58 protein-coding genes (1 of these 58 cut by a window edge) are annotated in these 55,696 nt (G+C 63.1%); 34 read left to right on the top strand and 24 right to left on the bottom strand.

Annotation, left to right across the window (positions count from 1 at the left end; translation table 11 throughout):
- A protein-coding gene (locus X730_RS153410) for a VOC family protein (protein WP_023694133.1) crosses the window boundary here: on the top strand, nt 1–129 show its final stretch. 687 nt of this gene lie to the left of the window's left edge; only the last 129 of its 816 coding nucleotides appear in the window; its start codon lies off the left edge, out of view; its stop codon occupies nt 127–129.
- 15 nt (nt 130–144) lie between these two features.
- Here the strand turns inward: X730_RS153410 and X730_RS153415 are convergent, their stop codons facing one another.
- From X730_RS153415 to X730_RS153425, 4 genes are all read right to left on the bottom strand, one after another.
- Nucleotides 145–873 (bottom strand): metallophosphoesterase family protein, encoded by a 729-nt coding sequence (locus tag X730_RS153415; RefSeq protein WP_023694134.1) that lies wholly within the window; start codon nt 871–873, stop codon nt 145–147.
- Between the two features lie 8 nt (nt 874–881).
- A complete protein-coding gene (gene purB / locus X730_RS153420) occupies nt 882–2,183 on the bottom strand; it encodes an adenylosuccinate lyase (protein WP_023694135.1) in 1,302 nt (433 codons plus the stop codon).
- Nucleotides 2,184–2,242: 59 nt separating this feature from the next.
- Complete coding sequence (locus X730_RS01000000164375) at nt 2,243–2,662, bottom strand: hypothetical protein (RefSeq protein WP_245261354.1); 420 nt, start codon at nt 2,660–2,662, stop codon at nt 2,243–2,245.
- 101 nt (nt 2,663–2,763) lie between these two features.
- A complete protein-coding gene (locus X730_RS153425) occupies nt 2,764–3,489 on the bottom strand; it encodes a DUF2259 domain-containing protein (RefSeq protein WP_023694137.1) in 726 nt (241 codons plus the stop codon).
- Nucleotides 3,490–3,626: 137 nt separating this feature from the next.
- Here X730_RS153425 and X730_RS153430 point away from each other — a divergent pair, with 137 nt between their 5' ends.
- The gene (locus X730_RS153430) at nt 3,627–3,881 is read left to right on the top strand and encodes a DUF2171 domain-containing protein (RefSeq protein WP_023669083.1); all 255 of its coding nucleotides are present in this window, start codon (nt 3,627–3,629) and stop codon (nt 3,879–3,881) included.
- 7 nt (nt 3,882–3,888) lie between these two features.
- Here X730_RS153430 and X730_RS153435 read toward each other — a convergent pair whose 3' ends face one another.
- Both X730_RS153435 and X730_RS153440 read right to left on the bottom strand, forming a co-directional pair.
- Entirely contained in the window at nt 3,889–4,908 is a 1,020-nt protein-coding gene (locus X730_RS153435; RefSeq protein WP_023739382.1) for a P1 family peptidase, read from the bottom strand.
- Nucleotides 4,908–5,978 (bottom strand): branched-chain amino acid ABC transporter substrate-binding protein, encoded by a 1,071-nt coding sequence (locus X730_RS153440; RefSeq protein WP_023743126.1) that lies wholly within the window; start codon nt 5,976–5,978, stop codon nt 4,908–4,910. The genes X730_RS153435 and X730_RS153440 overlap by 1 nt, the downstream gene beginning before the upstream one ends.
- Nucleotides 5,979–6,158: 180 nt before the next feature.
- Between X730_RS153440 and X730_RS153445 the strand changes: the two genes are divergently transcribed.
- The 8 genes from X730_RS153445 (at nt 6,159) to X730_RS153480 (ending at nt 13,971) form a co-directional block, all read left to right on the top strand.
- Nucleotides 6,159–6,686 carry a flavin reductase gene (locus X730_RS153445; RefSeq protein ID WP_023711481.1) on the top strand — a complete coding sequence of 176 codons (528 nt, stop codon included), beginning with the start codon at nt 6,159–6,161 and terminating at the stop codon, nt 6,684–6,686.
- Nucleotides 6,683–7,612, top strand: a complete 930-nt coding sequence (locus X730_RS153450) for a MoxR family ATPase (protein ID WP_023700847.1) — start codon at nt 6,683–6,685, stop codon at nt 7,610–7,612. Before X730_RS153445 ends, X730_RS153450 begins: the two co-directional genes overlap by 4 nt.
- Nucleotides 7,613–7,616: 4 nt before the next feature.
- Nucleotides 7,617–8,882, top strand: a complete 1,266-nt coding sequence (locus tag X730_RS153455) for a VWA domain-containing protein (RefSeq protein WP_023826160.1) — start codon at nt 7,617–7,619, stop codon at nt 8,880–8,882.
- 59 nt (nt 8,883–8,941) lie between these two features.
- Nucleotides 8,942–9,280 carry an XdhC family protein gene (locus X730_RS153460; protein WP_023736527.1) on the top strand — a complete coding sequence of 113 codons (339 nt, stop codon included), beginning with the start codon at nt 8,942–8,944 and terminating at the stop codon, nt 9,278–9,280.
- 2 nt (nt 9,281–9,282) lie between these two features.
- On the top strand, nt 9,283–9,987 hold the full coding sequence (locus X730_RS153465) for an XdhC family protein (protein WP_023826159.1): 705 nt from the start codon (nt 9,283–9,285) through the stop codon (nt 9,985–9,987).
- A complete protein-coding gene (locus X730_RS153470) occupies nt 9,984–11,594 on the top strand; it encodes a molybdopterin-binding/glycosyltransferase family 2 protein (protein WP_023826158.1) in 1,611 nt (536 codons plus the stop codon). Before X730_RS153465 ends, X730_RS153470 begins: the two co-directional genes overlap by 4 nt.
- Nucleotides 11,595–11,779: 185 nt before the next feature.
- Nucleotides 11,780–12,691, top strand: coding sequence for an alpha/beta hydrolase (locus tag X730_RS153475; RefSeq protein WP_245260151.1), 912 nt, complete (start codon nt 11,780–11,782; stop codon nt 12,689–12,691).
- 74 nt (nt 12,692–12,765) lie between these two features.
- The gene (locus tag X730_RS153480; RefSeq protein WP_245261342.1) at nt 12,766–13,971 is read left to right on the top strand and encodes an epoxide hydrolase family protein; all 1,206 of its coding nucleotides are present in this window, start codon (nt 12,766–12,768) and stop codon (nt 13,969–13,971) included.
- Nucleotides 13,972–14,007: 36 nt separating this feature from the next.
- Here X730_RS153480 and X730_RS153485 read toward each other — a convergent pair whose 3' ends face one another.
- A complete protein-coding gene (locus X730_RS153485; RefSeq protein WP_023826157.1) occupies nt 14,008–15,066 on the bottom strand; it encodes a DUF1176 domain-containing protein in 1,059 nt (352 codons plus the stop codon).
- 125 nt (nt 15,067–15,191) lie between these two features.
- On the opposite strand from X730_RS153485, the gene X730_RS153490 reads away from it, so the two are divergent.
- A complete protein-coding gene (locus X730_RS153490) occupies nt 15,192–15,698 on the top strand; it encodes a DUF1993 family protein (protein ID WP_023669071.1) in 507 nt (168 codons plus the stop codon).
- Between the two features lie 75 nt (nt 15,699–15,773).
- On the opposite strand, the gene X730_RS1000000166120 is transcribed toward X730_RS153490, so the two are convergent.
- Nucleotides 15,774–15,938, bottom strand: coding sequence for a hypothetical protein (locus X730_RS1000000166120; RefSeq protein ID WP_023690170.1), 165 nt, complete (start codon nt 15,936–15,938; stop codon nt 15,774–15,776).
- Between the two features lie 329 nt (nt 15,939–16,267).
- Between X730_RS1000000166120 and X730_RS153495 the strand changes: the two genes are divergently transcribed.
- The 3 genes from X730_RS153495 (at nt 16,268) to X730_RS153505 (ending at nt 19,311) form a co-directional block, all read left to right on the top strand.
- Entirely contained in the window at nt 16,268–16,810 is a 543-nt protein-coding gene (locus X730_RS153495) for a hypothetical protein (RefSeq protein WP_023731182.1), read from the top strand.
- Between the two features lie 118 nt (nt 16,811–16,928).
- A complete protein-coding gene (locus X730_RS153500) occupies nt 16,929–17,996 on the top strand; it encodes an aldo/keto reductase (protein WP_023826156.1) in 1,068 nt (355 codons plus the stop codon).
- A 52-nt stretch (nt 17,997–18,048) separates the two neighbouring features.
- Entirely contained in the window at nt 18,049–19,311 is a 1,263-nt protein-coding gene (locus tag X730_RS153505) for a cysteine desulfurase-like protein (protein WP_023816555.1), read from the top strand.
- Here the strand turns inward: X730_RS153505 and X730_RS153510 are convergent, their stop codons facing one another.
- The 5 genes from X730_RS153510 to X730_RS153530 form a co-directional block, all read right to left on the bottom strand.
- Nucleotides 19,312–20,343 carry a histone deacetylase family protein gene (locus tag X730_RS153510; protein ID WP_023826155.1) on the bottom strand — a complete coding sequence of 344 codons (1,032 nt, stop codon included), beginning with the start codon at nt 20,341–20,343 and terminating at the stop codon, nt 19,312–19,314.
- On the bottom strand, nt 20,340–20,843 hold the full coding sequence (locus X730_RS153515) for a GNAT family N-acetyltransferase (protein WP_031196820.1): 504 nt from the start codon (nt 20,841–20,843) through the stop codon (nt 20,340–20,342). Before X730_RS153515 ends, X730_RS153510 begins: the two co-directional genes overlap by 4 nt.
- A gap of 209 nt (nt 20,844–21,052) precedes the next feature.
- Nucleotides 21,053–21,982, bottom strand: coding sequence for a 3-keto-5-aminohexanoate cleavage protein (locus X730_RS153520; RefSeq protein WP_023748580.1), 930 nt, complete (start codon nt 21,980–21,982; stop codon nt 21,053–21,055).
- Nucleotides 21,983–21,992: 10 nt separating this feature from the next.
- Nucleotides 21,993–23,366 carry an aspartate aminotransferase family protein gene (locus X730_RS153525; RefSeq protein ID WP_023825097.1) on the bottom strand — a complete coding sequence of 458 codons (1,374 nt, stop codon included), beginning with the start codon at nt 23,364–23,366 and terminating at the stop codon, nt 21,993–21,995.
- 1 nt (nt 23,367) lies between these two features.
- Complete coding sequence (locus X730_RS153530) at nt 23,368–25,005, bottom strand: N,N-dimethylformamidase beta subunit family domain-containing protein (protein WP_023825096.1); 1,638 nt, start codon at nt 25,003–25,005, stop codon at nt 23,368–23,370.
- Nucleotides 25,006–25,174: 169 nt separating this feature from the next.
- On the opposite strand from X730_RS153530, the gene X730_RS153535 reads away from it, so the two are divergent.
- The 6 genes from X730_RS153535 to X730_RS153560 all read left to right on the top strand — a co-directional run bounded on the left by X730_RS153535 (nt 25,175) and on the right by X730_RS153560 (nt 29,487).
- Nucleotides 25,175–25,423, top strand: coding sequence for a ParB N-terminal domain-containing protein (locus X730_RS153535; protein WP_023694150.1), 249 nt, complete (start codon nt 25,175–25,177; stop codon nt 25,421–25,423).
- 118 nt (nt 25,424–25,541) lie between these two features.
- A complete protein-coding gene (locus X730_RS153540; protein ID WP_023826154.1) occupies nt 25,542–26,498 on the top strand; it encodes an alpha/beta hydrolase in 957 nt (318 codons plus the stop codon).
- 186 nt (nt 26,499–26,684) lie between these two features.
- On the top strand, nt 26,685–27,083 hold the full coding sequence (locus X730_RS153545; protein WP_023684918.1) for a GFA family protein: 399 nt from the start codon (nt 26,685–26,687) through the stop codon (nt 27,081–27,083).
- A gap of 116 nt (nt 27,084–27,199) precedes the next feature.
- The gene (locus tag X730_RS153550; protein WP_023711466.1) at nt 27,200–27,397 is read left to right on the top strand and encodes a hypothetical protein; all 198 of its coding nucleotides are present in this window, start codon (nt 27,200–27,202) and stop codon (nt 27,395–27,397) included.
- Nucleotides 27,398–27,763: 366 nt separating this feature from the next.
- The gene (locus X730_RS153555) at nt 27,764–28,828 is read left to right on the top strand and encodes a GH25 family lysozyme (RefSeq protein ID WP_023711465.1); all 1,065 of its coding nucleotides are present in this window, start codon (nt 27,764–27,766) and stop codon (nt 28,826–28,828) included.
- 152 nt (nt 28,829–28,980) lie between these two features.
- Entirely contained in the window at nt 28,981–29,487 is a 507-nt protein-coding gene (locus X730_RS153560; protein WP_023697597.1) for a DUF2314 domain-containing protein, read from the top strand.
- Here the strand turns inward: X730_RS153560 and X730_RS153565 are convergent.
- Entirely contained in the window at nt 29,484–30,428 is a 945-nt protein-coding gene (locus tag X730_RS153565; RefSeq protein ID WP_023697598.1) for a LysR substrate-binding domain-containing protein, read from the bottom strand. The two genes, X730_RS153560 and X730_RS153565, sit on opposite strands and share 4 nt — an antisense overlap.
- A gap of 65 nt (nt 30,429–30,493) precedes the next feature.
- Here X730_RS153565 and X730_RS18410 point away from each other — a divergent pair, with 65 nt between their 5' ends.
- Genes X730_RS18410 through X730_RS153575 form a run of 3 tightly spaced genes read left to right on the top strand, consistent with a single transcriptional unit; the run spans nt 30,494 to nt 32,223 of the window.
- Nucleotides 30,494–30,706, top strand: coding sequence for a hypothetical protein (locus tag X730_RS18410; RefSeq protein WP_023697599.1), 213 nt, complete (start codon nt 30,494–30,496; stop codon nt 30,704–30,706).
- Between the two features lie 27 nt (nt 30,707–30,733).
- The gene (locus X730_RS153570) at nt 30,734–31,342 is read left to right on the top strand and encodes a class I SAM-dependent methyltransferase (RefSeq protein WP_023826153.1); all 609 of its coding nucleotides are present in this window, start codon (nt 30,734–30,736) and stop codon (nt 31,340–31,342) included.
- On the top strand, nt 31,339–32,223 hold the full coding sequence (locus X730_RS153575) for a DMT family transporter (protein ID WP_023697600.1): 885 nt from the start codon (nt 31,339–31,341) through the stop codon (nt 32,221–32,223). Before X730_RS153570 ends, X730_RS153575 begins: the two co-directional genes overlap by 4 nt.
- A gap of 20 nt (nt 32,224–32,243) precedes the next feature.
- On the opposite strand, the gene X730_RS153580 is transcribed toward X730_RS153575, so the two are convergent.
- Nucleotides 32,244–33,185 (bottom strand): phosphoribosylaminoimidazolesuccinocarboxamide synthase, encoded by a 942-nt coding sequence (locus X730_RS153580; RefSeq protein WP_023826152.1) that lies wholly within the window; start codon nt 33,183–33,185, stop codon nt 32,244–32,246.
- A 163-nt stretch (nt 33,186–33,348) separates the two neighbouring features.
- On the opposite strand from X730_RS153580, the gene X730_RS153585 reads away from it, so the two are divergent.
- The 3 genes from X730_RS153585 to X730_RS153595 are packed head-to-tail and all read left to right on the top strand — an operon-like array spanning nt 33,349 to nt 35,480.
- On the top strand, nt 33,349–34,320 hold the full coding sequence (locus X730_RS153585) for a DUF3592 domain-containing protein (RefSeq protein ID WP_023826151.1): 972 nt from the start codon (nt 33,349–33,351) through the stop codon (nt 34,318–34,320).
- A 13-nt stretch (nt 34,321–34,333) separates the two neighbouring features.
- Nucleotides 34,334–34,870, top strand: coding sequence for a hypothetical protein (locus tag X730_RS153590; RefSeq protein ID WP_245261341.1), 537 nt, complete (start codon nt 34,334–34,336; stop codon nt 34,868–34,870).
- Between the two features lie 4 nt (nt 34,871–34,874).
- Nucleotides 34,875–35,480, top strand: coding sequence for a hypothetical protein (locus tag X730_RS153595; RefSeq protein ID WP_245261340.1), 606 nt, complete (start codon nt 34,875–34,877; stop codon nt 35,478–35,480).
- A gap of 24 nt (nt 35,481–35,504) precedes the next feature.
- Here the strand turns inward: X730_RS153595 and X730_RS153600 are convergent, their stop codons facing one another.
- Genes X730_RS153600 through X730_RS153610 form a run of 3 tightly spaced genes read right to left on the bottom strand, consistent with a single transcriptional unit; the run spans nt 35,505 to nt 39,687 of the window.
- Nucleotides 35,505–35,711 carry a type II toxin-antitoxin system HicB family antitoxin gene (locus tag X730_RS153600; protein ID WP_023669048.1) on the bottom strand — a complete coding sequence of 69 codons (207 nt, stop codon included), beginning with the start codon at nt 35,709–35,711 and terminating at the stop codon, nt 35,505–35,507.
- A gap of 4 nt (nt 35,712–35,715) precedes the next feature.
- Nucleotides 35,716–35,916: a type II toxin-antitoxin system HicA family toxin gene (locus tag X730_RS153605; protein WP_023669047.1), complete on the bottom strand. Its 201-nt coding sequence runs from the start codon at nt 35,914–35,916 to the stop codon at nt 35,716–35,718.
- 6 nt (nt 35,917–35,922) lie between these two features.
- Nucleotides 35,923–39,687, bottom strand: a complete 3,765-nt coding sequence (locus tag X730_RS153610; RefSeq protein ID WP_023711452.1) for a vitamin B12-dependent ribonucleotide reductase — start codon at nt 39,685–39,687, stop codon at nt 35,923–35,925.
- 731 nt (nt 39,688–40,418) lie between these two features.
- Here X730_RS153610 and gltX point away from each other — a divergent pair.
- On the top strand, nt 40,419–41,792 hold the full coding sequence (gene gltX, locus X730_RS153620; RefSeq protein ID WP_023684934.1) for a glutamate--tRNA ligase: 1,374 nt from the start codon (nt 40,419–40,421) through the stop codon (nt 41,790–41,792).
- Here the strand turns inward: gltX and X730_RS153625 are convergent.
- On the bottom strand, nt 41,710–42,906 hold the full coding sequence (locus tag X730_RS153625) for a DUF2865 domain-containing protein (protein WP_023711450.1): 1,197 nt from the start codon (nt 42,904–42,906) through the stop codon (nt 41,710–41,712). The two genes, gltX and X730_RS153625, sit on opposite strands and share 83 nt — an antisense overlap.
- 203 nt (nt 42,907–43,109) lie before the next feature.
- Here X730_RS153625 and X730_RS153630 point away from each other — a divergent pair, with 203 nt between their 5' ends.
- Nucleotides 43,110–43,730, top strand: coding sequence for a DUF1287 domain-containing protein (locus X730_RS153630; protein ID WP_050588101.1), 621 nt, complete (start codon nt 43,110–43,112; stop codon nt 43,728–43,730).
- Nucleotides 43,731–43,735: 5 nt separating this feature from the next.
- Here the strand turns inward: X730_RS153630 and X730_RS153635 are convergent, their stop codons facing one another.
- Both X730_RS153635 and X730_RS153640 read right to left on the bottom strand, forming a co-directional pair.
- Complete coding sequence (locus X730_RS153635; RefSeq protein WP_023826147.1) at nt 43,736–46,060, bottom strand: NADP-dependent malic enzyme; 2,325 nt, start codon at nt 46,058–46,060, stop codon at nt 43,736–43,738.
- A 159-nt stretch (nt 46,061–46,219) separates the two neighbouring features.
- The gene (locus X730_RS153640; RefSeq protein ID WP_023826146.1) at nt 46,220–46,999 is read right to left on the bottom strand and encodes an SDR family oxidoreductase; all 780 of its coding nucleotides are present in this window, start codon (nt 46,997–46,999) and stop codon (nt 46,220–46,222) included.
- A gap of 120 nt (nt 47,000–47,119) precedes the next feature.
- Between X730_RS153640 and X730_RS153645 the strand changes: the two genes are divergently transcribed.
- Entirely contained in the window at nt 47,120–47,935 is an 816-nt protein-coding gene (locus tag X730_RS153645) for a UDP-2,3-diacylglucosamine diphosphatase (protein ID WP_023715971.1), read from the top strand.
- A 104-nt stretch (nt 47,936–48,039) separates the two neighbouring features.
- Nucleotides 48,040–49,254, top strand: coding sequence for an MFS transporter (locus tag X730_RS153650; RefSeq protein WP_023826145.1), 1,215 nt, complete (start codon nt 48,040–48,042; stop codon nt 49,252–49,254).
- Here the strand turns inward: X730_RS153650 and dgcA are convergent.
- Nucleotides 49,225–50,208, bottom strand: coding sequence for an N-acetyl-D-Glu racemase DgcA (gene dgcA, locus X730_RS153655; RefSeq protein WP_023826144.1), 984 nt, complete (start codon nt 50,206–50,208; stop codon nt 49,225–49,227). The genes X730_RS153650 and dgcA overlap by 30 nt on opposite strands.
- A 77-nt stretch (nt 50,209–50,285) precedes the next feature.
- Between dgcA and X730_RS153660 the strand changes: the two genes are divergently transcribed.
- From X730_RS153660 to X730_RS153675, 4 genes are read left to right on the top strand one after another with little or no spacing between them, the layout of a single operon-like run.
- Nucleotides 50,286–51,473 carry an ABC transporter permease gene (locus X730_RS153660; RefSeq protein ID WP_023826143.1) on the top strand — a complete coding sequence of 396 codons (1,188 nt, stop codon included), beginning with the start codon at nt 50,286–50,288 and terminating at the stop codon, nt 51,471–51,473.
- A 4-nt stretch (nt 51,474–51,477) separates the two neighbouring features.
- Complete coding sequence (locus tag X730_RS153665) at nt 51,478–52,293, top strand: ABC transporter ATP-binding protein (protein ID WP_196814821.1); 816 nt, start codon at nt 51,478–51,480, stop codon at nt 52,291–52,293.
- A gap of 14 nt (nt 52,294–52,307) precedes the next feature.
- Nucleotides 52,308–53,681: an MlaD family protein gene (locus X730_RS153670; RefSeq protein WP_023715969.1), complete on the top strand. Its 1,374-nt coding sequence runs from the start codon at nt 52,308–52,310 to the stop codon at nt 53,679–53,681.
- Nucleotides 53,662–54,360: an ABC-type transport auxiliary lipoprotein family protein gene (locus X730_RS153675; protein WP_023819462.1), complete on the top strand. Its 699-nt coding sequence runs from the start codon at nt 53,662–53,664 to the stop codon at nt 54,358–54,360. Before X730_RS153670 ends, X730_RS153675 begins: the two co-directional genes overlap by 20 nt.
- A gap of 34 nt (nt 54,361–54,394) precedes the next feature.
- Here X730_RS153675 and X730_RS153680 read toward each other — a convergent pair whose 3' ends face one another.
- Both X730_RS153680 and X730_RS01000000164370 read right to left on the bottom strand, forming a co-directional pair.
- Complete coding sequence (locus tag X730_RS153680) at nt 54,395–55,147, bottom strand: RNA ligase family protein (RefSeq protein WP_245261339.1); 753 nt, start codon at nt 55,145–55,147, stop codon at nt 54,395–54,397.
- A 6-nt stretch (nt 55,148–55,153) separates the two neighbouring features.
- On the bottom strand, nt 55,154–55,696 hold a 543-nt coding region (locus tag X730_RS01000000164370), incomplete at its 5' end, for a hypothetical protein (protein WP_032909945.1).

Raw genomic sequence — 55,696 nt, 5'->3', positions numbered from 1 at the left:
GGCCGCCGCGATCCGTCCCGCTCGGGTCTGGCCTGGGTCGAGATGCGGTCGGACAAGACAACCGCTGAAACCACGCGGGAAGATCCGTGGGGCACGGTTATCCGCACCGTGCCGGGCGCCGCCGGCTGAGCGCCCGCTCGGTTCTTACAAGGAAGTGGCGGCGTAGCCCGTCAGCAGCCCATGCGCCCAGCTGTCGAAGCCGGTGGCTGTCGCGCGGGTGGACGCCTCGGTCCAGTCATAGCTGACCGTATGATGGCTGAACGACCATTGTCTGTCCTTGCGCGTGGCAAGGGCATAGCGGGCATCCGGACTGCCGGTCACAGTCAAACCTGGGAATGCCTGGACGCCGACACTGCCGGGATTGAGGATTGTCCGGTTGTCCGACAAGCGCACAACGCGCGGCGTATGTGTATGGCCGCACAAGGTCAGCCCGGCGCCGGCGCTGCCCAGCTTGTGCCTGATCTGCTTTTCATTGGACGGGTGGAAGTGGCTGCCTCCGTCTTCCTCGAGCAGGAACACGTCGTCGTCACTGGGGCTGCCATGGCAAAGCAGGATGTCCTGGGCAGGCGACAGGGTGACCGGCAATGCGGAGAGCCAGGTCAATGACGCCTGGGACAGGCATTGGTGGGTGAAAGCATCGACGTCTTCCAACCCGGAAGCAGGCGGCTCGACCAGCACACGGTCGTGATTGCCGCGCACGGTCGGCCAATTCTGTGCCATCAGATATTGCGCGGTTTCTTCAGGCCATAGCGGCCCGGAGAGACAATCGCCCAGATTGACGATGATGTCGGGAGAAGCGTCTTTGATCTGCGCATGAACCGCCTCAAGCGCGCGCAGATTCCCATGGATGTCGGAAAGGACAGCCAGCCGCATGGAAGATCCTATCCGAAAACCCGCTTGAAGATCGTGTCGACATGCTTGGTGTGATAGCCCAGGTCGAATTTCTCGCGGATCTCGGCTTCGGGCAGCGCTGCGGTGACTTCCTTGTCGGCCAACAATTCCTCAAGGAAATCAGCGCCATGTTCCCATACCTTCATGGCGTTGCGCTGCACCAGGCGGTAGGCATCCTCGCGGCTGACGCCGGCTTGCGTCAGCGCCAAAAGCACGCGCTGCGAATGCACAAGGCCACGGAACTTGTTCATGTTCTTCAGCATGTTGTCGGGATAGACCAGCAATTTGTCGACGACGCCGGTGAGCCGCGACAGCGCGAAATCCAGCGTTACCGTGGCGTCCGGCCCTATCATGCGCTCGACCGAGGAATGCGAGATGTCGCGCTCGTGCCAGAGCGCCACATTCTCCATCGCCGGCAGCGCCATGGAGCGCACCATGCGGGCAAGGCCGGTGAGGTTTTCGGTCAGCACCGGGTTGCGCTTGTGCGGCATTGCCGACGAGCCCTTCTGGCCCGGCGAAAAATACTCTTCCGCTTCCAGCACCTCGGTGCGCTGCAGATGGCGGATCTCGGTCGCCAGCCGCTCGACCGACGAGGCGATGACGCCGAGCGTGGCAAAGAACATGGCATGGCGGTCGCGAGGGATGACCTGCGTCGACACCGGCTCCGGCTTCAGCCCAAGCTTTTTCGCCACATGTTCTTCGACATAGGGATCGATGTTGGCGAAGGTGCCGATCGCGCCCGATATGGCGCAGGTGGCAATATCCTCTCGCGCGTGCACCAGCCGCTCGCGGCAGCGTGAGAACTCGGCATAGGCCTGCGCCAGCTTGACGCCGAACGTGGTCGGCTCGGCATGAATGCCGTGGCTGCGGCCGATGGTGACGGTGTCCTTGTGCTCGAAGGCCCGGCGCTTCAGCGCGGCGAGCAGGCCGTCGAGGTCGGCCAGCAGGATATCGCTGGCGCGGCCGAGCTGCACCGCAAGGCAGGTGTCGAGAACATCCGATGAGGTCATGCCCTGGTGGATGAAACGCGCATCCGGCCCGACGAATTCGGCGAGATGGGTGAGGAAGGCGATGACGTCGTGCTTGGTGACGGCCTCGATCTCGTCGATCTTGCCGACGTCGAATTGGGCGGCGCCGCCTTTTTCCCAGATGGTTTTGGCGGCTTCCCTGGGAATGACGCCGAGCTCGGCCAGCGCATCGCAGGCATGGGCCTCGATCTCGAACCAGATGCGGAAGCGGGTTTCCGGCGACCAGATGGCGACCATTTCCGGCCGGGAATAGCGAGGGATCATCCGTCAGTCCTGATATGTCGGTGGTTAAGTGCGCCTCCTATCAGAGGCGGACCGAATGCTCAACGCTGCTGGCGTGCAAACCAAACGCTGGCGGCGGCAAGCGCGATGAATCCGAGCGGAAAATAGAGCCTGATACCCAGCACCACGAACTGGTAGAGCGCCGTCAGCGAGGTGAAGACCAGTTCGAACGCCCACCGGGCGGTGAAGGCCTCCGCGTGCCATTCGGCATAATAGGAGCGGTATTGCAGCGCAAACAACCCGCCGGTGAAGGCGAGCGTCGTGGCAAGCAGGCAGACGAAGGCGGCGGCGAACGCCACCTCCCAATGCCGGTCGAGCGAGACCAGCCGCGCCGCGAACAACCCGACGGGAAAGGCCAATGCCGCGCCGGTCGCAAACAGCAGGGCGACGAAGCGGATCTTTTCCGGGGTCTCCCAATTGTCGAGCCAAAGACCGGTCAGCGCGCTGGCGCCCATGGCCATCGCCCACAGCAAGGCGCCGAGAAGCGCGGTGCCCGTCGATGGTACGGCGCGGCTGACGCGATTTCCGGCGCGCTTGCGCCAACTGGATTGATCGAGCGATGTCACAGGCGTCCGGTCACGGCGATCCAGCGAAAATCCGGCCCTTCGAAGCCGTATTGGCGCACCGCGATCAGCACCGCATAGGCGCTGATGCCGTCCATCGAAAATGTCTGCACCGCGCCGATCCTGTAGCCGTTCGGGCAGCCACGGCTTTTCGGGATCGATTTATCCTCATGCAGCAGATGGGTCTGGCCGCCATCCCTGGCCTCGATCCGCAGCAAGCGAAAACCGTTGATCTCGCCTTGGCTCTGGCAGCTTTCGGTGTCGTTCATGCCGATCTCGTCCAGCCGGAATTCCAGCGGCGGGTCGACCGGCGAAAAGATCGGCCGTGGGTTGACCACCATGCGGAACGGGTCGGCCGACAATTCGGTCACCGGGTTGAAGCCGGCGGTGATGCCGCGGTTGGCGGTAAGCTCGGCCTGGGCAATGATTGCTTCGCCTTTTTGCCTGGCTTGCTGACGGGCCGTCTCGAGCGAGGCGGTCTCATCCTCCAGCCGGACCCGGATTGGCGTGCCCTTCAGGAACGTGTCGTCGGCGGTGTTGATGTAGTGGCGATTGGCATAGGGAAAGCCCGAACCGTCTGCCACACCATATTCCTCGAAGGCGAAGACGCTGCCATCCTTGCTGAAGCCGAGGATTTCAAGCTCGGCGACATCGCCCGCTTGGGCGGCCATGGCGGATGCCAGATGGACCAGCAGGCAAACGCCAATCAGGACGAGATTTCGCATCGGGGTTCCGCTCCGCCTGCCGTGGTTCGATCGTTCCCTATCACGAGACAGTCAAAACATCGTGCTATTCGAAAGGCGATGCATCCAATTTCGCCTCTGTTTGTTATCGTCGATCGTTTTCAAAAGGAGAACACCCCATGACTGAGGCCAGCAAGATTCGCGAGCATATGGAAGTGGTCGGCGCCGACGGCGTTCACATCGGCACCGTCGACAGGGTCGATGGCGAGCGGATCAAGTTGACCAAGGCCGACAGCGGCGAGGGCGCCCATCAGGGGCATCACCACTACATTCCCTTGAGCCTGCTTGCCGAGGTCGAGGGCCAGAAAGTCTGGCTGTCGGCAAATTCGGATGTCGCGGTCAGCTTCGAGGAAGAAGAGTCCGACCCGACCTGACTGAAAATCAGCGCGACGACCACACCGCAAACAGGTCGCCTTCGGCCGGCGTCGCGGCATGGATGCCGCGGCTGATTGCGCGCGCCATGGTGGCGCCGGCAGTGGCAAAGAAATCGACGGCATCGTCGGCGCTGAGTTCTATGCCGCTCTTCCCCGTCGCCAGCGCGAACACCAGATCGCCGTCGGCCGGCGTGTGCACCGGCCAGATGGCGCGCACGAAGCCGTCATGCGCTGAAATGGCCAGCCGCTTGGCTGCCGCCTTGGTCAGCACGGCATCGGTGGCGATGACGGCGATGGTGGTGTTACCACCGGCCTCGACTTGTCCACCGACACGCTTGTCGCGGTATTTCAACAGGATCCGCCTGGCGTCGTCCGGCATCGGCGAGGGATAGCCGAGGCCTCCGAACTCATCGCCGATCTCGAAGGGTGCCGCCCAGAAATAGCGTGTACGCGCAATCGTCACCGAGCCGGTCGGGTTGGCGGCGGCGAGCGCGCCGATGGTGATGCCGCTGTCGAGCGCGGTCGAGGCCGAGCCGAGGCCGCCCTTCAGCCCGGAGCTTAGCGCGCCGGTGCCGGCGCCGATTGTGCCGAGCGGAAAGTCGACTGTTGCCGCCTGGGCGGCTTCGTAGCCGAGGTCGCGGTAGGGAGGATAACGGCCCCAATCCTTGTCGCCGCCATTGCGCAGGTCAAACAGGATCGCCGCCGGCACGATCGGCACCCGAAAGCCGCCGACATCGACGCCAATGCCTTTTTCACGCAACGCCGCCTGCACGCCCGACGCGGCGTCGAGGCCGAAGGCCGAACCGCCCGAAAGCACGACGGCATGAACCGCCTCGATGGAATTGTGCGGTTCGAGCAAATCGGTCTCGCGCGTGCCCGGCGCGCCGCCGAGGATCTGCACGCCACCGACCGCCGGTTCGTCGCACAATACGGTGGTGACGCCCGATTTCAGCGTGGCATCCGACGCGTTGCCGACGCGCAAGCCGGCGACATCGGTGATCAGATTGCGCGGCCCGGTGCGAAACATCAATTCGTCTCCGCCGGCACGAAACGCGTCCCGTCGAAGCGGAAGGCGCGATAGAGGTTTTGGCTCAGATCGCCTTTGTCGTCGAACCGCAGCGGCCCGATCGCGGTGGTGAAATCATGCCCGGTTAGCGCGTCGGCCAGCCCCTTGCCCGAGGTCTGGGGCGCGGCCGAGGCCGCCTTGGCAATCTCCACCGCCGCGTAGGCCGGCAAGGCATAGCCATCCGGCGCGATGTTCTTGGCCGTAAACGCCGCCAGCACCTTGGGATCGGCGACATCGGCCCATTCCGGCGGCGCGATCATCAGCGTGCCGGCGGCGTAAGGCTCATCGCCGGGTGGCGTGCGCAAATTCTCGCCGCCGGCAAAGACAATGCCGGCCTCGAGCTGGCCGGCGTCGCGGCCCATAATGGCGATGTCGTCGCCGTCGCCACCGGCAAAGACATGCGTCGCGCCCGCCTTCTTCAGCCGGCCGATCAGCCCGATCTGGTTGTCGAGCTGCGGCCGGAACGTGTCTGTGAAGACCGGCTTCAGCGCCGCCTGTTCGGCCGCTGCGCGCAGCGTCTCGGCGATTTCGCGGCCATAGATGGTCCCGTCATCGACGATGGCGAACAATTCGCTCTGCCACAGCCGGGTCAGGATGCCGGCCACCGCATTGCGCTCGTCGTCGCCGCGTGGCCCCAGCCGGTAGACCGGCCAGCCGGTTTTGGCGCGGCGATCGGTCAGGCTTTCGGTGCGCACGCCAACGGTGATGACCGGTATGTCAGCGTCCTTGAGGATCGGCAGCGCCGCCTGGATCGCCTCGGTGCAGAGGAAGCCGACGACGATATCGACCTTCGCAGCGGCGAATTCCCTGGCGGCGGCAGCCCCGCCATCGGCGGTGCAGGCATCGTCGACCGTCTTGATCTCGGCGCCGTTGGCTTCTGCTGCCAGGGCAGCACCCGCCTCGATCTGCTTGCCCAGGATCGCCGACGGACCGGACAGGGGTGCGGCGACGCCGACAAGCAGCGTCTGCGCGCCGGCGCTTGCCGGCAGCAGCCAGAGCAGTGCCGCTATTACAGCTGTTGGGGGTCGCATTCTGACGACGAATTCCTCCGTGCCGGTCGCATGCTTCCAGCGTCTCTTCCGCCAAGACCTAAAGGCTGCCCGCCCCAGGCGCAACACGGGAATTTGCGGATTGGCGTCAACCACTTCGCTTGTGGCCTATTGTGTGCCGCCATATATAACGCTTGGATTCCCGCTTATGGAAAATCATCGGTGTTGAAGTTGAACGACATAGGGCCTCAGGCCTATCGCGACGCGATGGCGCATTTTGCCGGCCACGTCCATGTGGTGACCACCGACGGGCCCGCCGGCAAACGCGGCACGACGGTGATTGCGGCCTGTTCGGTGTCGGACACGCCGCCGACGGTTCTCGTCTGTCTCAACCGCGAGAATGCCAAGAACGAGCTCTTCGTGCAAAACCGCCGGTTTGCGCTGAACACGCTGGCTTCGCACCAGCAGCCCCTATCGGTGGCGTTTTCAGGCCTGACCGGGCTGTCTGCCGATGAGCGTTTCGCGCTTGGCGAGTGGGACGTCATATCGACCGGCGCGCCTACCCTGAAGGGCGCTCTTGCGGTTTTTGACTGCGAATTGATGGACACCAAGGATCTCGCCACCCATCGTGTGCTTTTTGGCAAGGTGACAGGCCTGCGCATGGGCGATAATTTGCGGCCGCTGATCTACCACGCCCGCGACTACCACGTGCTGCAGAGCGGAGCAGAGGCGGCAACGGAGAAAGAATGACCGAGCTGAAACCGCGCCCCGCGCCGCGGACGATCGACGAAACGCTCGATCTCCTGACCGGCGCGGACTACGTCGCGGACCGCTCGCTGGCAACGGTGCTGTTCCTGTCCCTGCGCATGCAGCGGCCGCTGTTCCTTGAAGGGGAGGCCGGCGTCGGCAAGACCGAGATCGCCAAGGTGCTGGCGCAGGCACTCGGCCGCCGGCTGATCCGCCTGCAATGCTATGAAGGGCTCGACGTCTCGTCCGCTGTCTATGAGTGGAATTACGCCGCGCAGATGATAGAGATCCGCATGGAGGAGGCGGCAGGCTCGGTCGACCGCTCCGACATGGAGCGGAATGTCTTTTCCGAAAAATACCTGATCCGCCGCCCGGTGCTCGATGCGCTGACCGGCAAGGCGGGTGCGGCCCCGGTGTTCCTGATCGATGAGCTCGACCGCACCGACGAGGCTTTCGAAGCATTCCTGCTCGAAATCCTGTCCGATTTCCAGGTGACGGTGCCCGAGCTCGGCACGATCAAGGCGGAGGAACCGCCGATCGTCATCATCACCACCAACCGCACGCGCGAAATCCACGACGCGCTGAAGCGGCGCTGCCTCTATCACTGGGTCGACTATCCCAATGCCGAGCGCGAGCTGGAGATCGTGCGCCGCAAGGTGCCGCAGGCCAACAGCCGGCTTTCCGCGGAAGTGGTGTCGTTCATCCAGAAGCTGCGCCGGGTCGAGCTGTTCAAGGCGCCGGGCGTTGCCGAGACCATCGACTGGGCCGGCGCGCTGACCGAACTCGACAAGGTGGCGCTCGATCCCGAAACCGTCTCCGACACGATCGGCGTTTTGCTGAAATACCAGGACGACATTGCCCGCATCGGCGCGGGCGAGGGCCGGCGTATCCTCGATGAGGTCAAGGCCGAACTGGCGGCGGCGGAGTAGGGCAGTGAAGGCGCCGGGTGCTTACCCCAAAGAGACCGACCCCAGAGAGGCGACGGAAGACGGGCGCATCGCCGACAACATCGTCTATTTCGCCCGCACCTTGCGCAAATCCGGCCTGCGGGTCGGGCCGGCTTCGGTCAAGGATGGGATCGAGGCGGTGCTGGCAGCCGGCATCGGTTCGCGCGACGATTTCTACTGGACGCTGCATGCCGTGCTGGTGTCGCGGCACGAGGATCACCCTGTTTTCGACGAAGCCTTCCGGCTGTTCTGGAAATCGCGCGAGCTGATCGAGAAACTTCTGGCGATGTTCTCGCCTGTGGCGCCCGACACCAGGGAGAAGCAAAAGCCGCGCGCGGCAGAAAACCGCGTCAGCCAGGCCATGTTCGAAGGCCACGAGAAGAATCGGCCGGTCAGGGAAATCCCGGAGATCGAAGTCGACGCCCGGCTAACCTTCTCCGGGAATGAAGTGCTGCGCGGCAAGGACTTTGCCCAGATGAATGCCGACGAGATGGCAGACGCCAAGAAGGCGATTGCCCGGCTGCGGCTGCCGTTCGACATGGTCCGTACCCGACGCTTCAAGGCAGACCTGCATGGCCGCCGTATCGATCCACGCGCCATGATGCGCTCGGCCGCGCGTACCGGCGGCGAACTGATCCTGCCGAATTTCCGCTCAGCCCGCGAAGTGCATCCGCCGCTGGTGGTTCTCGCCGATATCTCCGGTTCGATGAGCCAGTACACGCGCATCTTCCTGCACTTTCTGCATGCGCTGACCGAAAAACGGCGGCGCGTGCACACCTTCGTCTTCGGCACGCGACTGACCAATCTCACGCGGCAGATGCGCCATCGCGACCCCGATGCCGCCCTTGCCGACTGCTCGGCGGCGGTGAAGGACTGGTCGGGCGGCACCCGCATCGGCGATACGCTGGCGGAGTTCAACAAGCACTGGTCACGCCGCGTGCTCGGGCAGGGCGCGGTGGTGCTGCTGATCACCGACGGGCTGGAGCGCGACGATGTCGCCGGCCTGTCGGAGGAGATGGATCGCCTGCACAAATCCTGCCGGCGGCTGATCTGGCTCAACCCGCTTCTGCGCTTTGGCGGCTTCGAGGCGCGGGCCCGCGGCGTCAGAGCGATGCTGCCTCATGTCGACGAGTTCCGCTCGGTACACAATCTCGATGCGCTGGCCGACCTCTGCGCCTCGCTGCACAAGAAATCGGCCGCTTCGGTCGATCCGCGTCGCTGGCTGGACGCTGGTGTCAGGCGCGCCGCATAGCCATATTGGATTCCGAAAAACAGGCTCCCAGAGAAAAACAGACTTTGAGGCAAGCGATCATGGACAACAGCATCTATCTCGATGAGGCCCGCGACCCCTTGATCATCGCGGAAGGCTGGATGAAGGACGGCAAGGATGTCGCCGTCGCCACTGTGGTCGAGACCTGGGGTTCGGCGCCGAGGCCGGCCGGCAGTCATCTGGTCATTGACGCCGAAGGCAATTTTCACGGCTCGGTCTCGGGCGGCTGCGTCGAGGGTGCCGTGGTGAGCGAGGCGATGGACGTCATCGACTCGGGGAAAGCGAAGATGCTGGAATTCGGCGTTGCCGACGAAACCGCCTGGCAGGTTGGGCTGTCCTGCGGCGGCCGCATCAAGGTCTATGTGGAGCGGCTTGGTTAGGCATGGATCCTTACGCTCTTAAAACCCTGAATGCCGAACGTCGCGCGCGCCGCGCCGCGATCCTGGTCACCGACCTCGGCGATGGCCGCGACCGCATCGTGCGCGAAGGCGACCAGGTTGCCGGGGAACTCGGGCAAGCGATCGCCAAGGCATTTCGCACCGGCAATTCCGGCTCGGTCGAGGCTGAAGGGCGCACCTTCTTCCTCAACGCGCATTTGCCGCAGCCGCGCCTGGTGGTAGTCGGCGCCGTCCATATCAGTCAGGCGCTGGCGCCGATGGCCAGGATCGCCGGCTATCCCCTGGAGATCGTCGATCCGCGCACCGCCTTCGCCACCCCGGACCGTTTTCCCGATGTAGCCCTGCATGCCGAATGGCCGGAGGATGTGCTGAAACGCCAGCCGCTCGACAGCTATACGGCGCTCGCCGCCGTCACCCATGATCCGAAGATCGACGATTTCGCACTGAAGGCCGCGCTCGACGCCAACTGTTTCTATGTCGGCGCACTCGGCAGCCGCAAAACACACGCCAGGCGCGTCGAGCGCCTGCTGGCGCTCGGCGCCAGCGCCGACCAGATCGCCCGCATCCACGCACCGATCGGTATCGACATTGGCGCGGCGAGCCCGGCCGAGATCGCCGTCGCCATCCTGGCGCAGACGATCCACGCCTTTCGCTCGCGCGGTCTCGAAGCCAAAGGCGCGGCGGCATGAAGTTCGGGCCGATCCCGATCGATCAGGCGCAAGGCGCGGTGCTGGCGCATGCCACGACGGCGGGCGAGCGGCGTTTCCGCAAGGCGCACAGGCTGAGCACGCAGGACGTGGCGGTGCTGAAGGCGGCCGGCATTACCGAGATCGTCGTGGCGGTGCTTGCCGCCGATGACCTCAGCGAGGACGCGGCGGCCGAAAAGATTGCTGCCAGCATGGCCCACCGCAACATCGAGGCAAAACCGGCCGCGACCGGCCGCGTCAACCTCCATGCCAAGGCCGCCGGTCTCTTCACCGTCGATGCCGCCATGATCGACGCCATCAATGCGGTCGACCCGACCATCACCATCGCCACGCTGGCGCAGCACGCGCCGGTCGAGACGGGGCAAATGGTGGCGACGGTCAAGATCATCCCCTTCGCCGTAGCCTCAGCTTTGGTCGACAAGGTGGTGAAAATCTGCGCCGGTGGCGAGATCTTCGCCGTCAACGCTTATCAGCCGGTGCGCATCGGCGTCATTCAGACGATGCTGCCCGGCATCAAGGCCAGCGTGCTCGACAAGACGCTGCGCGTCACCGAGGCCCGGCTGGCACGCTCCGGCGGCCGGCTGACGACGGAGCGCCGCACGCCGCACGAGATCGCGCCTGTAGCCGAGGCAGCGGCCGCGCTGGCGCGCGACAACGACATGGTGGTGATCTTCGGCGCCTCGGCGATGAGCGATTTCAACGATGTCGTTCCGGCGGCGATCGAGGCAGCAGGTGGCACGGTGATCCGCGCGGGCATGCCCGTCGATCCCGGCAATCTGCTGGTGCTGGGCACGCTCGACGGCAAGCGCGTCATCGGCGCGCCCGGTTGCGCCCGCAGCCCCAAGGAGAACGGTTTCGATTGGGTGCTCGACAGGCTGATCGCCGGCCTCGACGTCACCGCCAAGGACATCGCCGGCATGGGCGTTGGCGGCCTCTTGATGGAAATCCCGACCCGGCCGCAGCCGCGCGAGCCGCTGCCGGCGAGAGCCGGGCTGAAGGTCGAGATCGTGCTTCTGGCCGCCGGTCGCTCCAGCCGCATGGGCGGGCCGAACAAGCTTCTGGCGCTGTTCGACGGCAAACCGCTGGTGCGCCGGACAGTCGAGCGCGCACTGGCCTCGAAGGCAACCAGCACCGTTGTCGTCACCGGCCACCAGCGTGAGCGGGTGCACCAAGCCTTGACCGGCCTCGACGTGATCTTCGCCGACAATCCGGATTTTGCCGACGGCCTGTCCTCGTCTCTAAAAGCCGGCATTGCCCGCGTTGGAGCCGAGGCGGCCGGCGCCATGATCGTCCTCGGCGACATGCCGGGTATCTCATCGGCCGATCTCGACCGGTTGATCGAGGCCTTCCGTAGGGACGGCGGCCGCTCAGTGGTGCGTGCCGCCCATGACGGCCGCCGCGGCAATCCGGTGCTGCTGCCACGCGCGCTGTTTGGAGGCATCGCTCACCTCGAGGGCGACACCGGCGCCCGCCATCTGGTCGAGGCCGAGGGACTGGATGTCATCGACGTCGAGATCGGCGACGGCGCGTCGATCGATGTCGACACCCGCGAGGCGCTGGAAGACGCCGGCGGCGTGCTGCAGGATTGACAAAGCGAAGCCGAAAAACGCATGCCTTTAGCATGGCTCTCTCTTTACTTGCCTCAGCGCTTCTACTCCTCTCTGGCCTGCCGGCCATCTCCCCCTCAAGGGGGGAGATCAGCAGCCTCGATGGCGGCGTCTATCCTGCAGCTTTGAAGATTGGCGGAAGGCGGCGTGATATCCAATCTCCCCCCTTGAGGGGGAGATGGCCGGCAGCCCAGAGGGGGGCGGCCGCGCTCCATAGCCTTCTGATTTCGCTCTTTTTCCTGTTCTCTGCCGCCCACGCCGACGCGCTCGAACTAAAACCCTACAAGGATGACCTCTTCGCCTATCCGGCGACGCTCTCGTCCACGGACAAAGGCGCCTACACCGTCATCGACTATCGCGAGATGCGCGACATCAACGACCGCGACGAAGTGCCGGAAAAGCGCGTGCATGCGCAGTATACCGACACCGGCGTGCGCAAGGTGCAGCAGGATTTGATGCTGAAAACCGATGCCGGCGATGTCAGGCATGTCGCTGTCGGCAAGACCGATGGCGCCGGCATCATCGTGCTTTACCTGCACGGGCAGGGCGGCAGCCGCAAGCAGGGTGTCGACGACTTCACCTTCGGCGGCAATTTCAACCGCATCAAGAACCTGATGGCCGGCAATGGCGGCCTTTATCTCTCACCCGATTTCACCGATTTCGGCGACAAGGGCGCGGCGCAGATCGCAGCCCTGATCGGCCACTATGCCGAGGCCTCGCCGGACGCGAAGATTTTCGTCGCCTGCGGCTCGATGGGTGGTGCGCTGTGCTGGAAACTTGCCGGCCGCGACGATACCGGACGGCGCATCAGCGGGCTGCTGCTGCTCGGCTCGCTATGGGATGACAGCTTCCTTTCGAGCCCGGCTTACAGGCGTCACGTGCCGGTGTTTTTCGGCCAGGGCAGCAAGGACCCGGTCTTTCCCGTGGAGAAACAGGAAGCCTTCTTCCGCTCCATCATTGCGAACTCGAAAGCCTATCCGACCCGGTTCGTCCGTTTTGAAACGGGCACCCACGGCACGCCGATCCGCATGGTGGACTGGCGCCAAACGTTGAACTGGATGCTGTCAAAAGCGCCCTGAGGCATATGGCCCAGAGGTGCCCGTTGGTTTTGGCGATCATGGTTCGGCCGATATCCTTACTGGGGTAGGCTGATATGATCCAACAGATCGGAAGCACAGCGATGGACGCTCACCCCTTCAAGATCCAAATTCCGAACGAACAACTTGAAGATCTCCAGCGCCGGCTTAGCGCAACACGATGGCCAATTCCGCTAAGCGAAGCGGGCTGGAGTGATGGGGCCGACCTGCCGTTCATCAAGCGCCTTGCGGATTACTGGCGAGACCGCTTCGACTGGAGAGTGCAAGAGGCGCGGCTGAACCGGCTGCCGCAATATCTGACGAGGCTGAACAACCTAGATGTCCACTTTGTCCACCAGCCAGGCAACGGACCGGCGCCGCTGCCGCTGATCATAACGCATGGCTGGCCCGGCTCGTTCATCGAAATGGAACACGTCATTCCATTGCTGGCAGACCCAGCTGCCCATGGTGGTGACCCGGCCGACGCTTTCCACGTGGTAGTTCCCTCCTTGCCCGGATACGGCTTTTCCCAGGCGCCGACGGAACCAGGCTTCCATTCCGGCCGCATCGCGGAGTTATGGGTACAGTTGATGCGGGGGCTCGGCTACGACCGCTTCGCTTCCCAAGGAGGCGACATCGGGGCGGGCGTTTCCGCCTGGATGGCACGGCTCCATTCCGAAAGCGTGCTTGGCGTCCACGTCAATTACATTCCCGGGAGCTATCGGCCACCCTTGGGTGCAGGTCTGCCACCCGTCACCGTTGAGGAGCAGGCCTTTCTGGACAACGCCGAGGCCTGGACGGCAACGGAGGGCGCCTATGCCCATCTGCAGGGCACGAAGCCTCAGACGCTTGCTTATGCTCTGACAGACTCGCCGATCGGTCTCGCAGCCTGGATGATCGAGAAGTTCCGTAGCTGGAGCGATTGCGACGGTGACGTGGAGCGCACCTTCGGCATGGACACGCTCCTTACGGATGTTTCGCTCTATTGGTTCAGCAACGCGCTCACCTCGTCCTTGCGGCTCTACAAGGAGAATCGACTGTTCCCTCTTGCGTTCGAGACGCTGGAACGCGTTTCGCCGCCATTTGGGGTAGCGCTTTTCCCTCGCGAGTTGCCGATGCCGCCTCGATCCTGGGTGGCGCGGGTCTTTGACGTTCAGCGATGGACATCGATGCCGCGAGGCGGCCATTTCGCTGCGCTGGAGGAACCGAGTCTTCTGGTCGAAGACATTCGCGCCTTCTTCCGGCCGATGCGTTCCCGGCCTGAAACGAGAAGGCGAATGTGAAGGACTGCTTGAGCGCGGCGGTTCCTGCTAAGACCCCTACGGCGCGGTGTTGTAGTCGACCACCGTCCGCGGGTTCTCCTCGCCATCGTAAGACGCGTCCACATCATATTGGACGAGGGAGAAATCGCCGTTACGGAACAGGTATATCCCCTTGTCCGAGGCGTCGCCGATGCCGCGCCATTTGTTGAACGTGGTCAGCGTCTTGGCTTCTTCGTCATATTCGGAATTGGCCGCCCAGCCGGTTGTGCGGAAGCCGATGATATCCATGCCCAGCAGTTTGCCGTCGCTGTCATTGTTCTCGTAACGGATATCCATTTCGGGCTCGGTGAACTGCAACTGCCGCACGCCCGATACTTCGTCGGTCATGTAGTAGACCGAACTTGCGTTATAGGCTGCCGCTTGGCAGTAGAACTCGAAAAGCCGCGTTTCCTTGTCGGGATCGCTGGCAGCCGCGTCCTTTGCCTTGTATTTGATCGAAAAGATGTTCGGCTCCTCGCCGAGAAATTGCTTGTCACACTGATCGCCATAATCAGCGGCGAACAGTTTCTTCACGTGCTCGAGTGCGGTGTCCTTCTTCGGCGGCGGCGGCCCGTCACCACAGCTTGGCGGCAGCGCCCCCTCGAAATCGGCCTTGGATGGCTTCAGCGCGCCCTTGTCGATAAAGATCGGTCGGAACGGCGGGGCCTGGATCTGAGCGCTGACCTGGCGCAGCGTGTAGCAGCCGGCGAAAACTGCTTCCTTGCCGTCCTTGTCGGTGGCGCGGATGGCGACCGGAACGCTGTAATAGATGCTGCCGGCCGCACCTTCATCGGAAATGGCGCCGGTTTCGACGTCGACCTTGTCGGTGCCGTCATAGCCCTTGACGAAGGTATCAAAATCCTTTGCCGGCTTGGTATCGCCGTAGTAAGCCCAGGCGCGGGCGAATTCGTGCCGGTTGATGGCGCTGTAGAGCGAGCGGATGACGGCTGCGGCGTCCGACCTGTCATCGACGTAAGGGGCTTGGTCATCGGCTGCCGGGTCATCGTCGGCGAACACAGCCTGGCCGGATGCGGCAAGGGAGCAAAAGGCGGCCGCTGCCAGAAAGACGCGTCTCATCGGAGAATCTCCACCACGAAAGGAGTCTATCATAGAGATTGCGGCGACGTGGTGACGCTTGAAAAATCCTCCGGGAAGGCGCTACGTCCCGCCGTCGGCGCTTCAGCCGCAATGGAGATTTGAACGTGACACTATCGATGTATGAAGCCTCGGTGCCGGTGTTTTCGGCCAGGCTGAAGGCGCTGTCCGGCGTGCTGTCGGCGGCCGAACAGAATGCAACCGAGCGCAAGATCGACCCGCAGGTGTTTTTGACCGCGAGGTTGGCGCCCGACATGTACGCGCTGGTCAGGCAGGTGCAGGTCGCCACCGACCACGCCAAGGGCGCGCCATCACGGCTGGCCCGTCGCGAGGTGCCGAAATACGAAGACAATGAAGCGACCTTCGCCGAGCTTCAGGCGCGCCTGACCAAGACGCTCGATCTGCTGGCGTCATTCTCGGCCGCCGAATTCGATGGTTCGGATGAAAGGGTGGTCGAACTGAAGTTTGGCCAGCGCGAAGCCTCGATGCCCGGCATGCAGTATCTGCTGCATGTCGCCATGCCCAACTTCTATTTCCACGTGACCACCGCCTACGACATCCTGCGCCACAATGGCGTGCCGCTGACCAAGGGCGCCTATCTCGGTAATCGTTGACGAATTGCGCGTTGCGAGGTTTCCCGGCCGCTGCCGGGAAACTTCGTATGACGCTGGTTCAGCGCCAAGGCTTACTCAACGCAGTGACATTTCGCGCGCGATGCGTGGGAAATCGGCCGGCTTGACGCCGATGTCGGCGCGGTCGGCATTGCTCATCGAGTGCAGCAGTGCCAGGGCGGAACGATAACGCTGATGCTCCTGCGGACGCGGACGGGCAAACATTTCAGTGAAGAACCCCATGATTCGGCCCCTTGTTGATCCTCCACGGCGCCGAATATAGGAAAATTGTGAAGATTGTGCAGTGCAGCATTTGCATGGCAGCCATGCCAAGCGAATTTTTTCGGCACAATTGCCGCGTGCGCTGAAACTTGTGGCGCATCCCCACCGTATGCATAGACGCTGGCACATGGCCGGCTTTTCCTCGCCACTCCTGGCGAATTTCCGGACTGCATGCAAATGCAGTCCGGCTTTTTGTTGGGTCTTGCACATCGCCAACCGGGCCCGCGCAAGCCTCGCAAACGCCTAAACTGGTTAAGATCAGCGGCATTCATTTTTAACGAGCCGGTTCTATGCTGCGACCGGCTCTGTTCGCACGCTTAAACGAGGGGGAGGCTGACATCGGCGCCAAGCGGGATTTCGCTTCCTTGCTCGACGATCTGTTCGTTGCCTCCGACAAGGACGAGGCGGGCGAGGAGACCGGCGCGCGGCCGTCGATCCCGTTCGACTATCTCTCCGTGGCCGACGAGCTTCATTCCGGCCGCATCAAGGTCTCGGGCGAAACATTCGCCGCCGAATACCGCGAGGCGGGAGCCGATCTGGCCGCAGAATTTGCCGCCCTTCTCGATCATGCCAAGCTGGCGCTGGCCGGCGAGGAGGCAAAGCCCGAGGAAAAGCTGCCGCCGATCGACCCTGACGCGATCGCCGTCGAGCTCGGCCTCGATCATCCAGTCAAGAACGCCGATCTCGGCCGCATGCGCCGCAGCTTCGCCTTCGCCAACCACCCCGACCGCGTCGCGCCGCATCTGCGCCAGCGCGCCATGATCCGCATGCAGGTGGCCAACATGCTGATCGACGAGGCCAAGCGGCGCGCGCTGGCCGGCGCAAGGCGCTAACTTTTCCTCCTTCACGCAAAAGTCGGTCCGCTGAGGGTTGGAGAGCGGCGCCGCTTTCCCTATAGATGCGACTTCCTTCCCGCGCTGTCGCGCCCAGCATTCCCGCCGGAGAAATTCCATGCACAAACGCCGTCTCGGTCGGACCGATCTTCTTGTTACCCAGATCTGCCTGGGGTCGATGACCTGGGGCGAGCAGAACACCGAAGCCGATGGCCACGCGCAGATGGATCTGGCTTTTGAGCGCGGCGTGAATTTCATCGACACCGCCGAGCTCTACCCGATCCCGCCCAAAGAGGAAACGCAGGGGCGGACGGAGAAGTTCATCGGCAGCTGGATGAAGGCCAAGGGCAACCGCGACAAGGTCATCCTGGCCTCGAAAGTGGTCGGCCGCACCGCCAACAGCTGGTTTCGTGGCGGCCGCCCGTCGAAGCTGGTGCGCGCCGACATCTTTGACGCCATCGACAAATCGCTGGCCAAGCTCGGCACCGACTATCTCGATCTCTATCAGATCCATTGGCCGGAGCGCGACATCCCCTGGGGCGCCAACCCGACCCGCGTGGGTGCTGTGCCGCGCCGTGCCGATGCCGTTGGCGCGCCGCCCGGCGAGACGCCGATCGCCGAGACGCTGGCTGTCTTCGATGAACTGGTGAAGGCAGGAAAGATCCGCCATCTCGGCCTGTCGAACGAAAGCTCCTGGGGCGTCATGCGCTTCATTGCCGAGGCCGACAAGGGCGTCGGCCCGCGCGTCGTTTCGCTGCAGAACGCCTACAATCTGGTCAACCGCACGTTCGAGGTGAACCTCGCCGAGGCCTGCGAACGCGAGGATGTCGGCTTTCTCGCCTATTCGCCGCTGGCGCAGGGCTATCTCACCGGCAAATACGACCATGGCGCACGGCCGCAGGGTTCGCGCTCGCAGCTCTTCAACCGCGGCCAGCGCTACGAGACGCCGAATGCCGCGGAAGCGCAGCTCGCATACAACGAACTGGCGCGCTCCTTCGGCCTTGAACCTGCGCTGTTTGCCAACGCCTATGTCGCCAGCCGGCCGTTCGTCACCTCCAGCATCATCGGCGCGACGACGATTGCCCAGCTTGAGATGGCGCTGTCCTCAGCCGACGTGACCTGGACCGAGGAGATGCAGAAGGGGGTGGATGCGATCCACCAGCGCGTCGGCAATCCGTGCCCATAAGCAGGCCGTTTGGCCGGAATTACCGAGCAAAGACAAGGGGAAGGGGACAGCAATGGATTTTCCGATCGAGACCGTCAGGGGAAAATTTCCGGCGCTGGACCTGACCGACAAAGGCCGCCGGCGCATCTATCTCGACAATCCGGCCGGCACGCAGGTGCCACAGGCGGTTGCCGATGCGGTGGCGCGCTGCCTCCTCACCACCAACGCCAATCTCGGCGGTTATTTCGAAACCACGCTTGCCGCGCAACAGGTGGTCGACGGCGCCCATGCGGCGATGGCCGATTTCCTGGGTGCAGCGAGCGCTGAGGAAATCATCATCGGCGCCAATATGACGACGCTGACCTATCACATGTCGCGCACGCTCGGCCGCGGCTTCAAGCCGGGCGACGAGATCATCGTCACCCGCATGGATCATGAGGGCAATGTCTCGCCCTGGCTGCAGCTGGCCGAGGACCTCGGCCTTGTGGTGCGCTTCCTGCCCTTCGACGAGAACAGCTGGCAGGTCGAGGAGGCGGCGCTCAGCGCTCTGCTTACCGACAGGACAAAACTCGTTGCGCTGAACTATGCGTCGAACCTCACCGGCTCGATCAACCGGGTCAAGGCGCTGACGGCCATCGCCAAACAGGCCGGCGCGCTCGTCTATGTCGATGCCGTGCAGTTCGCGCCGCACGGGCTGGTCGACGTGCAGGATCTCGGCTGCGACTTCCTGATCTGCTCGGCCTACAAATTCTTCGGCCCGCACATGGGCATATTGTGGGGACGCCGCGACATCATCGATGCGCTGCAACCCTACAAATGCCGTTGCTCTTCCAATGGCCTGCCGGAGCGCTTCGAACTCGGCACGCCGCAGATCGAACTGATGGCCGGGCTTACCGCAGCGGTCGATTACTTCGCCGAACTCGGTGCTGCGGCCGGCGAGGGCGGTTCGCGAAGGCAAAAGATCGCAAAGGCATACGAAGTGTCGATCGCCTACGAAAACCCGCTGGCGCTGAGGCTGATCGATGGGCTGTCCGCCATTGAGGGCCTGACCATCCGCGGCATCACCGATCAGAAGCGTGTCATTGAGCGCGTGCCGACCGTGTCCTTCACCGTCGACGGCATCGTGCCAGAGACGATCGTGCGGCAGATGAATGCCGAGAACATTTTTCTATGGTCGGGTCACAACTACGCCTGGGAGATCGTCCACCATCTCGGCATTCCGGCCGAGCAGGGCGTCGTGCGCATCGGTATTGCGCACTACAACACGGCGGCAGAGATCGACGAGACGTTGGAAAGCGTGCACCGGGAGATCGCCATGCTGAGGCAGCAGCGCTAGTCAGCTATCGCTGTTTGCCGCGAAACCGGTGAGGAACGCCGTGAGATTGTCGCCGAGCGCGTCGCAGAGATAGCCGCCTTCCTGGACGATAATCGTCGGCAGGCCAAGCTTGGCAATTGCCTCGCCGATCCGCGAGAAACCGGGCGTGGTCACCGAAAGCCCGCCGAACGGATCGCCCTCGAACGCATCGAGACCGAGCGCCACGACCAGCGCGTCCGGCGAAAAGGCGCGGATACGCTGGAACGCCACTTCGAGGGCCTCCAGAAACGCCGCGTCGGCTGATTTGCGCGGCAATGGCAGGTTGAAATTATAGCCGAGGCCCGGACCTTCGCCGCGCTCATCGGCATGGCCCCAGAAGAACGGATAGAAGCGCACCGGATCGGCGTGCAGCGACACCGTCAGGACGTCGGAACGCGTATAAAAGATGCCTTGCGTGCCGTTGCCGTGATGCAGGTCGACATCGAGGATCACCACCCGCGCTGCCTGCTTGCGCAACACCTGGGCCGCGACCGCTGAATTGTTGATGAAGCAGAAGCCGCCGGCGACATCGGCAAAGGCATGATGGCCGGGCGGCCGGCAGAGCGCATAAGCGGCAGGCGCGCCTGCCATGACAGCTTCCGCCGCTTCGACCGAGCTCCAAGCGCTCCACAGCGCGCTGTGCCAGGTTTCGGCCGAGATCGGGCAAGCGGTGTCGGCCATGTGGTAGCCGGCCTGGCCGACCGCCGAGGCCGGATAGGACCCTGTGCGGGCCAGTGGATGGATGTTGGGGATGACTTCCGCGGATGCGCCCTCGATGCGCTGCCAGCGCGCAAAAATGTGTTCGAGGAAGGCGAGATACTCCGGCGTATGCACGGCCGCCACCGGGCCTAGGCCATGTTCCCTGGGCCGCTCGATCATCAATCCGGCGGATTTTGCGCCGGCTAACAATCGCTCTACCCGCTCCGGCTGTTCGGGATTGGGCTGCGGCGCACCGCTGGACAGAAAGGCCTTCGGGTCGTGGCGTTTCTGCTCCTCGGCAAAGAAGGCTTTCATTCCGCGTCCCCATCCTGCGCTGCATCGGCAAAGGCGAAAAAGGCATCGCCAACAATCTTCTGCGTCTGCTCGTAGCTCGACCAGGCGATGCCCAGTCTCTCATAAAAAGCCTTGGCGCCGTCATTGTCGGTGTCGACGGACAGCCTGAGATAGGCGCCGCCATCCCGGCGGCAGTCGCGCGCGACCCGGCGCAGCAGTCTTTCGCCGATCTTGCGGCCGCGAAACCGGTCCTCGACATAGAGGTCCTGGATATAGACGCCGGGCCGCCCCATCCATGTCGAGAAGATCGGGAAATGCAGGCAGAGCCCCGCAAAATCGCCGCCGATCTCGGCGATCAGGGTGGAGAAGGCGGGTTTGTCGCCAAAGCCGTAGCGGCGGAGATCGTCGGCAGTGGACGTGATCTCCTGATGCGCGCCGATATGGGTGCCGAGCTTGAGCAGCGCGGCATGGATGGTGTCGACGTCGTCGATGGTGCCGGGGCGGAGGGTGACTGTACTCACGATAGGCAAGGCGCCCAGGCACCCCCCTCTGTCCTGCCGGACATCTCACCCTCAAGGGGGGAGATTGGCAGCTTTGGCGCTGCCATCCATTTTGCAACGATTGAGATTGGCGAAGGCCGCAGTGACATCCGATCTCCCCCCTTGGGGGTGAGATGTCCGGCAGGCCAGAGGGGGGTGTGCCAGAACGCCATCATCGCAGATCAATCATCTCAAAACGCCACCCGGTCCCCACCCTTCAGCGCCAGCATCTCCCGCGCCTCCGCCGGTGTGGCCACCTCCAACGACAGGCCATCGAGAATGCCACGTATCCTGCGCACCTGGTCGGCGTTGGATTTCGCCAGCTGGCGTCCGTCGTAGAGACTGTCCTCCAGCCCGACGCGGACATTGCCGCCCATCGCCGCTGCGATCGAGATCAGCGGCATCTGGTGGCGGCCGGCGGCGAGCACCGAGAACTGGTAGCTGTCGCCGAACAGCTTGTCGGCAATGCGCTTCATGTGGATGAGATTGTCGGGATCGGCACCGATGCCACCCAGAATGCCGAGCACGAATTGAATGAACAGCGGCCCCGACACCAGCCCGCGGTCGCGGAAATGCGCCAGCGAATAGAGATGGCCGACATCGTAGCATTCGAACTCGAAGCGCGTGCCGCAGCCCTTGCCGAGCTTTTCGAGCACGCCTTCCATATCGGCAAAGGTGTTCTTGAAGATGGTGTCGCGGGTGGCTTCGAGCAGCTTTGGTTCCCACTCGTGCTGCCATTCCCTTGGCTTGTCGAGCATCGGGAACAGCGCGAAATTCATCGAGCCCATGTTCAGCGAACACATTTCCGGCTCGGCCCGCAGTGATGCCGCCAGCCGCTGGTCGAGCGTCATCAGCGACGAACCGCCGGTGGTGATGTTGATCACCGCATCGGTCGCTTGCTTGATGCGCGGCAGGAACTGCATGAACACCTCAGGATCGGCGGTCGGCCGGCCGTCTTTGGGATCGCGGGCGTGGAGATGCAGGATTGAGGCGCCAGCCTCGGCCGCCGCGATGGCGTCGGTCGCGATCTGGTCCGGCGTCACCGGCAGATAGGGCGACATGGACGGGGTGTGCACCGAGCCAGTGACCGCGCAGGTGATGATGACTTTCCTCGGCGCCATTCTTTAGCCCTCAGCCTTCGACCGGCAGGTCGAGTTCGGCGGCCAGAACTTCCAGCGAATCGCCGATGATGGAAATGATCTCGCCGACCTCTTCAGCCGTGACGATCATCGGCGGCGCCACCATGAAATTGTCGCCGTCGACACCGCCCTTGACCCTGCGGCCGTAGATGATCAGCCCGCGCTCGTAGGCGAGGTCGAGCAGGCGCTGCGTGGCTTTCTTGCCCTGTTCGATCGGCCGTAGAGTTTCGGGATCGGCAACCATCTCGGCCCCGGTGAGCAGGCCTTTGCCTCGGACATCGGCGATGAACGGAAAACGCTTCGCCAGCGCTTTCAGCCCGTCCATCAGCACGTCGCCCATCGCGGCGGCATTGGCGATCAGGTCGAGGCGGTCCATCTCGCCGAGCACGGCGAGCCCGGCCGCGCAGGCGAGCGGATTGCCAGCATAGGTGTGGCCATGCTGGAAGCCGCCCGACGCCAGCAGCGGCTCGACCAGCCGCATCGGGGCGGCCAGCGCGCCGAGCGGCGCATAGCCGGAGCCAAGCCCCTTCGACAGCGCGACGATGTCGGGCTTGCAGTTCCAATGGTCGCCGCCAAGGAATTTTCCGGTGCGGCCGGCGCCGCTCATCACTTCATCATGGATGAGCAGGATGCCGTAGCGGTCGCAGATCTCGCGTATACGCGGATAATAGCTGTCCGGTGCGACGAGGGCCGAAGTCGCCGCACCGCCGATCGGCTCCATGATGAAGGCGAGCACGCTGTCCGGGCCCTCGGCCTGGATCTTCTCCTCCAGCATGTCGGCATAACGGACGCCGCGCTGCTCCATCGAAAGATTGTCGCGGTCGCGCCATGCCGTCGGCGCCGGCACGGTCGGCATCACCCGCATCATCGGTGTGAACGTTTCGGCCAGCGCATCGTCGCCGGTTATCGAAAGCGAACCCAGCGTGCCGCCATGATAGGAGGGAAAACGCGTGATAACCTTCCAGCGCTTCGGCTGGCCGGTCGCGACCGCCCATTGCCGCGCCAGCTTGATGCAGGATTCCGTCGCCTCCGAACCGCCGGAGACGAAGAAGATTCGGTCCATGCCCTCCGGCAGTTTGCCGGCGAGCTCCCGCGCCAGTTCTTCCGCCTGCTCGTTCTCGAAATGCAGCCGGTAGGCGAAGGTGGCGCGGTCCATCTGCCGCTTCATGGCGTCCAGCACATTGCGGTTGGAGTGACCGATATTGGCGACCATCGGCCCGCTCGATCCGTCGATGAAGCGGCGGCCGTCCTGCGTCCACATATAGATGCCTTCGGCGCGGTCGATCAGCGGCCGGCGCAGGCTGGAGAGGTAGAACAGGTGCGATGGCGCGCGCGTTTCTGAACCAGTTGATGAGGGCTTCTGCATGTCAGGTCTTTCCGAGATAGCGGTCGATTACATTCCTGGTCACGCGCTCGACCATGGGATCCTGCCTGAGCAGGCCGGCGACCCATTCGCAGCTTCCGGCGTGGAAAACCTCGCCCTTGCCGCGCGGAAAATTGACGATCATGCCGTTGCCGCGTTTGACCTTTTCCAGATTGGCGTCGGTCGCCTCGCCAAACAGCGTTTCGGCCGTAAAGCGGCCATCCTCGTCGGCGAGAAACTGGTCCTCGATCGGGATATCGGCGCTTTCCTCGACCTGGCTCGCCATGCCGACGGCCAGCACCTGCAGCCCGTCAGGCGCACCGCTGTCCGGTGTCGGATAGGGCAGGCCGCCGCGGATCTCGAAATCGAGCCCGTCGACCTCATAGCCATAGACATGACTGTCGGCGCCAAGCAGGTCGCCATAATAGATTCCGGTGCCGGCAAAGGCCCAATGCTCGGGCCGATAGACCGGAAAGCCGCGCACGCCGCGCGGCGCGCAGCCGCCCCAGCCGGCATAGACGCCGCGCGTCGCGTTAAGGCCGAAGGTCAGAGCGCCGGGACGGCCGATCTCCGGCGCTTCCCAGGAGTTGGTGGCGCGGGTGACGTCGCCGCCATAGGCCGGGTCTTCGGCCCGCGCGCGGTATTTGTAACAGACCTGCCGGCGGCCTTCGTCCTCCAGCCTTGTCTGCCACATGAAATTGCCGGCAAAGCGCGCCGCATGGCCGCCGCGCTCGACGTAGCTGTCGACGGCGTCCCGCATCTCCCAGGTCCAGTACTCGTCATGGCCGACGAAGACCACACAGTCATAACCATCGAGGATTTCGGGCGAGAAGTGCAAATCGTGCTGGCTGGCGAGATCGACGCCATAGCCGGCGCGCTCGGCAAAGCGGAAGAAGTGGCTGTCATAGCTCGCCCAGCCGGAGGAGGTGTATTTCTTCGAATGTCCCGTGGCGTACGCCCATTCCATGTGCGGATAGCGCGGCACTGTTTTCGGCGGCACGGCAACCTCCAGCGGCACGCGCGGCGCGTCCTTGGGCAACACCACGAAGCCACGGCACCAAGGCCGCTGCGTCGACACCATGCGCGCATACTGGTCGCGGCCCGGGCCGGTGATGCCCTGATAGGCGTTGGAGCCGCCCCATGTGTTGTAGGACAGCCAGGTGCCGGTCGCCGCCACCTGCAGCACGCGACCGGGTTTGCTGCCGGGCAGGAGCGCGACGATGATGAGGTGATGGCAAAGGATAGCTTTGCCGTCGCGCCCGTCTGCCGTCAGCGTCAGCCGATAGGCGCCGGATGGCCAATCCTTGCCGATGCGAAATTCGAAAGACGCCTCCCAGCCGCAGCCTTCGACCGAGCACTGGTCGGGCGTATCCTGCCAGCGCGCCGAAAGCCCCGTTTGCTCGAAGACTTTTGTCTCGCTGCCGCCGTCGCGGACAATGACAATGCTGAAGCGCGGCACTGTCGAACTGACATGCAGCGTCACGGTCTCGCCGGCGCGGTAGGAAAAGCGGTTGGAATAACACCAGATCTCGCCGCGCTCGCCGTCCATTCCCGGCCATTCATAGTAATGGCCGCGCACTGCCTCGCGGCGCTGCTCGGGCGTCAGTCCGAAATCGGGAAATTCGGTTGGCAGATGGGTCATGAACACCGGAAAAGTGACAGGCCGCCATTTCGGCCATCTGCCGGCCAAGCGTCAAATGGAAACGATCGGGCCAGCAATTGCATACGACACAATTGCTTGGCCGCTCTTGGCCGCACCCGGCAAACCGACTATCTCAGGCGAGGCGGTATGTTCCGCCTCGGGAGCCGGCATGCTGAGAGTGCAGAAGGTCAAGGTCGACGACATCTACGTGCCGACGGCGCGCAAGAAGACGCTGCATCCCGAAACGGTCCGGCACCTGGCCGAAGACATACTGGAAAACGGCATGAAGACGCCGATCCAGGTTCGCAATGACGGCAAGCGCCACATCCTGGTCGAGGGCCTGCACCGGCTGGAAGCCGCCAAATGGCTCGGCGAGACCGAGATCGACGCCTATCTGGTGCAAGCCAAGCGCCACTGAGGCGCGCGACCCGATCGACAAACAGCCAAACCGGTCATTCCTCCGCGGATTTTTTCGCAGGGCATGTCGGCACGCGGCGTGCTTGCTCGTCCTTGGGGCGGAACCCGAGGAGACCGACATGTCCAGACCAATCTATTTCGCCATTCTTGCCTCGGTCGCTGCCTTGTTCGTAGCGCCCGGCCCAGCCAATGCAGAGGAGACCAAGCCCGCCATGACCACCGAGGCAACAGCCATGCCGAAGCCGGAAAAGTCCGGCCTGCTGCCGATCGACGGCCTGAATTACTACTATGCCGTCTACGGCAAGGGCGAACCGCTGCTTCTGCTGCATGGCGGCCTTGGCACGTCGGACATGTTCGCGCCGCTGCTGCCGAAGCTGGCGGAAAACCGCACCATCATTGCCGTCGACCTGCAGGGCCATGGCCGCACCGCGCTCGGCGAGCGACCCTTCAGCCTGGAGGGGATGGGCGACGACATGGCTGGTATCGTCAAGGCGCTCGGCTATGACAAGGTCGACGTGCTTGGCTATTCGCTGGGCGGCGGCGTCGCCTTCCGTATGGCCGTTCAGCATCCCGAGACGGTGCGCCGGCTGGTCCTGGTCTCGACCGGCTTCGCCGCCAATGGCTTCTATGACGAGATGCGCGGCCAGCAGGCGCAGGTGAGCGCGGCCGCCGCCGATTTCATGAAGGACACGCCGATGTACAAATCCTACGTCGCCGTCGCCCCACGTCCCGACGATTTCCCTAAACTGCTCGATGCGCTGGGCAATTTCATGCGCAAGGATTACGACTATTCCGCCGATGTGGCGAAGCTGAAGATGCCAGTTATGCTGGCCTATGGCGACAGCGACATGTACAAGCCCGAGCACGAGATCAGGTTCTACCAGATGATCGGCGGCGGGCTGAAGGATGCCGGCTGGATGCGTGAGAACCTGTCGCAGAACCGGCTGGCCATCATTCCCAACCGCACCCACTACGACGTCTTCTTCGCACCGGAACTGACGGCCGCGGCACTGCCCTTCCTCAATTGCGAAACCAAGGTGAAGACCTGGGACGAAGTCCTCAGCGAAACGAAATAGCTTGCCTGAGATACATGCCGGCCGTCTCGAAGAGGCGGTCGGCTTTTTTGTGCCTGCGAAGCTACAGAGCCTTGGCGCAGCGATTGGTCCTATCGGCGCAATCGATGGCGCCATCACGGCTTTTCAATTGACCGAAAGGTACCTGTCGATATCTTCAAGAGACATTCAGTGCGATGGGTTCGAATGATGACGAAATACCAGGGCGGATGCCATTGCGGGGCAGTGCGCTACGGCACCGAGGCGGCGCCGCTCAACCAGCGCGTCTGCCATTGCCGGCGCTGCCAGAAGGTCATAGGCGCGGCCTTCAACGCCCGCCTTTTGTTTCGCATCGACGATGTCACCGTCGAGGGAGAGGTGGCGACGGTCAACACCTCTCCGGACCTCAAGCGCGGCTTTTGCGCCGCTTGCGGCACCACGCTGTTTTCCCGACGCGACTCCGCCGGCATCGTCGGCATCACCACCGGCTCGCTCGACGATCCCTCGCTGTTCAAGCCGGAAATGCATATGTGGACCGCCTCGAAGCAGCCTTGGCTGCAGCTCGATGACGGCCTGCCGCACCATGAAGGCGCGCCGCCTCCGAACTGACGCCGGCCTTACCGGAAATTAATCCCGAAACCACGACATAGCCGGCAAAGCGTCATTGGCGGGCCATGATTGGCTGCCTATCTGTCGTCTGCGGGCCGGTATCGAGGAGACGACCGATGAGCGACAGAATCAGCACCCTGGACGAGCTTTTGAGCGATCCGATGGTCCTCCTCGTGATGGAGCGTGACCGCGTGCGCCCCGAACAGGTTCGCCTGCTGCTCGAACGTGCCCGCCGCCCGGCCGCCGACGAACCGTCGGTGCCGCCGGCGCATGTGGTGGCCAAGACCTGTTTGCAGCAATGGCTGGGAAGGTAAGGCTATGATCCTTCGTCATCCTCGGGCTTGACCTGGCTTGACCCGAGGATCCACGCCGTGACGTCGGCCGAAGTATGTCGCGGTCGAGAATGGCTTCCTTGCTCGACCCGTTTCGCCCAAACTCAATCTTGAACCGTCTTCATGCCATGGATGTAACGGCATGGATTTCCAGGGTCTGCGCGACGTCGCTTCGCGACTGCTTCGCCCTAGAATGACGAAGGTAGGTTATGGCCGCCGAACATACCCCGGCCAATTCCTAATAACTTGATTCAAACTTTGTTGGTAATTTCTCGTTAGTAATCGAGGCCGGTTTGTCCGGCGGCGTCTGTTTGCCTTCGGTCTGTTGTGTTTTGCGTACAGGTCCAGATGCGGATTTCAGGCGTCGTCAGTTTCATGTTGGCATCGCTGTGGCTTGCCGGCTGTTCGTCCACAGCGGGCGTCGATGGCTTGCAGCCGTCGAACGAGACGACCAGTTCGGTCGTGCGTCCGAGCGCGCCGGTCACCGCGGCTCCGGCGGGGACCGCCGACCTCGCGCCGATGCGGTCCGACATGGTGGCCGACAACGCTGTGGCCGACAATGCGCCGCCCTTTTCCATGGTCGAGGAAGAAGAGGCCATCGTCGCGGGCACGCCGCAGGGGAGCACCAGACCACAGCTCGAGCCCGCCGCTCTGATGTCTGCGCCGAAGCGGTTGACGCGCGCGGCGCCGGCCATGCTGGCCTCGCCGGTCACCCGCTACGGTTTCCGCGACGCCAAGCCGATCAATTTCGGCAAGGCTTCGCCACGCTACCTTGCCGTCCACGGCGTCGACGTCTCGCGCTGGCAGGGCAATGTCAACTGGGGCAAGCTGCGTGCCCAGGGCGCCAACTTCGCCTATATCAAGGCGACCGATGGCGGCGACCATCTCGACCCGATGTTCATGAAGAACTGGCGCAATGCCGACGCCGCCGGGCTGAAGCGCGGCGCCTATCATTTCTTCTACTGGTGCCGCACTGCGGGCGAGCAGGCCGACTGGTTCATCCGCAATGTGCCGAGGGTCGAAGGCGCGCTGCCACCGGTAATCGATGTCGAGTGGAACGGCGAATCTTCCTGCAAGCGGCGGCCGTCGCGGGCCACCGTGCTGGAAAAGATGAAGGTGTTCATGGACAAGCTGGAGCGCCATTACGGCCAGCGGCCCATCATCTACACCGCGCCGGATTTCTATCGCGACAATCTCAAGGGTGCGTTTCTCGATTATCCGTTCTGGCTGCGCGCCGTCGCGCGGCATCCCTCAAAAGTCTATCCCGGCCGCAAATGGCTGTTCTGGCAGTATTCCGGCTCCGGCCTGTCGCACGGCGTGACCGGCCGCATCGACCTCAACGTCTTCCATGGCGACGAGCGCGCCTGGCGGGCATGGGCAGGCGGGCAGACGACCGTCGCCGACGCCGACTGAACGTCAGGCAGGTGCCGGTGCGCCTGCGCTGCCTGCCGCTGCGCCTTGGGTTGAATTTTCAGCATCTCGCTAACGATCCGCTCACTCTGTCCTTTAGCGGTATCGCAACAGCCTTCCGGTAACGTGCCCGTGATCGGGTTTCGGAGGGGTCCATGCGCAATCCAGTTGTGGCTGTCGCTCTTGCCGCCGCTGTCGGCTACGGGTTTTTTAGCTCGCTCGGCCACATGCCGGGCGGAAGTGGCGCTTCGCTGGCTGAGTCGAAGCAGAACGTCGTGTCTTATTCCACCGAGGACAAGGCGATGCAGGCCGCCAAGGACAGCGGCCGCTCGACCCTCAAGCGCTTCCACGAACTGATGAACGCCGGCACGCCCGGCACCTACACGGTAAAATTCCCGCTGACCCAGAACGGCGCCACCGAGCATATCTGGCTGCAGCTGGTCGGCTACAGCGAAGGCTCTTATATTGGCCTGCTCGCCGACGTGCCGGTCAATGGCAACAAGTACAAGATGGGCGACAGGATGACGGTAACCGAGGCCGACGTCGAGGACTGGATGATCAAGAACGGGAAGGTGATCTACGGCGGCTACACCACGCGCCAGGCGCTTGCGGATATGCCGAAGGAACAGGTCGCCAAGTACGGGTTGACCTTTAAGGATTAGACACGGGCGAGCTTGATCGTGGCGCCTTGAGGGTTATCGAGCCGTTCGCGTTCGCGTATCTCTGCCGTTTGCGCCAGCACCCAGTCGCGAAACACCTTGATTTTGGGCGCGTTGCGGCGGCTCTCCAGATGCACCAGCCAATAGCCGTCGCCGTCCGAGCCAAGCACGTCGAATGGCTGTATCAACTGGCCCTTTTCCAACAGGGCGCTGTAAAGGTTTCTGGTGAGGATCGCGGCGCCCTTGTCGGTCAGCGCCGCCATCGCATCATAGGCCTGCGTACCCAGCTTCGGGCCAGCGATGACGCGATCGGGCTCGAACGGCACGCCGGCAGCCTTGAACCAGATTTCCCACCAGGGATCGTCGGCACAGCATAGCGGCAGTTGGTAGAGATCCTCAGGGCGGTGGATGCCGCCGACGCTTTCGGCGAGTCTCGGGCTGAGCATCGGCGTATAGTCCGCCTTGAACAGATAGTGAGCCGTCAGGCCCGGCCATTTTCCACTGCCGGTGCGAATGCCGACATCCATGTCGCCGCGCGTGAAATCGACCAGCCCGTGCGATGTATTCACCTTCACGGCAAGATCGGGATGCATCAGCTGGAATGTTCCAAGCCATACGGCCAGCCAGTTCGATGCGAAGGTTTCCATGGTCGTCACCGACAGCACGCCGGTCGCTCCACCCTTGGTGGCGACCCATGCGTCGGCCAGGGTCGAGAACGCGCCTGTTGCGTGCGGCGCCAGCTGCTGTCCGGCCTCGGTCAGCGCGATCTGCCTTGTTTTTCTTATGAAAAGCGGCGTTCCGGCACGTTCTTCCAGCACCTTTATCTGATAGCTGGCAGCTGATTGGGTCATGCCGAGTTCTTCGGCTGCCTTGGTGAAACTGCCCAGCCGGGCCGCGGCTTCAAAGACCCTGATGGCTCCTAATGGTGGTAGTTCCCAGCTCATGACGCATCAATCCCGCTGATGCATACTACGCGACGTTCGATTGGAAACCAAGCCCGGAAAACGGCATGCTGCATTCATCGGATCAAACCCTGGAGGATACGGCAATGACCACCACCATCGCTCTCTACAACACGCTTCGCCGCCCGGTGCTCGACCTCTTCACCGCGCCGTTCAGGCCTCGCAAGCGCGGCCTGCTCGACCGCCGCTCGCTGTCGGATCATTTCCTCAGGGATATCGGTATGCTTGACGGACGCGTGCCTCCCGGCACCATTGGCTAACAAGCTCTTTGACCAGGGGAGGGAAAGATGACTGTGCCATCCGAGGATCTGGCGAAGAGCCGCCAAACGATCGACGCCTATGAGGACTATGCCGAACGCTACGACGCTCTGGTGCGGCACGTTCCGAACCAAAGAGAACAGAAATGGCTGAAGCGCCTGGTGAAGATCGCCGGCAAAGGCGGCCGCATACTGGAAGTCGGCTCGGGACCCGGATACGACGCGGACTTCGTCGAAGGGCTCGGTGTCCAGGTTCGGCGCACAGACGCAACGAAGCGGTTTCTCGAGTTGCAGGCCGCACGCGGCAAGCATGGTGAGTTTCTCGATCTCATCACCGACGATCTCGGCGGCCCCTACGACGCGGTGCTCGCATTGTGCGTCCTGATCCACGTGCCGCGCGAGCAGGCCGACCAGGTGCTTGCCAAGATTGCCGGGTCGCTGCGGCCGGGCGGCGCCTTCCTCGTCTCGATGCGCATTGGCGATGGCGAGAAGAGCGGCGAATATCATACGGTCTACTGGCGCAGGGACGACTTCGCGGCCCGCCTTGAAAACGCCGGGCTGGTTCTTGTCGGAGACGAATTCAACGTCGGCCGCGATCGCGAAGAGTGGACCACCTTTCTGGCTGTGAGGCCGTCATGACGCGCCGCGGACTGTTTTTGTTCGTGCTGCTCAGCCTCCTGTGGGGCATTCCCTATTTGTTGATCAAGCTGGCGGTTGCCGAGGTGTCGGTGCCCTTCCTGGTCTTTGCCCGAACAGCCGTCGGCGCCCTGGCGCTGCTGCCCTTCGTCCTTGTCCAGCGCAGTTTCGGATGGCTGAAGACACATTGGCGGGCGGTCGCCGCATTCTGTCTGGTCGAGATGATCCTGCCATGGGGGCTGATCACCCATGGCGAAGTCAGCATCGACAGTTCCACCGCGGGACTGCTGATTGCCATGACGCCGGCCGTAACCGTCGCGCTCTCAAAGCTGATGGGCTCGGATGAGCGGCTGGGGATACGCCGCTGGACTGGCCTTTTCCTCGGTTTTGCCGGTGTCTTCGTGCTGGCGCTGCCGACCTTGGGTGGCGGATTTCTCGCGGTCGTCGAGATTCTCATGGCCGCGGCCTGCTATGCCTCGGGTTCGATCATCGCGTCGCGCTGGCTGAACGATGTGCCGGCTACCTCGCTGACGGCAGTCTGTCTGGCAGGGGCCGCGCTGATCTACGCCGTGCCGGCGGCGTTGGCCTGGCCGGCGGCCATGCCGTCGACAACGGTGGTTGGCGCAATCCTCGGTCTTGGCGTGTTTTGCACGGCGATTGCCTTCGCCACCTACTTCCTGCTGGTGCGGGAGATCGGCCCCGAACGGGCGGTCGTCATAACCTATGTGGCGCCCGCCGTCTCCGTGGCAGCCGGCGTGCTCGTCCTTTCAGAGCCGCTCGATATCGGCATTGTCGCGGCCTTCGCGCTCATCCTGTGCGGATCATATCTCGGCACGTGGCGCGCTCCGCCAGAACCGTCCGTGTCCGCGACCTCGGCAAGTTGACCCGCGGCCGCCAGCCGCCGTCAGAAATAAGGGCGCAGGTTCTCGCGAATGCGGTCCAGCACCGTCTTTCCCGATCTATCAGCGGTGAAGGTCTTGCCGGTGATGGTCTCAAAGGCCTGCGTATAGACACGCGACGTCTGCTCGATGAGTTCGGCGGGGATTTTCGGAATACGGTCCTTGTAGGGATCGCAGCGCGCGGTTACCCAGGCGCGAATAAAGTCCTTGTCGAAGCTTTGCGGCCGCTCGCCTGCCTTGAAGCGCTCCTCATAGCTTGCCGCAAGCCAGTAGCGGCTGCTATCGGGCGTATGGATTTCATCGGCAAGGACGATGGCGCCATCCTTGTCCGTGCCGAACTCGTATTTGGTGTCGACCAGGATCAGGCCGCGCTTGGCGGCCAACGCCTTGCCGCGCGCAAACAGCGCCAGCGCATAGCGCGAGACGGTGTCCCATTGCTCTTCCGACAGCAGGCCGCGCGTCAGGATCTCGTCGCGCGTCAAGGGCTCGTCATGGCCGCCATCGAGCGCCTTGCTGGTCGGCGTGATGATGGCCTGCGGCAGCTTCTCATTGTCGCGCAGTCCGTCCGGCAGGCGGATGCCGTACATATCGCGTTCGCCGTTCTTGTATTTCGTCAGCACCGAAGTGCTGGTGGTGCCGGCGAGATAGTCGCGAACGACGATTTCCACCGGCAGAATGTCGAGCCTGGTGCCGACGACGACATTGGGGTCGGGATAATCGAGCACATGGTTTTGGCAGATGTCCGCCGTTTCCTCGAACCAGTAGCGCGCCGTCTGCGTCAGCAGCTCTCCCTTGAGCGGTATTGCGGTCAGGATCACATCGAAGGCGCTCAGCCGGTCGGTGGCGATGATGATGCGGCGGCCATCCGGCAGATCGTAATTCTCGCGGACCTTGCCTTTGTAGTGGTTCGGGAGTTCCGGAATGAAGGCATCCGAGAGAACGCGCAGTGCTGTCATCCTGGTCTCGTGGCTCCTAACAGTTTGGGCGACTCTTAACAAAGTTGGCGGGGCTTCGATACCCGAGGAAGGGCGGTTCGTCCTTTGCGAATAATCAAGACATTGCCTTCGCCGTGCTATCTATTTGCAGCTTCCTGCACTCCTGGGGGACGCGGTGGACGTAGAGCTCAAATTTCTGATTGTCGGATTTGCCTGCGCGATCGCGGGTGGTCTGTCGTTCATCACCTTCGTCAAATGGCGCGAGGTGCAGGCGATGAGCCACTGGCTGCCGGCGCCGGGCAAGATCATCTCGTCGCGCGTCGAGGCGCGTGAAGTCAGAAGGTCGGGCGTCGGCTCGGACAGCAGCGACACCACCGAGATGCGCAATTTTCCGGCGATCACCTTCGAATACAAGGTCGGTAAAAAGAAATATCAAAGCTCGCGCTACAGCGTGAAGGAGAATCTGGGGAATTTCGAAGTCACCGAAACCCTGGCGCAGTTTCCCACCGGCGCTGAAGTGACCGTCTTCTACAATCCGGCCGATCCGGGCAAGGCCGTGATCGAACGCACCCTGCCGGACGGCGCCTTCAAGTTCATGGTCAAGCTCTCGGCCTGGCTGGTGATCGGCACGGTGGTGTTGGTGTTTTCGCTCGGTGGCGTGCTGGAGGCGATCCGGCCGCACCTGCCCAAGCCGCAGAACCTCGGCGCCGGAGCGCTGCTGCTGTTCATGGGCCTGATGATCCTGCGCATGGCCTTCGTCCAGAAGTCGCTTGCCGAGCAGGCGGCAAAATGGCCGGTCGCGCCCGGCCGCATCGATTCCTCCGGTCTGCAGGCGCTACGAAACTACAGCGGCCACCGACGCTGGAGCACCGTTTTCAAATCCCGCATCGTGTACAGCTACGGCGTCGCAGGCCAGCACTACACCTCAGACCGCGTCACCTTCGGCGCCACGGTCACCGCTTCAATGCCCGGCCTCGTCAGCAGCCAGGCGCGCAGCTATGCCGAGGGCGGCAAGGTCGACGTGCATTACGACCCGGCCAACCCCGCCTCGGCAGTGCTCGAATGCAGGGTGCGCGGGCTTTGGCTGCTGTGGGTCTGTTCGGCCGCGTTTCTGGGCGGCGCGGCGTGGCTGGTCGGTTTTATCTGAGGCGCCCACTTTCATGACAAGACATCCAATGATCGTCCGCAGGCTGGCTGTCGTTTCCCTGGCTCTGCTCGGCGCCGTGCAGGCAGCGAGCGCAAAAGAATGTCTGCTCAGCCATGCCACCTACCGCGAGCCGCGTTCGGGCGCGGTGATGCAATTCCGGCCGCTGAACAATGAGCCGGCGGCACTGGCGGCCGAAGTGTTTTCGGTGACCGTGCCCAACACCGACACGCGCTTGCCGGCCGACATCACCTGGACCAATGGCAAAAATTCGCTTCCGCTCGGCACCATCCACCACGCCTGCACCGACGACGACCGCGAAGCGGGGCTGGAGGATGGCAGCGGGATGTGCCGGATATGGATGGGCCAGGTCTATGCCTTGACCGGAGGCGGAGCCGAGCAGCTGAATTCACGCGAAGCGACACCGGCGCCGAAAGGGCTGTTGCTGCCCGATTTCGGCGCGGGCTTCACCGAATTTGCCGATTTCGCCAATGCCAATCCGGACGGCTCGGCCTGGGATGCCTTCACATTGACAGGATGCAGCGATGAATAGCGCCATGAGACCGATTGTCTGGATTTGCGTGCTGTTTGCCGCCGCGGCGATATCAGCCGCTGCATATGCGGACGAGCCGTCGCCGTCGCGCCCGCCGATCGACAAATGCGTCTGGGAAAAAATGGCCGACAAGACGGTTGGGCTGGCCGCTTGGGCGCAGCGCTGCGATTTCGGCTTCCGCCAGATCCATTTCGAGTTCGCCGGCAATGCGCTCGCCATCAAATACAGCGATGGCGGCGCGCCCGATCCACTGGTCGAGGTATTCGATATTAAGGCAGGCGAAACCGCCGAGCCTGCGGTGCTGCGCCTGCTATTGGACAAGACCGACAAATCAGTCAGCGCCCGCTGCGTGCTGGTACCCTACACCGAAGGCACCGTGCCCGCCGGCGTCAAACGCTACACATTCAGCCCTGATGCTGCCTATGCCAAAGAGCTGAAAGCGGTGGTGAGTGATGACGTTCCCGAACCACCCTGCGGCGACTGGGGCGAAATGCCCGACGGCATCCAGTACTTCGAGGTACCGGCGGGTGAGGGGCGGAGGGTGCTGTTCGTTCGGGCGGGGCAGGACGAGCCGCTGTTCGACGATCAAACGCTGCGGGTGCCGGGATAGGATGTTGTCCTGAAGGGCTACCGCTTATGCCTCTACGTATTCCGCGAGACTGATTCCTTTGGGCACCTCCAGCCCATCGGCACGCAAGCCCTCGATGTGAAAGCGTATAGCGTCGCGAATTTCGATTTCTACTTCTGGCACGGTAGCACCAGTTGCGATGCAGCCGGGTAGGTCCGGCACATAGGCAGAGAAATTGTTGCCTGCTTTTTCAATCACCACCGCGTAACGCATATAGTCACTCCTTCAAACCGGACTGCTTGAGGATGCTGTTCAGTGTTCCTGGCGCAACCTCTTCAGACGGTTTGCCGGCCACGGTGACGCGGCCGGCTTTGGTTTTGTGCTTATATTGGCGATGGCTGCCCTTGGTTGCAACCAGATACCAACCGTCGGTCTCCAGCAGGCGAATGACTTCGCGGACTGTAAGCCGAGGCGGCATGAGTTCTCAGCTGCACCCGCTCGTCGATCCACAAGTATCGCACTTCTCGCAGGTTCCGTTCCGCACCATGGTGAAGTTGTGGCATTCCGAGCATTCGTTGCCGGTGTAGCCTTGCATCAAGGATTGCTGACGCCGCGTGGAGGCAAGCGCCTTTGCCTCGGCCGCTTCTTTCGCTGCTTCGTCGGTGAACAAACCGGTGGGGTCGGCTGCCTCCTCGGAAACAATATCTTCGACCAATTCCTTGGCTCGCTCCTCATAGTCGCGCTTGTAGGCGATGGCTTCGTCGCTTGCTGGTTTAAGCGCCAGCACATTGGAGCCTGAGAACGCAGTTGGGGTGACCCGGGCAGGGGCCGCGGCAGGTGATCCGGCAAAACCCTTGGGTTCGCCACCTAGGCCAGACACCAACTTGACCGGCGAGGCGCCGCGGGTAAGGCCCTTCGAGAACGGCGTCGCCTTGCCTTCGTTGATGCCGCGTCCGAGCGCCGTCTTGTCGAAATCCGACTGGTCGACATGGGCGAGGTCGTGGCGGCCGAGGTAGGACACGGCGAGTTCGCGGAACACGTAGTCGAGGATCGACGTCGCATTCTTGATCGCGTCGTTGCCCTGCACCATGCCGGCCGGCTCGAATTTGGTGAAGGTGAAGGCCTCGACAAATTCCTCGAGCGGCACGCCATATTGCAAGCCAAGCGAGATGGCGATGGCGAAGTTGTTCATCATCGCCCGGAAAGCGGCGCCTTCTTTGTGCATGTCGATGAAGATCTCGCCGATGCGGCCGTCGTCGAATTCGCCCGTGCGCAGGTAGACCTTGTGGCCGCCGACGACTGCCTTCTGGGTGTAGCCCTTGCGGCGATTCGGCAGTTTTTCACGATCGCGGTAGAGGCGTTCGATGACGCGCTCGACGATCTTCTCGGTGACCTGCACGGCACGCTGTGAAGCGGGCGCCGCGATCAACTGCTCGACCGCATCGTCCTCGTCGTCCTCGCTGTCGGCGAGCAGCGACGAATTGAGCGGCTGCGACAGCTTCGAGCCGTCGCGATAGAGCGCGTTGGCCTTCAGCGCCAGCTTCCACGACAGCATGTAGGCGCCCTTGGCGTCTTCCACCGTCGCATCGTTGGGCATGTTGATGGTCTTGGAGATGGCGCCGGAGATGAAAGGCTGTGCCGCCGCCATCATCTGGATGTGGCTGTTGATGGACAGCGAGCGCTTGCCGATCTTGCCGCACGGGCTGGCGCAGTCGAACACCGCGAGATGCTCGGCCTTGAGGAAGGGCGCGCCTTCCAGCGTCATCGCACCGCAGACATGGATGTTGGCGGCTTCGATGTCCTTCCTGGAGAAGCCGAGCGCCGGCAGCATCTCGAACGAGAAGTCGTTGAGCTGCTCGTCGGTGAAGCCGAACGTCTCCTTCACCCAGTCGGCGCCGAGCGTCCACTGGTTGAAGACGAACTTGATGTCGAAGGCCGACTTCAGTGCTGCATTGAGCGCCGCGATCTTGTCGTCGGTGAAGCCCTTCGCCTTGAGCGAGCCGGGGTTGACCGCCGGCGCCTGGTTCATGTTGCCGTGACCGACCGCATAGGCCTCGATCTCGGCGATCTGGCTTTCTGAGTAACCCAGTGTGCGCAGCGCTTCCGGCACGGCGCGGTTGATGATCTTGAAATAGCCGCCGCCGGCAAGCTTCTTGAACTTCACCAGCGCGAAGTCGGGCTCGATGCCGGTGGTATCGCAATCCATGACGAGACCGATCGTGCCGGTCGGCGCAATCACGGTCGCCTGCGCGTTGCGGTAGCCATGCTCCTCGCCGAGTTCGATGGCGCGGTCCCAGGCAGCCTTGGCGTGCGCGGCCAGTTCCTGCTGCTTCAGGTCGGACGCGACCAGCGGCACCGGATTGACGGCGAGCTTCTCGTAGCCCTGCTTTTCGCCATAGGCGGCACGGCGATGGTTGCGCATGACGCGCAGCATGTTCTGCGCATTGCGGTCGTAATCGGCGAAGGCGCCGAGCTCGCCGGCCATCTCGGCCGAGGTGGCATAGGCAGTGCCGGTCATGATGGCGGTGAGCGCTGCGCAGATGGCGCGGCCCTCGTCGGAATCATAGGGGATGCCGGACGTCATCAGCAGGCCGCCAATGTTGGCATAGCCGAGGCCGAGCGTGCGGTATTCGTAGGACTGCTTGGCGATCTCCTTCGACGGGAACTGCGCCATCATCACCGAGATTTCGAGGACGACGGTCCACAGCCGCACCGTGTGCTCATAGGCGGCGATGTCGATCGTGCCGTCGGCATTGCGGTAAGGCAGCAGGTTGATCGAGGCCAGGTTGCAGGCCGTGTCGTCGAGGAACATGTATTCCGAGCACGGGTTGGAGGCCCGGATCGCACCGGCCGAAGCGCAGGTGTGCCAGTCGTTCATCGTCGTGTTGAAATGCAGGCCCGGATCGGCCGAAGCCCAGGCGGCGTAGCCGATCTTTTCCCAGAGGTCGCGTGCCTTCAGCGTCTTCAGCACCTTGCCGTCCTTGCGGGCGGTCAGATGCCAGTCGGCGTCGTCCTCGACGGCGCGCAGGAAGTTGTCCTTCAGCGACACCGAATTGTTGGAGTTCTGGCCGGAAACGGTGAGGTAGGCGTCGGAATCCCAGTCGGTGTCGTAGGTCTTGAACGACATCGCGGTGTAGCCCTGCTTGGCGAACTGGATGACGCGGTAGATGTAGTTCTCCGGCACGGCCGACTTCTTGGCCGCCTTGATCTCGCGCTTCAGCGCGGTGTTGATCGACGGGTCGAAGCAATCGTCATCATGGCCTTCGCAATTGATGCAGGCCTTCATGATCGCTTCGAGATGTTTTTTCACGATCTTGGAGCCGGTGACCAGCGACGCCACCTTCTGCTCTTCATTGACCTTCCAGTCGATGAATTCCTCGATATCGGGATGGTCGGCGTCGACAATGACCATCTTGGCCGCACGACGCGTGGTGCCGCCCGACTTGATTGCGCCCGCCGCGCGGTCGCCGATCTTGAGGAAGCTCATCAGGCCGGACGAACGGCCGCCGCCCGACAGCTTTTCGCCTTCGCCGCGCAGCATGGAGAAATTGGAGCCGGTGCCCGAGCCGTATTTGAACAGGCGCGCTTCGCGCACCCACAGGTCCATGATGCCGCCTTCGTTGACGAGATCGTCCTGCACGCCCTGGATGAAACAGGCATGCGGCTGCGGATGCTCGTAGGAGGACTTCGACTTGGTCAGCTTGCCGGTAAACGGGTCGACATAATAGTGGCCCTGGCTCGGACCATCGATGCCGTAGGCCCAGTGCAGACCGGTGTTGAACCATTGCGGCGAGTTCGGCGCAACGCGCTGGGTGGCGAGCATATAGGCGAGTTCGTCGCGGAAGGCGCTCGCGTCTTCTTCCGACTTGAAGTAGCCGCCCTTGTAGCCCCAATAGGTCCAGGTGCCGGCCAGCCGGTCGAAGACCTGGCGGGCGTCGATTTCGGAACCGTAGCGCTCGGCTTCCGGCAGCTTGGCAAGCTCGGCCTCGTCGGCGACGGAGCGCCACAGGAAGGAGGGGACGTCGTTCTCCTCGACCTTCTTCAGGCGCGCGGGCACGCCGGCCTTGCGGAAATACTTCTGCGCCAGGATGTCGGCGGCAACCTGCGAGAACTGCGCCGGCACATCGATATTGTCCAAGCGGAACACCACCGAGCCGTCCGGATTCTTGATCTCCGAAAGCGCCTTGCGGAATTCGATCTCCGCGTAAGCTGATTGGCCTGGCTTGGTGAAACGACGCTCGATGCGCATTGGTCCGGTCCCTTTTGTCTATATATAGCGCTTTTCCCCGGGGATTTCTGCCCCCAATGCGAAACGCGCATGTCCGCCGTCTGCCGGCGTTCGAAAACACCGGCTCTCCTTGTGGCAGTCTTCGTCGCCTTGCTGGTCGAGCTTCTTACGATGCCGCTGTTCCAACTCTGCGCCGAACCCTGCGGGTCCCTCAAAACTGAATTTTTCCTCGATTCCCTCGACCGAGGGAAATTCACACTATCTAGCGTCGAACCTGCCTGCAAACACTAAATATAGTGTTAACAGACAATTTATTCCAGTCCGACAAATCTCCCTTTTCGCTCCCGAAGCCCCCACGATCCAACGCTTCCGCCAGCCTCGTAAACAGGCGGAAATCATGGCCAAAACGCACAAAATCCGGGAAAATGACCGGGCTCGAAACTCTCCGGTCGCGCCCTCAACAAGAGCACATGGCACATAAAAGGCGACTCGGTTTGCGTCGTCAAGGATTCGTTTGCGTAGCTTTTGTGACCCCAACATCTTGTGTGTCACATATGTGGATAACGGGGACAAAAAGCGGCTGAGGAAAGCCCGATTCTGCCGGCGTGGACCGCTGGTGAGCGGTTCACCCGAGACAGGCCCGGCCGGATTCTGGCTCACAGCCTTTTCATTTTAGCTGGCGTGCATTATGTCTTTGGCGTCGCGCGGGGGCGCGTCTTGTCAATTCCAAGAGCATCCGTTACGCCCCGCCCATGACAGTTACCGTCCGTTTTGCCCCCTCACCAACCGGCCGCATTCATATCGGCAATGCCCGCACCGCCTTGTTCAACTGGCTGTTTGCCATGAACAACAAGGGCCGTTTCATTCAGCGCTTCGACGACACAGACATTGCCCGCTCGAGGCAGGAATTTTCCGACGCCATCCTCTACGACCTGCACTGGCTGGGGATTTTTCCCGACGCCACCGAATACCAGTCGCGGCGCTTCGAAACTTACGACGCGGCGGTGGAGCGGCTGCAGAGAGCCGGCGTTGTCTATCCCTGCTACGAGACCCCCGAAGAACTCGACCTGCGCCGCAAGGTGCGCCGCACGCGCGGCCTGCCGCCGGTCTATGGCCGCGAGGCGCTGGCGCTTTCGCAGCAGCAGATCGCCGAATACCGCTCCGATGGCCGCCGGCCGCACTGGCGCTTTCTGCTGCCGAATTTCACCAGCGATCCGCTGCAGCCCGAACGCACCGAAGTGCACTGGAACGATCTGGTGCGCGGCGAGGAAACCGTCGATCTGGCCTCACTGTCCGATCCGGTGCTGCGGCGCGAGGACGGCACTTATCTCTACACGCTGCCTTCGGTCGTCGACGACATCGAGATGGGGGTCAGTCATGTCATCCGCGGCGACGACCACGTCACCAACACCGGCGTGCAGATCGCGCTGTTCAAGGCATTGGGCGCCGAGCCGCCTGTCTTCGGCCACCACAATCTCTTGACCACGGCCTCGGGCGAGGGCCTGTCGAAGCGCAGCGGTGCGCTGTCGATCGAAAGCCTGCGCGAGGAGGGCATCGAACCGATGGCTGTGGCTTCGCTGGCCGTCCTTGTCGGCACCTCGGAAAATGTCGCAGCGGTGCATGACATGCCGGCACTGGCCGCGCGCTTCGATCCCGCCGCCACGTCGAAATCGGCGGCCAAATTCGACCCGGACGAGCTGTTCGTGCTCAATCGTGCGCTCATGCACCACATGCCGTTTTCCGAGGCGCGGGATCGGCTGATCGTGCTCGGCATCTCCGGCGACAAGGCCGAGCCGTTCTGGCTGGCGGTGCGCGGCAATCTCGACCGGCTGAGCGACGCGGTCGGCTGGTGGCGCATCCTTGCCGACGGCCCGCAGCCCGCGCCGGAATTTTCCGACGAGGATCGCGACTTCCTGCAGCAGGCCTTCGACCTGTTGCCGGAAGAGCCGTGGACCGGTACGGTCTGGAAAGACTGGACGGCCAGGATCAGGGAAGCCAGCGGCCGCAAGGGCAAGGCGCTGTTCATGCCGCTCAGGCTGGCGCTTACCGGACTTGCTTCCGGGCCGGAGCTTGCAGATCTATTGCCGCTGCTGGGTCGGGAAGGAACGCTGGCCCGACGACCCTGACCTTGCGCTGGTCCGGCGGGATCAGCGACACCGGCGACACCACCGGCTTGACGGCAAGGCGCTTGATGGCGGCGCGGTCGAGCCCGCCTTGTACGTTCGCCAGCGTCTCCGGATCCGCGCCCGGATCGGGTTTGGCCGCCGGCACCGGAATGAACGGCGTGGTCTCAATATCGGGCTGAAACTGCTCGGGCGGTGGCGGGTTACCGCCGATGATCTTGAAATTTCCGGCCTGCGCATTGCAGCCACATGCCTGCGGCCGCGACTGGTTGGGTTGTTTGTAGAGATAAGCGGTAGGCAACTCGCTGTAGGGCCTCCCGGTCACCGACGACGTCATGTTGGCCGAATCGTCTTCCATGCCGCGCGAATAGAACACCTGCATTTCGGTGCCGGGGCAGCTCGATTCGCAATTCTTCTGGTCGCGCTCGAAATCGCCGAGCGAAGCCGAGTTCGACATCGGGAAGAAATAGCCGTCGCAGGTGCGCACGCAGCTCGTATGGAACTCGCCGCCGACCGTCGGGAAATCCGGCACGCCGGGCTGATTGAGCACCCGGCGCACATTGCGCTCCTCGCCGGGATCATCGGGCTGATCGAGCGTGTCGATCTGCCGGTTGCCGCCGAAAAGCTGGTCGAACAGATTGCCGTCGTCGGGTTCGCGGCTGGCTTCCTGCAGCGGCTCCCGGCGCGGCGCGGGCTCGTCACGGCAGCCATTGGCGTCGAGCGCGGCCAGGATGCGGCCGCGGTCGCGCCGCGAGCCGCCGCCGGCAAGCTGCGCGCGCTTGGCTTGCAACGCATCGAGATTGGCGTTCATGCGATCGATGCTGCTGTTCAGCGCAGCACATTGGCTGACATTGCGCGAAAACAGCGAAAACCCGCAATTCGCATCGCTCGCACGACCGCGCACCTTTGATAGCTGTTCGAACTGGCGGGAGATGGCCTTGTCATACTTCCGCACCATGCTGGAATTGCCGCCGCCATTCGATGAAGAAGCAAGCTCGGCTTCCAGTTGACGGCAAACGCGGGAGGCTGCCTGCGGTTCAGTGGTGGCGACGGCCGAAAGCACAAGCGCGCCGAGCAGCGCAGCCAGATGCTTCAGCCTCCATCGTCCGCCCGTCATTGCCCGAACCCCGCTTGCCTGCCTGTCTACCGGATTCGCGGTTAACCGTTCCCTCAATCTACAACCAAAGATGGTCTTAGCCCATAGACGCGTTGCAGGAGGCGTTTGGATAGAGCGGCAACTGTGCGATCTCACCGCTGCATGAAAAAGGCGCAATCGCCCCGGAATTATCCCACGATCCAGCAATGCCCCGGGGAGCTGGCATGATCGCGATTACCCGTCGAACCGCGCTGCAGTTCGGTCTGTTGTGCCTGGCGGTGCCCGCCGCCCGGGCGCAGGAAAATCCAGCCGCTCCGGACTGGCGCAGCAAATTGGTCGAAGCCGCGCGTGAGCAGATTGGCGTCACCACCTTCTACGACCCGACCTATGTCCGCCTCGACTATCCCGGCGGCGATGTCGCGCCGGATAGGGGCGTGTGCACGGATGTGATCGTGCGCGCCTATCGCCGCGCCTTCAATCTCGACCTGCAGAAACTGGTGCATGAGGATATGGCCGCCAATTTCGCCGCCTATCCCAAGACCTGGGGCCTGAAAGCGACCGACCGCAACATCGATCACCGACGGGTCGGCAACCTTGCCGCCTTTTTCGGGCGCAAGGGTGCTTCCTTGGCCGTAAGCGAGGATCCTGCCGACTTTCAGCCGGGCGATCTTGTCACCCAGATGCTGCCCGGCAACCTGCCGCACATCGTCATCGTCTCATCCGAACGCTCGGCGGACGTGCCGGGAAGGCCGCTGGTCATCCACAATATCGGGCCGGGCGCTCGGCAAGAGGACACGCTGTTCGCCTTCAGGCAGACCGGGCATTACCGTTTCGCGCCTGGCTGACAGCGTCAGCTGAAATCAACCACCGCCTGCGCCTTGTGCGCCGCCTCGACCACCGCCAGCGCCGTCATGTTGACGACGCCGCGCGAGGTCACCGACGGCGTCAAAATATGCGCCGGCTTGTCGGTGCCAAGCAGGATCGGGCCGACATGCAGCGCATCCATCATCGTGCGCAGCGCGGTCAGCGTGATGTTGGCGGAGTCGAGGTTGGGGAACACCAGGAGATTGGCTTCGCCCTTCAGCCGCGAATGCGGATAGACGCGCTGGCGCAGATGCTCCGACAGGGCTGAATCGGCATGCATCTCGCCGTCGCATTGCAGGTCGGGCGCAACGCGCGCCAGGATCGCCGCCGCCTGCCGCATCTTCAGCGCGCTGGGAGAATCGCGCGAGCCGAAATCCGAATGCGACAGCAGCGCTGCCTTCGGCTCGATGCCGAAGCGCTGGATTTCCTCGGCCGCCAGAATGGTCATTTCGGCGATCTCCTCGGCCGTCGGGTCGACCGAGACATGGGTGTCGGTGAGGAAGATGATGCCGCGCTGCGAGATCAGCATCGACAGCGTCGACAGGTCGCGGTCCTTGACGCCTGCGCGTGGTCCGATGACCAGCGTCACATTGCGCAGATGCCGCTCGAAACGGCCCTCGAGGCCGCAGATCATGGCGTCGGCATCGCCGCGTTTGAGGGCGAGTGCCGCAATCACCGTATTGTCGGTGCGCACCATGGTGCGCGCGGCTTCCGTCGTCACGCCGCGCCGGCCGGCAAGCTCGATCAACAGGTCGACATAATGGCGGTAGCGCGGATCGTCCTCAGGGTTGATCAGGCCGAAATCGACGCCCGGCTTGATACGCAGGCCGTAGCGCTTCAGCCTGACCTCGATGACATGCGGGCGGCCGATCAGGATCGGCTCGGCAATGCCTTCCTCCAGCACCACCTGGGCTGCGCGCAGCACGCGCTCGTCCTCGCCGTCGGCATAGATGACGCGCTTGGCGTTCGAAGCCTTGGCCGACGAAAACACCGGCTTCATCACCAGGCCGGAGCGGAAGACGAAGCGGTTGAGCTGGTCGATATAGGCGGCGAAGTCGGTGATCGGCCGGGTCGCGACGCCGGTGTCGCAGGCAGCCTTGGCCACCGCCGGCGCGATGCGCAGGATCAGGCGGGGATCGAAGGGCGAGGGGATAAGGAAGTCGGGTCCGAAGATCGGCGTCTCGCCGGAATAGGCGCGGGCGGCGACGTCGGATGGTTCCTCGCGGGCAAGGGCAGCAATTGCCCTGACCGCGGCCATCTTCATCTCCTCGTTGATGGCGCTGGCGCCGCAGTCCAGCGCACCGCGGAAGATGTAAGGAAAACAAAGCACGTTGTTGACCTGATTGGGGAAATCGGAACGGCCGGTGCAGATCATCGCGTCGGGACGGGCGGCGCGCGCGACCTCCGGCATGATCTCGGGATTGGGGTTGGCCAGCGCCAGGATCAACGGCTTAGGCGCCATATGATCAAGCAATTCCGGCTTCAGCACGCCGGCGGCCGACAGGCCGAGAAAAACGTCGGCGCCAAGGATCACATCGGCCAGCGTGCGCGCCTCGGTGTCCTTCACATATGGGTCTTTCCAGCGATCCATCTCGTCGGTGCGGCCCTTGTAGGCGACGCCGAAGCGGTCGGTGACCCAGATATTCTCTACCTTGGCGCCAAGCGAGACCAACAGGTTGAGGCAGGCGAGCGCTGCCGCACCGGCGCCTGAGGTGACGATCTTGATGTCGGAAATGGTCTTGCCGGCGAATTCCAGCCCGTTGAGCACGGCGGCGGCGACGATGATGGCGGTGCCATGCTGGTCGTCATGGAAGACGGGAATGCCCATGCGGGCCTTCAACTGCGCCTCGACCTCGAAGCATTCGGGCGCCTTGATGTCCTCGAGATTGATGCCGCCGAAAGTCGGCTCCAGCGCCGAGATCGTCTCGACCATGCGCTCTATGCCCGGCGCGTCGATCTCGATGTCGAAGACGTCGATGCCGGCGAATTTCTTGAACAGCACCGCCTTGCCTTCCATCACCGGCTTGGAGGCGAGCGGGCCGATATTGCCGAGCCCGAGCACGGCCGAGCCGTTGGAGACGACGCCGACCAGATTGGCGCGCGCTGTATAATCGGCCGCGGTTGCCGGATTGTCGCGGATTTCGAGGCAGGGCGCGGCAACACCCGGCGAATAGGCCAGCGCCAGATCGCGCTGGTTGCCGAGCGGCTTGGTTGCCTGAATCTCGAGCTTTCCCGGCCTTGGATGCTTGTGGAAGTAGAGGGCGGCTTCGTCGAGGTCCGAACGTGCCGTTTTCTTGTTCTCGCCTTCCATGCGGCCGCTCCCTCAAACCTGCTTTGCAGCCTTTTAGCACGCAAAAATGGTTTTTCGCGACGCCAAATGACGCAAGGGCGGCTAAAACAACCCGGTCCGGAAAGATCGAACTATTTCAGATGATTGCGCTGAAATCCTGCCGATTATCCATCGAGCCCTTCAGAACGCGCTGACATAGAGGCCGCCATCGACCGGGATGTTCTGGCCGGTGAGATAACCGGCATGGACCGAGCACAGAAAGGCGCAGATCTGGCCGAACTCTTCCGGCGTGCCGAGCCGCTTGGCCGGAACGTCGGCGCTGATGCGGGTCTTGCGCGCTGCGGCCGCTGCCGGGTCTTCCATCGTGCCGGCCTCATGCGGGCCGCGCAGCCGGTCGGTGTCGAGCTTGCCCGGCAGCAGGCTGTTGATGGTGACGTTGCGGTCGATCACCGTTCGTGCCACGCCGGCGAGGAACGAAGTCAGCCCGGCTCGCGCGCCGGACGACAGATCGAGGCCGGGAATCGGGACGTAGACCGACAGCGAGGTGATGTTGACGATGCGGCCGAAGCCGCGCTTGGCCATGCCGTCGATCACGGCCTGCACCAGTTCGATCGGCGTCACCATGTTCTGCGTCACGCCTTCGAGGATCTTTGCGCGGTCGAGTTCGCGGAAATCGCGCAAGGGCGGGCCGCCATTGTTGTTGACCAGGATATCCGGGTCGGGGCAGGCGGCAAGGAGCGCGTTCTGCACGTCGGGTTTCGAGACGTTGCCGACGATCTCGGTCACCTTCACGCCGTAGCGTTCGCGCAGTTCGGCTGCGGTTTTTGCCAGCAGCTCGGCATTGCGGCCGTTGACGACGAGATCGCAGCCGGCCTCGGCCAGCGCCATGGCGCAGCCGCGGCCCAGCCCTTTGCTCGATGCGCAGACGATGGCCTTCTTGCCCTTGATGCCCAGATCCATGACGATTTTCTCCTGTGAATGGCGCGGCACGCTAGCCCTTTGGCTGGCCCAATCGCAACCGTCATACGGTTGTTGCATGAATCGGGGCATAGCCTGCGCGAAAGCAACGGTGACGATCTGATGTCCGGTACAGAAACCCGCACTTTCCGCAGCATGTTCATATCCGACCTGCATCTCGGATCGAAGGCGGCCAAGGCCGAGTTCCTGATCGATTTCCTGCGGTATCACGACGCCGATATCATCTATCTCGTCGGAGACATCGTCGACGGCTGGCGTCTGCGGCGCAGCTGGCATTGGCCGCAGAGCCACAATGACGTCGTCCAGAAACTGCTGCGCAAGGCGCGCAAGGGCACCTCGATCACCTATATCGCCGGCAATCACGACGAATTCGCGCGCCAGTTCCAAGGCGTGCATTTCGGCGGCATCGTCGTTGCCGACCGCGCCATCCACGAAACCGCCGATGGCAGGCGCCTGCTGGTCATCCATGGCGACCAGTTCGACACCGTCGTCCACAATGCACGCTGGCTGGCCTATCTCGGCGATTACGCCTATGACGCGGCGATGCTGGTCAACCGCGCGGTGACGAGGCTGCGCCACCTGCTTGGGCTTCCCTACTGGTCGTTCTCGTCCTGGGCCAAGGTCAAGGTCAAGAAGGCGGTCAACTTCATCGGCTCGTTCCAGACCGTGCTGACCGAGGAGGCCCGCCGCTCGCACGTTGACGGCGTCATCTGCGGCCACATCCATCACGCCGCGATCGAGACTTATGAGGATGTGCAGTACATCAACACCGGCGACTGGGTGGAGAGCTGCACGGCGGTGGTCGAACATTTCGACGGCAAGATGGAGATCATCCACTGGGCGCTGGTGCTGCCCGAAGCACCGGACGAGCCGTTCATCCCGCTGCTCATCGAAGACAGGGTCGTCGAAGCGGCATAACCCTCCTGTTAATCGACTGGTCCAGGCAGTTTCGGACCGCTTTCGCGCATGTTAAGGGATCGATCTGCGTTGCAGCCCTTTGTGCAGCGTAATTGGATCGATTCATGTCGCTGCCGCCGCTCTCGCCCAAACAACTCGTCAAGCCGCGCCATTTCGAACTGCGCATGAGCCTGATCTTCGCGACATTATTCATGTCCCTGGGAACGCATGTGCCTTATTTCCCGCTGTGGCTGCATGCCCAGGGTTTCCACGCCGAGCAGATCGCCATCATCCTGGCGGCGCCGATGTTCCTGCGCGTGGTGACGACGCCGCTGCTGACCGCGCTGGCCGACCGGGCGAAGGACAGGGCCGATGTCTATATTGCGCTGGTGGCCGCGACGATGGTGCTTTCCGCCGGCTATTTCCTCACTCCCACCTATGCGGCGGTGCTTGCCGTATCGCTGGCGCTGACGGTGGTGTGGACGCCGCATTCGCCGATCGCCGATTCGCTCGCGCTGTCGGGTGTGCGCCGCTTCGGCTCGAACTACACCGCGATGCGCAAATGGGGCTCGATATCCTATCTCTGCGCCAATGTCGCAGGCGGCTTTATCCTCGCCTGGACGAGCCCGCAGGCCGTGCCGGTAATCATCTTTGCGGCATTGTCTGCCGCGCTCGTCGCCGGATTGCTGGCGCCGCGGCTTGGCCGCCCGCGCCGCGCTTCGCCGCTATCTGCCGCCGACATCCAGCATCAGGCGCCGAGCCTTCTCAATCCGTATTTCCTGTATTTCACCCTCGGCGTCGGCATCATCACCGCCAGCCATGCCTTCCTTTACGGCTTTGTCTCCATCTACTGGAAATCGGTCGGCATCAGCGATTCCGTCGTTGGCCTGCTGTGGGCCTGGGGCGTAGTGGCCGAGGTCTGCATGTTCGTGTTTTTCAACCGTATTTTTGCCTCCGTCTCAGTCGTCAAGGTGATGCTGATCGCCGGCGTCGGCTCCATCCTGCGCTGGATCGCCTTTCCGTTGATCTTGCCACTCGGGCTTGGCGTCGCCGGCTTCTTCGGCGTCCAGACCCTGCATTCGGTGTCGGTGGCGATGGTGTTGATCGGCCTGCAGAAGATGATCGGCGAAACGGTTTCGGAAGAACGCACGGGTGCGGCGCAAGGCATTGCCTATTTCTTCAACGGCTTCTTCATGGCGGCGGTGACGCTGGCGTCCGGCCCGCTTTATGAGCGCTACGGCGTCGACGGCTTCCTGGCGATGATTCCGATCGCCATCGTCGGCCTGGCGCTGATCGGGCTCGCCGCGCGTTCAGCCCCACAGCATCCTGTCAGGCGGTGACACCAGCGACCCCTGGTACACGAGGCCGGGCTGGCGGTCGCGGGCAAGCAGCAGCGGACCGTCGAGGTCGACGAAGTCGGCGCCTTGCGCCAAAAGCACTGCCGGCGCCATCGCCAGCGACGTGCCGACCATGCAGCCGACCATCACGCCGAATCCCAGCTCCCGGGCGCGGTTGCGAAGGGTAAGGGCGGCGGTCAGGCCGCCGGATTTGTCGAGCTTGATGTTGACGGCGTCATAGAGGCCGACAAGAGCTTCGAGGTCCTTCGCCTCGTGGACGCTTTCGTCTGCGCAGATCGGCACCGGATGCGCGATGTGGCGCAGGATGGCATCATGGCCGGCGGGAAGCGGCTGTTCGATCAGGGCTATGCCATGTTCGGCGGCGAAAGCGAGATTCTCGATGATGTTGGCATCGGTCCAGCCTTCATTGGCGTCGAGGATGATGCGGCTGTCGGGCGCCGCTTCGGTCACGGCGCGGATGCGGGCCATGTCGTTGTCGCCGCCAATCTTGACCTTGAGCAGCGGCCGCCCGGCATTGGCGCGGGCTTGCGCCGCCATTGCCTCCGGCTCGCCCAGCGACAGCGTGTAGGCCGTCTCCAGCGCCGACAAGGGCACAACGTGGATGGCGTTCGCGACCGCAACGCCGCTGATCTTGGCCTCCAGGTCCCACAAGGCGCAATCGATGGCGTTGCGGGCAGCACCCGCCGGCATCGCATCGAGCAGTTCCTTGCGGCTGATGCCGCCTTCTATCTGCCGGCGCATGGCCTCGGTGGCGTCGCGCACCCCCTCCATGGTCTCGCCATAGCGCTTGTAGGGGACGCATTCGCCCCATCCGCGATTGTCCCCATCGCTGATCGTGCAGGTAATGACTTCGGCTTCGGTCTTCGACCCGCGCGAGATGGTGAAGGTGCCGGCAATGGGAAAACGCTCGGCCTCAACCGAAATGACACGCGCCATAATTTTCTGCTCCGGCTATGCGACAACGCGTCGTCGGCAAATCGACAGGTACGACCCGTCAGGCTAAACAGGACGCCATGTTGACCATCGGCAAACGCGACGCAAGCGGCAACGCCGCCAAGGAGGCCGACCACCAGCCCCGCGTTGCGGTCGGCGAGGAGGGCGGCGTCCTCGGCTGCGCTTTCTCCGGCATCTGGACGACGACGACAGTGGCGCTGATCGACGCCGAGATGCGCAAGATCGAGCAGCGCAAAGGCTTCCAGACGCTCGCTTTGGATCTTTCCCACATCGAGAAGATGGACACCGCCGGCGCCTGGCTGATCGATCGCCTGGTCAGTGTCTTCGAAAAGAAGGGTGTCGAGATCAAGATGCAGGGGCAAAGCGATGTCGCCTCGATCCTGCTCGGCGCCGTTGGCGAAGCTGTCCGGCGCGAGCCCGAATCGCGCGGCGTCCGGCGCCCCAACATCATCCTCCGCGGGCTGGAGGCGGTCGGCCGCCGCATCTATGAGATGCGCGACGATTTCCTCGCCTCGATGAACATCCTTGGCGCCACCATCGGCGGCGCCCAGATGAAGCTCGGGCGCGGCCATGCCATCAACCCTGCGGCGATCTTCAACCAGATCGATCGCATGGGGGTCGGCGCCATCCCCGTGGTGGTGCTGATGTCGGCGATCGTCGGCGCCATCGTCGCCCAGCAGGGCGCCTACCAGCTCAACTATTTCGGCGCCAACATTTTCGTTGTCGATCTGGTCGGCGTGCTGATCCTGCGCGAGCTCGGCGTGCTGATGACCGCCATCATGATCGCCGGCCGTTCCGGCAGCGCCATCACCGCCGAGATAGGCTCGATGAAGATGCGCGAGGAGGTCGATGCGCTGAAGGTCATCGGCCTCAACCCGATCGGCGTGCTGGTGTTTCCGCGCCTGGTGGCGCTGGTGATCGCGCTGCCCTGTCTCACCATCGTCGCCAATTTTGCCGCCCTTGGCGGCGGCATCCTCGCCGCCTGGCTTTATTCCGGTATTGCGCCGACGGCCTTCATCGACCGGCTGCGCGGGGCAATCGATATCAGCACCATCTTCGCCGGGCTGATCAAGGCGCCGTTCATGGCCATAATCATCGGCACCATTGCTTCCGTAGAAGGCATGAAGGTCGGCGGCAGCGCCGAATCGCTAGGGCTGCACGTCACCGCCTCGGTGGTGAAGTCGATCTTCGTCGTCATCATCCTCGATGGCCTTTTCGCCATCTTCTACGCGTCGATCGAGTTCTGACATGATGCGCAGAAACTCAAAGGCGACCAAGGCTGTGCAGGGAATGGAAGAAGACGATATCGTGCTGTCGGTGCGCGATATCACCGTTTCCCTGGACGACAAGCTGATCCTCGACAAACTGGCGCTCGACATCAAGCGCGGCGAAATCCTCGGTTTCGTCGGCGCCTCGGGCGCCGGCAAATCGGTGCTGCTGCGCACGATTCTCGGCCTGCTGCACAAGCAGTCCGGCACGATCAAGCTGTTTGGCCTCGACCTCGAAAAGGCCAGCGACATCGAACGGTTGCGCATCGATATGCGGCTTGGCGTGCTTTTCCAGCACGGCGCCCTGTTTTCGGCGTTGACCGTGCAGGAAAACGTGCAGGTGCCGATGCGCGAATATCTCGATCTGCCGAAGAAACTGATGGACGAGCTGGCCTTGCTCAAGATCGAACTGGTCGGCCTGCCGCCGGACGCCGCGCAAAAATTTCCCTCGGAGCTTTCGGGCGGCATGATCAAGCGCGCCGCCCTGGCGCGGGCGCTGGCGCTCGACCCCGACATCGTCTTCCTCGACGAGCCGACTTCCGGCCTCGACCCGATCAGCGCGTCCGAATTCGACGAACTGGTGGTCAAGCTGCGCGATACGATGGATCTGACGGTCTATATGGTGACGCACGATCTCGACACGCTGTTTACCGCTTGCGACCGCGTGGCGGTGCTCGGCAACAAGAAAATCCTGGTCGAAGGCACGATCGACGACATGCTGAAAAGCGAAGAACCGTGGGTCAAATCCTATTTCCGCGGAAAACGCGCTCGGCAACTTGATCTTGCCGCGCGCGCATAGACATAAGTGGGGCAATGGAAACCAGAGCCAACTACGTAATTGTCGGCATTTTCACCCTGGCTGCAATCCTGGCGGCGTTCGGGTTCGTCTATTGGACCGCCCAGATCGGTGATCGCGGCGAGACGGCGGAGCTGCGCGTGCGCATTCAGGGTTCGGCCTCCGGCCTCGGCCCCGGCAGTCTGGTGCTGTTCAACGGCGTCAAGGTCGGGGTGGTCAAGCGCGTCTATTTCGACCGCAATGACCCCAATGCCGCCATTGCTACGACCGAGATCGACCAGACAACGCCGCTCACCAAATCGACGCAGGCCGATATCGGCATCGCCAGCCTTGCCGGCCAGGTCAACATCGAATTGAAGGGCGCCGATCCCAAGGAACCGAACCTGCTGGAAGAGGCGGCAAAGGAAGGCAGGACGGCCGAGATCATCGCCAATCCGTCAGCGGTCACCAACCTGCTGCAGACGGCGCAGAACATCTTCACCCGCGCCGACAAGGTGCTTTCCGACCTAGAAGGGTTCACCAGGGATGTGCGCGGGCCGCTGACCCAGACCGTCAAGAACGCCCAGACATTTTCCGATGCGCTGGCCAGGAATGCCGACGGCATCGACAAGTTCCTGACCGCCGTCAGCGCGCTGTCGGACGAGTTGAAGGGTGTTTCCGGCAAGCTCGACGGCACACTGAAGGCTGCCGAAGGCCTGCTCAATGCCGTCGACAAGGACAAGATCAAGAGCATCGTCGCCAATGTGGACGCCGTCACCGCCAATCTGAAGGAGACCAGCGGACAGCTCGACGGCGTGATCAAGAACGTCGATACCGCGGTCGGCTCGGTCAACGATTTCGCCAAGCGCACGCAAGGCACGCTGGCAAAGGTCGACAATGTGCTCGACGGCATCGATCCGGCACAAGTACGCGTGGCGCTCGCCAACATCCAGAAGGCCAGCGAAAACGCCAACAAGGCCGCCGCCGACATCGCCAAGGTGACCGACAAGTTCGCCGACCGGGCCGACGACATCGACGAGACGATCAAGGACGCCAAACAGCTTGCGTCGCGCCTCAACGATGCCTCGGTGCGCGTCGACGGCATCCTGAAAAGGGTCGATACGCTGCTCGGTTCGGGCCAGGCCGACGGCGTCATGGCCGATGCCAGGGACACGCTGAAGTCGTTCAAGCAGGTCGCCGACACGCTGAACGCCCGGCTTGGCACGATCACCGACAATATTGCGCGCTTCTCGGGCCAGGGCCTGTCGAATGTCGAGGCGCTGGTCCAGGACAGCCGGCGTTCGATCAGCCGCATCGAAGAGGCGGTGACCGATCTCAGCCGCAACCCGCAGCGCATCCTGTCGGGCGGCGACGGCGAGGTCCGGCAGTTCGATGGCAGGGCACGGCGTTGACTTCCGTGCCCGCCCGCAGCAATTACATGGACCGCGGATGCGGATTCATCATACGATCCGGGGACAGTGGGGATCACGCGTGACGTTCGGGTTGGGTGGGTATAGATCGGCAGTCGTTTTGCTTGGCTTGACGCTGGCTGGTTGCGCGGCATTGGGAGGCAAGCCGGCGCCGCTCGATACGTTCGAGCTGTCCGCCCCGTCGATCGACGCCCATGGCCACAGCCGCCGCCAGATCCTGATCGCCCAGCCCTCCGCGCTCAAGGCGCTGGACAGCCAGAACATCGTCATCAAGCCGTCAGATCGCTCGATCCAGTATCTCAAGGGCGCGCAATGGGCCGACCGGCTGCCGCTGATCGTGCAGGCGAGGCTCGCCGAAACCTTCCAGCGCTCCGGAAGCTTTGCCGGCGTCGGCAAGCCGGGCGAGGGGCTGGCGATCGACTACCAGGTGATCGTCGAGATCCGCTCCTTCGAAGTCCGCGTCAATGGTGGCGAGCATGCCGAGGTCAATCTCTTCGTGCGCATCCTGAACGACCGCAACGGCGAGGTGCGCGCCTCGAAGAGCTTCACCGCATCCGCTCCCGTCTCGGGCAGCGGCAATCCGGCCTATGTCAGCGCGCTCGACAGCGCCTTCGGCGAGGCGGCGAAGGATATCGTGAGCTGGACGGACTCGGTGATCTGAGCGAACCCGGCGAGGCGCTTGAGACCCAGGAACCTTAGCCGCCTGCCAGACGGTTGGTGACCAGTTCTGCCTTCATCCAGTGGGTTTCACTCTGGACATGTCCTGCCCGTACATATTTGCCCATGCGAATGGGCATGTCTGCCTCAGCAAATGCTTCGGCAACCCTAGCCACAAAGCCTTCTTGCTTGGCCTTATCCAGGGACGCAGCCAGATTATCGAAGAGGTTGGGGCTGAAAGGCCCACGATAGAGCGTGGGAACAGGAGTGATGCCCAGTTCCTCAAACCGGGCCAGGGTCAAATCCCACGGTTGAATCTCGGTCCCGATGATCCATGCAAAGCCAAGAAAAAATGACGGCAGCGCATCATACGCAGCCGAATGTCGGGCATAGAGGTTCTCGCCGACAATCCGTTCATCGTCAGCAAGTTGCGGTGAAACATTTGCTGCAAATGCCTTCAGCCAGTCTCGGGATGGATGATAACGGCTATCGGGACTGCGCGCGTGAGAGCCATCGCGATGAAGGGTTGTGTTCTCTCCATCCATCTTCTCGGTGACCACAAGATCAGCCACCCTTAGTCCTTCAAGCGACGCCATGACCTTGTCGTCGCTGGTGGCTCCGACCGATATCGGCAGATGAAAGGTGCGACCGTATTTCCTCATGCTGGAGGCATAGCTTGCAGCCCATCGCGCCAGCAAGGGCAGCCTGAGTTCTTTGCGCTCGTCATTGTTCGATCCATGACAAACGAAAAAGGCGGGAAATTTCCCGCCTTTTTCATTTTGATGCAGCAATCGTAGCTAGTGCAAACGGCCGCTCGCATGGGCCAGCATGGTGTAGACCTTGCCGGTGTCCGACGTCAGGTAGGTCTGCGCCATGATGTTGTCGCGGTCGTTGCGCGAGACGTCCTTGAGCAGCTTCTCGAAATCGTCGCAGTAGCGGTCGACAGCGGCGCGGAACTCCGCCTCTGCCTGATATTTGCGGCGGATTTCATCGAAGGTTTGCTGGCCCTTGAGCGTGTAGAGGCGGCGCGTGAACACGTCACGCTCGCCGCGCCGGTAGCGGTTCCACAGCTCGATAGAGGCGTCGTGGTCGATCGCCCGGGCGATATCGACCGAGAGCGAGTTGAGCGACTCCATGACATGCAGCGGCGAGCGCTGGGCGGGAGTTGCGCGCGGTGCTTCCGCGGGCGCTGCCGGCCTGGCGACTTCCTCCTCGCGCGATGCCCCGGTCAGGAGATCGCGCACCCACCCGCCTTGCGGCGTGCGGGCGTTGGCGTCGCGCTGGCGCGGTGCTTCGGCAGGGCGTTCGATATCGAGCGTGCCACGCAGGCCGCCGAGCGG

The organism is Mesorhizobium sp. L103C131B0 (assembly GCF_000502275.1).
GTDB lineage: Bacteria > Pseudomonadota > Alphaproteobacteria > Rhizobiales > Rhizobiaceae > Mesorhizobium.
The sequence above is the reverse complement of the archived record's forward strand: the minus strand, read 5'-3'. Positions and strand labels throughout refer to the sequence as shown.

Bases quoted from the DNA above. Each gene is read 5' to 3' on its own strand.
- X730_RS153415 (WP_023694134.1), bottom strand. From the start codon at position 873: ATGCGGCTGGCTGTCCTTTCCGACATCCATGGGAATCTGCGCGCGCTT.
- purB (WP_023694135.1), bottom strand. From the start codon at position 2,183: ATGATCCCTCGCTATTCCCGGCCGGAAATGGTCGCCATCTGGTCGCCG.
- X730_RS01000000164375 (WP_245261354.1), bottom strand. From the start codon at position 2,662: ATGGCCATGGGCGCCAGCGCGCTGACCGGTCTTTGGCTCGACAATTGG.
- X730_RS153425 (WP_023694137.1), bottom strand. From the start codon at position 3,489: ATGCGAAATCTCGTCCTGATTGGCGTTTGCCTGCTGGTCCATCTGGCA.
- X730_RS153430 (WP_023669083.1), top strand. From the start codon at position 3,627: ATGACTGAGGCCAGCAAGATTCGCGAGCATATGGAAGTGGTCGGCGCC.
- X730_RS153435 (WP_023739382.1), bottom strand. From the start codon at position 4,908: ATGTTTCGCACCGGGCCGCGCAATCTGATCACCGATGTCGCCGGCTTG.
- X730_RS153440 (WP_023743126.1), bottom strand. From the start codon at position 5,978: ATGCGACCCCCAACAGCTGTAATAGCGGCACTGCTCTGGCTGCTGCCG.
- X730_RS153450 (WP_023700847.1), top strand. From the start codon at position 6,683: ATGACCGAGCTGAAACCGCGCCCCGCGCCGCGGACGATCGACGAAACG.
- X730_RS153460 (WP_023736527.1), top strand. From the start codon at position 8,942: ATGGACAACAGCATCTATCTCGATGAGGCCCGCGACCCCTTGATCATC.
- X730_RS153465 (WP_023826159.1), top strand. From the start codon at position 9,283: ATGGATCCTTACGCTCTTAAAACCCTGAATGCCGAACGTCGCGCGCGC.
- X730_RS153470 (WP_023826158.1), top strand. From the start codon at position 9,984: ATGAAGTTCGGGCCGATCCCGATCGATCAGGCGCAAGGCGCGGTGCTG.
- X730_RS153480 (WP_245261342.1), top strand. From the start codon at position 12,766: ATGATCCAACAGATCGGAAGCACAGCGATGGACGCTCACCCCTTCAAG.
- X730_RS153485 (WP_023826157.1), bottom strand. From the start codon at position 15,066: ATGAGACGCGTCTTTCTGGCAGCGGCCGCCTTTTGCTCCCTTGCCGCA.
- X730_RS1000000166120 (WP_023690170.1), bottom strand. From the start codon at position 15,938: ATGGGGTTCTTCACTGAAATGTTTGCCCGTCCGCGTCCGCAGGAGCAT.
- X730_RS153495 (WP_023731182.1), top strand. From the start codon at position 16,268: ATGCTGCGACCGGCTCTGTTCGCACGCTTAAACGAGGGGGAGGCTGAC.
- X730_RS153500 (WP_023826156.1), top strand. From the start codon at position 16,929: ATGCACAAACGCCGTCTCGGTCGGACCGATCTTCTTGTTACCCAGATC.
- X730_RS153505 (WP_023816555.1), top strand. From the start codon at position 18,049: ATGGATTTTCCGATCGAGACCGTCAGGGGAAAATTTCCGGCGCTGGAC.
- X730_RS153510 (WP_023826155.1), bottom strand. From the start codon at position 20,343: ATGAAAGCCTTCTTTGCCGAGGAGCAGAAACGCCACGACCCGAAGGCC.
- X730_RS153520 (WP_023748580.1), bottom strand. From the start codon at position 21,982: ATGGCGCCGAGGAAAGTCATCATCACCTGCGCGGTCACTGGCTCGGTG.
- X730_RS153525 (WP_023825097.1), bottom strand. From the start codon at position 23,366: ATGCAGAAGCCCTCATCAACTGGTTCAGAAACGCGCGCGCCATCGCAC.
- X730_RS153530 (WP_023825096.1), bottom strand. From the start codon at position 25,005: ATGACCCATCTGCCAACCGAATTTCCCGATTTCGGACTGACGCCCGAG.
- X730_RS153535 (WP_023694150.1), top strand. From the start codon at position 25,175: ATGCTGAGAGTGCAGAAGGTCAAGGTCGACGACATCTACGTGCCGACG.
- X730_RS153540 (WP_023826154.1), top strand. From the start codon at position 25,542: ATGTCCAGACCAATCTATTTCGCCATTCTTGCCTCGGTCGCTGCCTTG.
- X730_RS153545 (WP_023684918.1), top strand. From the start codon at position 26,685: ATGACGAAATACCAGGGCGGATGCCATTGCGGGGCAGTGCGCTACGGC.
- X730_RS153550 (WP_023711466.1), top strand. From the start codon at position 27,200: ATGAGCGACAGAATCAGCACCCTGGACGAGCTTTTGAGCGATCCGATG.
- X730_RS153555 (WP_023711465.1), top strand. From the start codon at position 27,764: ATGCGGATTTCAGGCGTCGTCAGTTTCATGTTGGCATCGCTGTGGCTT.
- X730_RS153560 (WP_023697597.1), top strand. From the start codon at position 28,981: ATGCGCAATCCAGTTGTGGCTGTCGCTCTTGCCGCCGCTGTCGGCTAC.
- X730_RS153565 (WP_023697598.1), bottom strand. From the start codon at position 30,428: ATGAGCTGGGAACTACCACCATTAGGAGCCATCAGGGTCTTTGAAGCC.
- X730_RS18410 (WP_023697599.1), top strand. From the start codon at position 30,494: ATGCTGCATTCATCGGATCAAACCCTGGAGGATACGGCAATGACCACC.
- X730_RS153570 (WP_023826153.1), top strand. From the start codon at position 30,734: ATGACTGTGCCATCCGAGGATCTGGCGAAGAGCCGCCAAACGATCGAC.
- X730_RS153575 (WP_023697600.1), top strand. From the start codon at position 31,339: ATGACGCGCCGCGGACTGTTTTTGTTCGTGCTGCTCAGCCTCCTGTGG.
- X730_RS153590 (WP_245261341.1), top strand. From the start codon at position 34,334: ATGACAAGACATCCAATGATCGTCCGCAGGCTGGCTGTCGTTTCCCTG.
- X730_RS153595 (WP_245261340.1), top strand. From the start codon at position 34,875: ATGAGACCGATTGTCTGGATTTGCGTGCTGTTTGCCGCCGCGGCGATA.
- X730_RS153600 (WP_023669048.1), bottom strand. From the start codon at position 35,711: ATGCGTTACGCGGTGGTGATTGAAAAAGCAGGCAACAATTTCTCTGCC.
- X730_RS153605 (WP_023669047.1), bottom strand. From the start codon at position 35,916: ATGCCGCCTCGGCTTACAGTCCGCGAAGTCATTCGCCTGCTGGAGACC.
- X730_RS153610 (WP_023711452.1), bottom strand. From the start codon at position 39,687: ATGCGCATCGAGCGTCGTTTCACCAAGCCAGGCCAATCAGCTTACGCG.
- gltX (WP_023684934.1), top strand. From the start codon at position 40,419: ATGACAGTTACCGTCCGTTTTGCCCCCTCACCAACCGGCCGCATTCAT.
- X730_RS153625 (WP_023711450.1), bottom strand. From the start codon at position 42,906: ATGACGGGCGGACGATGGAGGCTGAAGCATCTGGCTGCGCTGCTCGGC.
- X730_RS153630 (WP_050588101.1), top strand. From the start codon at position 43,110: ATGATCGCGATTACCCGTCGAACCGCGCTGCAGTTCGGTCTGTTGTGC.
- X730_RS153635 (WP_023826147.1), bottom strand. From the start codon at position 46,060: ATGGAAGGCGAGAACAAGAAAACGGCACGTTCGGACCTCGACGAAGCC.
- X730_RS153640 (WP_023826146.1), bottom strand. From the start codon at position 46,999: ATGGATCTGGGCATCAAGGGCAAGAAGGCCATCGTCTGCGCATCGAGC.
- X730_RS153645 (WP_023715971.1), top strand. From the start codon at position 47,120: ATGTCCGGTACAGAAACCCGCACTTTCCGCAGCATGTTCATATCCGAC.
- X730_RS153650 (WP_023826145.1), top strand. From the start codon at position 48,040: ATGTCGCTGCCGCCGCTCTCGCCCAAACAACTCGTCAAGCCGCGCCAT.
- dgcA (WP_023826144.1), bottom strand. From the start codon at position 50,208: ATGGCGCGTGTCATTTCGGTTGAGGCCGAGCGTTTTCCCATTGCCGGC.
- X730_RS153660 (WP_023826143.1), top strand. From the start codon at position 50,286: ATGTTGACCATCGGCAAACGCGACGCAAGCGGCAACGCCGCCAAGGAG.
- X730_RS153665 (WP_196814821.1), top strand. From the start codon at position 51,478: ATGCGCAGAAACTCAAAGGCGACCAAGGCTGTGCAGGGAATGGAAGAA.
- X730_RS153670 (WP_023715969.1), top strand. From the start codon at position 52,308: ATGGAAACCAGAGCCAACTACGTAATTGTCGGCATTTTCACCCTGGCT.
- X730_RS153675 (WP_023819462.1), top strand. From the start codon at position 53,662: ATGGCAGGGCACGGCGTTGACTTCCGTGCCCGCCCGCAGCAATTACAT.